Genomic DNA, 45,685 nt, shown 5'->3' on the forward strand with positions numbered 1-45,685 from the left:
GTGCGGGCTGACAGCGGGTGGTGCGCGGGGAGCGCGACGGCGAGAGGCAGTTCGGCCACGGCACGGGCCGTCAGCGGTGACACGTCCGGCAGATGCAGCGGATCGGTCGGCGCCACCGCGCCGTCGATCAGCCCGAGGTCCAGCTCGCCGGTGGCCACCAGCGCGGACACCGTCTCGCCCGGCAGCACGCGCAGCGTCACCTCGGCGCCCGGGTGCTGCCGGTGGGTCTGTGCCAGCGCGCCCGCCAGCGAGGGCGACTGCGCGAGCGCCGAGACGCCGACGGCGAGCCGGGCGCGCGGCGCCGCCACCAGCCGGGCGATATCCGCGCGGGCCGCCTCGACGCGCAGCAGCAGCGGACCGGCGTGCTCCAGCAGCCGCGCGCCGGCCGGCGTCGGGACGACCGGGCGGCGGCCGAGCAGCGGCGCGCGCAGATCCGCCTCCAGCGCGGCTATCTGCTGCGAGACCGCCGACTGCGTATAGCCCAACTCGCGGGCGGCGGCCGAGAACGAGCCATGGCGGGCGACGGTCACGAACGTGCGCAGCAGATGAGGGTCCACGCGCCCAGTATCAGCGACGATAAGGAACGCTGATACACCGGCCGTAAATCATCGTTGGCGCTGATGCCCGCGCGTCCCGCACCATGCCGTCATGACCTCCGCACACATCCCCCGGCTCGCCGTCGTCGGCGACCGCTCCCCCGCCGTCCGCTCCCACCTCCGCATCCCGGGCCTGCTGCACGCCCTCGCCGAGCACGAGGGGCTGCCGCTCGACACGTACTGGATACCGACCGGCGACGCCGAGCGCCCCGGCGCCCTGGACGGCTTCGACGCCATCTGGCTGGTGCCGGGCAGCCCCTACGCCAGCGAGGCGGGCGCACTCGCCGCGGTGCGCACGGCGCGCGAGCGGGGTGTGCCGTTTCTGGGCACCTGTGCCGGCTTCCAGCACGCGCTTATCGAATACGCGCGCGCCGTCTGCGGTTTGACGACCGCCGGGCACGTCGAGAACGAGCCGGGCACGACCGAGCCGCTGATCACGCCGGTGGCCTGCTCGCTGGTCGGCCACGAGGGCGAGGTCCGCATCGAGCCCGGCTCCCTGGCCGAGCGGGTCTTCGGCGCGGAGCGGTCCGTCGAGCGCTACCACTGCGAGTTCGAGCTGAACCCGGACTATCTGCCGGTGCTGCGCGCGCAGGGGCTGGCGTTCACCGGGGCCGACACGGCGGGCGCGGTGCGCGTGGCCGAGCTGCCGGGGCACCCGTTCTTCCTGGCCACGCTCTTCCAGCCGGAGCTGGCGGGCGACGGCAGCCGCCCCCACCCGGTGATCACCGCCCTGGCGCGCGCGGCGGCCGGCCACCCGGCCGCCGCGGCGGCGACACCGGCGACGCGCTGACCCCTCACTCCGCGCCCGGCCGCTGAAGCGGGCGCAGGTCCGGCAGGGGCGGCGGCGGGGGCCCGTCGCTCGCGTGCACCACCCCGAGGCGCTGCGTCGCGCGGGTCAGGGCGACATAGAGGTCGTTCAGCCCGCGCGGCGACGCGGACTCGATGCCGCCGGGATCCACGACGATCACCACGTCGAACTCAAGTCCCTTGGCCCGCCGCACACCCAGCACGTCCACGCGATCCGGCAGGCCCGCCGACCGGCCGGCCAGCGCGGGCAGCAGCTCCTCGGGCGCGATCACGGCGACCCGGCCCTCGGGCGTGCGCGCGCACTCCCGGGCGGCCAACTCGACCGCCTCGGCGGCCAGTCGGCCGCGCGGGACCGCGTGCCGCCAGGGCTCCACCGAGGTGGCGCGGACCGCGCGCGGCGCCCGCCGGGCCGGGTCGATGCGCCGCAGCACACCCGCCGCGACGGCGGCGATCTCGGCCGGCAGCCGGTAGTTGACCGACAGCTCCGCCTGCCGCCAGCGGTCGCCGACGTGCGGGGCCAGCACCCGCCCCCAGGAGGAGGCCGCGCCGCCGGGGTCGCCGGTCTGCGCGATGTCGCCGACGATGGTCATCGAACGGGCGGGGCAGCGCCGCATCAGCAGCCGCCAGGCCATCGCGGTCAGCTCCTGCGCCTCGTCCACCACGATGTGCCCGAACGCCCAGGTGCGGTCGGCCGCGGCGCGTTCGGCCGGGGTGCGGTGGTCCGCCTCGGCGTGCCGCTCGGCCAGCTCCTCGGCGTCGACCAGGTCGAACGCGGAGAGCCGCTCGGCCTCGTCGCCGTCGTCGAAGTCGGTCGCGCGGGAGCCATAGGCGATGTCCAACGCCTCCTGCGCGAAGGCCAGTTGTTCCTCCCGCTCGGCCTGCCGCGCCGCCTCGGCGGAACGGGCCGCGCGCTCGTCGGCGCCCAGCAGCTCGGCGGCCTCGTCCAGCAGCGGAACGTCCGCCGGTGACCAGCCGGAGTGGTGCGCCGGGCGCAGCAGCAGCGCGCGTTCGGCGGCGGTGAACGCGGGCGCGGCGGCGGCCAGCCGTTCCGGCGAGGCGAACAGGTCGGTGAGCAGCCGCTGCGGCGTGAGCGGCGGCCACAGCGCGGCCACCGCCGAGGCCACCTCGGGGGCGGTCGCCAACTCCCCCCGGATCGTCTCCAGGTCGGCATCGGTCAACAGGCTGCTGCCGTCGATCACATCCGTGCCGAACCGGTCGGCAACACGGCGGGCCAGGGCGTCGACGATCAACCCATGGAACACCTCGGCGGCCTGGTTGTGCGGCAGCCCGGTCTCCCGGGCCAGGTCCCGGGCCCGGCGGCAGGCGGCGGCGTCCAGCCGCGGCAAAGCGCCCTCGTGCTCGATCTCCAGGCCCTCCTCCGGCACCCGCTGCCGGTCGCGCACGGCCGCCGCCACCACCTCGGCCATCGCCGCCCGCCCCTTGAGCTCGGCGGTCGCGGGCGGCTCGGTCACCATCGCCCGGACGCCGGGGTAGAGCTCGCCGACGGTGGCGAGCAGCACGCCCGTCTCGCCGAGCGACGGCAGCACCTCGCCGATGTACCGCAGGAACGCGGGGTTGGGGCCGACGATCAACACCACGCTACGGGACAGCCGTTCACGCTGGGTGTACAGAAGGTAGGCCGCGCGGTGCAGGGCCACCGCCGTCTTCCCGGTACCCGGCGCGCCCTGGACCACCAGGACGCCGGTGCCCGGGGAGCGGATGATGTCGTCCTGCTCGCGCTGGATGGTGGCCACGATGTCGCTCATGCGCCCGGTCCTGGCGGCGTTGACGGCGGCGAGCAGGGCGGTGTCCCCGGCCGGCTCGGCCGTGGCGCCGAACTCCTCGTCCACCACCCCGGTCACCGTCCGGCCCGAGGTCCTGATGTGGCGGCGGAGTTGGACGTTGTCCGGGGAATGCGCGGTGGCGACATAGAACGGACGCGCCGCCGGCGCCCGCCAGTCGATGAGCAACGGCTCGAACTCGCCCGTGTGGTCGAGAATTCCGATGCGGCCGATATAACGGCGCTCGTCGCCGCGCAGGTCGAGGCGGCCGAAGCACAGCCCGTTCTCCACGGAGTCGAGCCGGGCCGTGCGCGCCGCCAACTCGGCGGCGGCCACGTCCCGTTCGGCCAGGCCCTGATGGCCGAGACCGGTGGTGGCCAGCACCTGGTCGAGCCGCTGCCGGGCCTCGGTGCGCAGCTCGTCGAGCCGTCCGTAAAGCCGGGAAATGTATTCCTGTTCGCCCCTCGCTCCGCCTGTTGACACGCGACTCCCCTATTCGCTAAGATGACTTCTGCGGGTCAGATTCTGCTACCCGAATTTTGGTCTCCAAACGACGGAGAATAGCGCGGAGTTCACCTCGTCGCAATTGCGCGGCGGGGTTTTTTCATGTGCGCCCGCGCGCCGCCCCGGCCTAGGCTCGGGGCATGACCACCCCCCTTCCGCCGGCCGTCGACTCGATGACACTGCTCGTGGCCGCCGTCGTCGTCCACGACCCCGACACCGACCGCGTCGTACTCCTCCGGCGCGGCCCCCGCGCCAAGTTCGGGCGCGGGCTGTGGGACCTGCCCGTCGGCAAGAGCGACCCCGGCGAGCCGATCACCGCCACCGCCGTGCGCGAACTCAAGGAGGAGACCGGGCTGATCGCCGACCCGGCCGACCTGCGGCTGATCCACGTTGTGCACGCCGCGCACGGCGTCGAGTCCCCCAACGGCTTTCTCACCGTCGTCTTCCTCACCGAGCGCTGGCGCGGCACCCTGCTCAACGCCGAGCCGGAGAAGCACTCCGAGGTGACCTGGGTGAGCACCGGCGACCTGCCGCGCGAGATCGTCTTCTCCGCGGACCAGGTCATCCGGCGCTGCCTGAAGGGCGAAACCGGCATCACGCTGCACGGCTGGCCCTGACGCGGACAGCGGCACCACGTTCCCCGCGGGGGCAGTACCATCGGCGATCATGGCGCCGCCCTCGTGCGCAACGCCGAAGAAAAACCAAGGAATTGACGCTTCCGCAGTGGCCACAGAACGCACCGAATGCATTACGATGAGTAATACAGCCGAGGTGGTCAGGACGCCGGCCGCGGCCGGGGCCAGGCGACAGGGCGCCATGGATCGCGGTAGCGTCGCAGGGCGGCCGGGGCACCTCAGCGGTGCCCGGGAGCGCTCAAACAGTGTGAGTCTCTGTGGAGGTGAGGGTGTCCCCAATCCCAGGTGAGCCCGGATCGCAGGACTTCGTGGAAGTCCGGCTGCCGGCGGCGGGTGCCTATCTGTCCGTGCTGCGTACGGCCACGGCCGGTCTCGCGGCCCGGCTGGACTTCACCCTCGACGAGATCGAGGATCTCCGCATCGCGGTGGACGAGGCATGCGCGATCCTGCTCCAGCAGGCCATCCCCGGCAGCGTGCTCGACTGCGTCTTCACCCTGGTCGGGGACGCGCTGCGCGTGACGGTCTCCGCGCCCACCACCGAGGGCCACGCGCCCGAGCGGGACACCTTCGCCTGGACGGTACTGACCGCGCTCGCGGGCGAGGTGGAATCGACCGTCGCCGAGGACAAGACGGTCAGCATCAGCCTGCACAAGAAGCGCGGCGCCGCCCCCGGAGCGCCGTGACCGGCGCACAGGGGCCGCCGGCACGGGACGAGGGGGCCGAGGTGAACGAGGTGGAACAGGCGGCGAGATCCGGCCAACAGCCGGTCGGCGCCGCGGCAATCCCTGAGCAGCTTGAGCCCGGACAACTGGAGCCCGAGCGGCCGGAGTCCGGGCATCCGGAGCACGAGCGGGCGGAGCCGGTCCGGCCCGCGCCGCGGCGGACGCTGCCCGACGCGCACGACCGAGGCGCGGCACGCGATCTCTTCGTCGAACTGCGCAAGCTGCCCGAGGGATCGCCCGAGCGCGCGGAGCTGCGCAACAGCCTGGTCCGGATGCACCTGCCGCTGGTGGAGCATCTGGCCCGCCGCTTCCGCAATCGCGGCGAGCCGCTGGACGACCTCACCCAGGTCGCCACCATCGGCCTGATCAAGTCGGTGGACCGCTTCGACCCGGAGCGCGGCGTGGAGTTCTCCACCTATGCCACGCCCACCGTGGTCGGCGAGATCAAGCGGCACTTCCGGGACAAGGGCTGGGCGGTGCGGGTGCCGCGGCGCCTCCAGGAGCTGCGGCTGTCGCTGAGTCAGGCGACGGCGGAGCTGTCCCAGCAGCACGGCCGCGCGCCGACCGTGCACGAGCTGGCGCAGCGCCTCAGCATCTCCGAGGAGGACGTGCTGGAGGGGCTCGAATCGGCGAACGCCTACAGCACCCTCTCGCTCGACGTCCCGGACACCGACGACGAGTCGCCGGCCGTGGCCGACACCCTGGGCGCCGAGGACGACGCCCTGGAGGGCGTGGAGTACCGGGAGTCGCTCAAGCCGCTGCTGGAGGAGCTGCCCCCGCGCGAGAAGAAGATCCTGCTGCTGCGCTTCTTCGGGAACATGACCCAGTCCCAGATCGCGCAGGAGGTCGGGATCTCGCAGATGCACGTGTCCCGGCTGCTGGCCCGCACCCTGGCCCAGTTGCGCGAGAAGCTGCTCGTCGAGGAGTAGACCGGCCGGGCCTTGTGGGAACGGCGTGGGGTCAGGCCGCCTGGCGCGGGCCCACGCCGAGCGCCCGGGTCGCGGTCGGGTTCATCAGACAGCCGAGGGCGGCGAGCGCGCTCGCCCCCAGGCCCACCGCCGCCACCGGCCAGAGCCCGCCGCTGCCCAGCAGCGTCCAGGTGACGGGGATCGCGAGAAGCTGGGTCAGCACGGCCGGCCCCCGGCTCCAGCGGCGCAGCCGCCACAGCCCGTGGCCCGCGGCCAGCGGCAGCACGGCCAGCGCCAGCACGGTCACAGCCCCGGTCACCGCCTGGGTCATGTCGTCCGGCTCCCCGGTCGCGGCCAGCACCAGCATGACGGCGCCGAGCGCGGCGAGCGCGACCCCCTGGAGCCCGCAGAGCAGGGCGGCGACGGTCACCGTGCGCGGCCGTGCCGTGACGGTCCGCCCGCTCTCCTCGGCGCTGTTCTCGCTCACCCCGCAAGCGTATAGCCCACCGCCGGCGCCCCCACCGCCCTGGCCTGGGTACTCTGCCTGTCATGCGCGCACTCCTCGTGGTCAACCCGGTCGCCACCACCACCAGTGCGCGGACCCGTGACGTTCTCACCCACGCGCTGGCCAGCGACCTCGAGCTGGAGGTCGCCGCGACCGAGTACCGGGGGCACGCGCGCAGGCTCGCCCAGCAGGCCGCGGAGCAGGGCTCGACGGACGTGGTGATCGCACTCGGCGGCGACGGCACGGTCAACGAGGTGGTGAACGGCCTGCTGCACGACGGGCCCGACACCGGCCATCTGCCCCGGCTGGCCGTCGTGCCCGGCGGCTCGACGAACGTGTTCGCCCGCGCGCTCGGCCTGCCCAACGACGCGGTCGAGGCGACCGGGGCGCTGCTGGATGCGCTGCACGCCAAGTCCGAGCGGGCCGTGGGGCTCGGCCTGGCCGAGGGCACCCCGGGCACCGCGGACGCCGAAGTGCCGCGCCGCTGGTTCACGTTCAACGCCGGCTACGGCTTCGACGCGGGCGTGGTGGGCCGGGTGGAGTCCCAGCGGGAGCGGGGGAAGCGTTCGACGCACGCGCTGTATGTGCGGCAGGCCCTGCGGCAGTTCTTCGGCGACCGGCAGCGGACACGGGGATCGATCACGCTGCGCCGGGAGGGCCAGGAGCCCGTCGAGGGGCTGGTGCTGTCGATAGTCTGCAACACCGCGCCATGGACCTTCCTGGGCAACCGGCCGATGTACGCGGCGCCCCGCGCCTCCTTCGACACCGGCCTCGACCTGCTGGGACTCACCCGGCTCTCGTCCGCCGCGGTGACCCGGTACGCGACCCAGTTGCTGCGCTCCTCGCCCGAGCGCGGGCTCACCGGCAAGCATGTCGTGTCCCTGCACGACGAAGCCCACTTCACCTTGCAATCGCAGGTGCCACTGCCGTTTCAGCTTGATGGTGACCACCTGGGGCTGCGTACGAGCGTCAGCTTCACAGGCGTACGCCGTGCACTGCGTGTGATTGTGTGAGCGGAACCCCGCAAACTCCTTCCACTCGAACGTTTAGTGCAGGCTCCACCCGAGGGAAGTAGGGCTGTGAGCTAGCCGACACCAAGGATTCAAAAAAAACTTTCCGGAAGGGGTTGTATCCGCAGCCCAGGTTTGCGAACCTCTACATGGCGATCGGGACGGCCGAGCCCTCGGCCCCCTTGAGAGCCCGAATCCTCTCCCCCATCCTGCGGGATCCGCAGCGAAGCTCCTCTCCTCGGAAGACGCTGAGCAACGGCTCGACTTTGTGGGGGGATTCGTGAAAGCGTTCACATTCACAAGCAATGTAACTGCAACGTGCAGGAGATGGAGCAGACATGGACTGGCGTCACAGCGCCGTTTGCCGCGAGGAAGACCCTGAGCTCTTCTTCCCCATCGGCAACACCGGTCCTGCGCTGCTGCAGATCGAGGAAGCCAAGGCCGTCTGCCGCCGCTGCCCCGTCATGGAGCAGTGCTTGCAGTGGGCTCTGGAGTCCGGCCAGGACTCCGGTGTCTGGGGCGGGATGAGCGAGGACGAGCGCCGCGCCATGAAGCGCCGCGCCGCTCGCAACCGGGCGCGCAAGGCCAGCGCCTGAGTCCACGGGACGCGCCCTAGTCCCGCCACCCGCCACTCGCTGCCCCGAGCCGCAGCACGCGCAGCACCACAAGAGGTGCCCACCGCGCAAGCGTTGAGCCCCGACCCGCGAAGTGCACGTCACCACCGCGGGTCGGGGCTCACTGCGTTGCGCTCCGGGGCCGACGGCGGTCAGCGCTTGGGGTCGCGCTGGTCGAGCGGCAGGTCGAGCACCACGCGGGTGCCGCCGCCGGTGGCGCCGACCATGTCGAACCGGCCGCCCAACTCGCCCTCCACCAGGGTGCGGACGATCTGGAGGCCGAGGTTCCCGTCGCTGTGCGGGTCGAACGACTCGGGCAGGCCACGGCCGTTGTCCTGGACCGTGACCAGCAGGCGGCCGGCTTCCCGGGCGGCGGCGTCGGTGCGGGTCGCGCCCACCTCGATCGCGCCGCGCTCGCCGGGCGGGAAGGCGTGCTCCAGCGCGTTCTGCAGGATCTCGGTGAGGACCATCGACAGCGGGGTGGCGGTCTCGGCGTCGAGGATGCCGAACCGGCCGGTGCGGCGGCCCGTCACCCGGCCGTCCGGGGACAGTTCGGCGACCATGGCGATCACGCGGTCGGCGATCTCGTCGAACTCGACGCGCTCGTCCAGGTTCTGCGAGAGGGTCTCGTGCACGATCGCGATGGAACCCACCCGGCGCACGGCCTCGTCCAGCGCGGCCCGGGCGCTGCTGTCACCGGTCGCGCCGATACGGCGGGCCTGGAGCCGCAGCAGGGCTGCGACGGTCTGAAGGTTGTTCTTCACCCGGTGGTGGATCTCTCGGATGGTGGCGTCCTTGGTGATCAACTCTCGCTCGCGGCGGCGCAGTTCGGTCACATCGCGGAGCAGTATCAGGGAACCGATGCGCTCGCCCTTGGGCTTGAGGGGGATCGCGCGGAGCTGGATGACGCAGTCGTTGCCCTCGATCTCGGCCTCGCGCGGGGCCCAGCCGCTGGCCAGCTTGACCAGGGACTCGTCCACGGGGCCGCGGGTGGGCGCCAGCTCGGCGGTGGTCGGGCCGAGCGGCAGGCCCACCAGGTCGGCCGCCAGCCCGAGCCGGTGGTAGGCGGAGAGGGCGTTGGGGCTGGCGTACTGGACGACGCCGTCGGCGTCCAGCCGGATGAAGCCGTCGCCGACGCGGGGCGCGCGGTCCATGCCGACCTGCTGGCCGGGGAACGGGAACGCGCCGCCGGCGATCATCTGCGCGAGGTCGGAGGCGCTCTGGAGGTAGGTGAGCTCCAGGCGGCTGGGGGTGCGCACGGTGAGCAGGTTGGTGTTGCGGGCGATGACGCCCAGCACGCGGCCCTCGCGGCGGACCGGGATGGACTCCACGCGCACCGGCACCTCCTCGCGCCACTCGGGGTCGCCCTCGCGCACGATCCGGCCCTCGTCGAGGGCAACGTCGAGCAGCGGGCGCCGGCCGCGCGGGACGAGGTGGCCGACCATGTCGTCCTGGTAGGAGGTGGGGCCGGTGTTGGGCCGCATCTGGGCCACCGAGACATAGCGTGTGCCGTCACTGGTGGGCAGCCACAGGACCAGGTCCGCGAAGGAGAGGTCGGACAGGAGCTGCCACTCGGAAACCAGCAGGTGGAGCCACTCGAGGTCGCGTTCCCCGAGGTCGGTGTGCTGGCGGACGAGGTCGTTCATGGATGGCACACTGGCGAGCTTACCGGCGCGCGCGAAGCGGTCCGTTGCGATCGAGATGCGATCAAGAAGCGATGACATGGACGGGGTGGGGCGGAGAAGTCCGTTCAGAGCATGGACACACGCCCGGGGTGCGGTTCAGAATGAGGCAAGCGAGCACTTCTGCCCTCCCCGCACAGGAGGGCAGAGCGGGGCCCCACGACGCTCTCTGCCCTGACGGCGTCCAGGGCCCGCATCGCTCCGGGCTGCGGTGCCGAGAGGGTTGAGGGTCCCTCCCCGGCGCCGCGGCCCGTGGGTGGCCCGGTTCACATTCCGGGCGCTCTTTTCTTTTCCGGGTCCGTTCCGGTGTCGTTCCGGATCACTTCCGCGTCTCCGGTGGCCAGGCCCGCATCGCCGCCTCCGCGACGGCCTCCAGCTCGGCCCGGCCCACCCCGTCCCGCGACTGCTGGCTCATGCCCTGGATGACGGCCCCGGTGAACCGGGCCAGGGCGGCGGCGTCGGTGTCCGGCGGCAGCACGCCGGCGGCGATGTCGGCGCGGATGCGGCTCTCGAACAGCCCGACGTTGTGCTCGCGCATGGCGGCCAGCGAGGCGGCCACGTCGGTCGCGGTGTCCGCGGGGGCGGTGGCCGAGATGACCAGGCAGCCGTGCGGGCGGCCCGGCCGGGTGTACTCCTCGGCGGCCTCGCGCAGCGCCCGGGCGAGGGCGGCGCGGGCGGTCGGTTCCTCGGCCAGCGCGCGCCCGATGAAGCCGCCGTAGCGCTCGACGTAGGTCCGGACGGCCTCCTCGAACAGCGCCTTCTTGTCGCCGAAGGCCGCGTACAGGCTGGGCGCGCCGATGCCCATGGCGCGGGTGAGGTCGGCGACCGAGGTGGCCTCGTAGCCGTGCTCCCAGAACGCCTTGATCGCCTGGTCCAGGGCGGCGTCCCGGTCGAAGGACCGGGGTCGGCCGCGAGGTTTCGCCGTCATGTCCACCATTCTATAGCGGCCACTTCAAAAAGCGTGCTAGCGTTCTTTCTGTAGCGACCACTAGAGAAAGGGTGGGCGGCGCGATGGGCGTGCTCACGGGAAAGACGGCCCTGATCACGGGCGGCAACCGCGGCATCGGGCGGGCCATAGCGGAACGGCTCGGGCGCGACGGGGCCCGCGTCGCGGTGCACTACGGACAGGACGAGACCGCGGCCAAGGAGACGGTGGCCGCGATCGAGGCGGCGGGCGGCGAGGCGTTCACGATCCGGGCGCGGCTGGGCGAGCCCGGGGACGCCGAGGCGCTGTGGGCGGCCTTCGACGAACGGGCCGACGGGCTGGACATCCTGGTGAACAACGCGGGCGTGAACGTGCCGCGCGTCGGGATCGCGGGCACCACGCCCGAGGAGTTCGACCGGGTGTTCGCGGTGAACACGAAGGCGCCGTTCTTCATCACCCAGCTCGCGCTCGGCCGGCTGCGCGACGGCGGGCGGATCATCAACGTCTCGACGGGCCTCACCCAGCGCGCGGGCAACATGCCGGACATCGTCGCCTACACGATGTCCAAGGGCGCCCTGGACCAGCTCACCGCGAGCCTGGCCAAGGAGCTGGGCCCGCGCGGCATCACGGTCAACGCGGTGGCGCCGGGCGCGATCGACACGGACATGAACGCGGACTGGCTGCGGCCCGACGGACCGGCCCGCCGGGCCATGGCGGCGGCCTCCCCGCTGAACCGGGTGGGCGTCGCACCGGACGTCGCGGACATCGCCGGCTTCCTGGCCTCCGACGACAGCCGCTGGGTCACCGGCCAGTGGCTGGACGCCACGGGCGGCGCGCTCCTGTAGGGGGTCAGCCCAGGGCCGGCGCGACGGTGGCCCCGGCCGCGCCGAGGAGGCCGGCCAGTTGTCTCGGGGTGAGGCGCTCGTGCAGCACCGCCAGGCCCAGCACGGTCGGGATGGCCGGGTACAGCGAGGCCAGCACGACGGCGATGGCCAGCATCTGCTCGTGCGCCGCCCGGAGATAGAGGATGAGGCCGAGCGCGGCGCCCGCGCCGATCGCGGCGGCCTTGGCCAGGTCGGCCGGCGGCTGCCGGAGCCGGGCGGCGCCGGCCCGCGCGGCGACCGGCAGCAGGACCAGGACGGCGGCCACCCGCCCGGCGGCCACCGCCCACAGGCCGCTGGCCGGGTCGGCCTGGCCGAGCCCGATGTACTGCACGGCCACCCCGGCGCTGGCGAGCAGGCCGTCGGCCGCCGCCGGGCCGGTGCCGGGGCGGCCGGAGACCCTGCCGCCGGCGACGAACCACAGCGCGGGCACGGTGACGACGATGCCCGTCCAGGCCAGGAGCGTGGGCCGGTTCCCCAGGAACGCCACGCCGCACAGCACCGACAGCGCCACCCGGTGACGGCGCTGATGGGGATCACGACGCTCACCGCGCCACGGCTCACGCCGCGGTTGAGGAGGAGCATGGCCGAGCCGCTGCCGGCGCCGGACAGCGCTCCCCACAGCAGGTCGCCGGCGCCGACGTGCTCGGCGGGCACCAGCGCGGCGGCCACCGCCGCGCACAGCAGGCCGCCGAGCTGTCCGGCGAAGGTGACGACGGCGAAGTGGACCCGGCGGGACAGCAGTCCGCCGGCGAAGTCCACGATGCCGTAGCAGACCGCCGAGGCCAGCGCGAGGAAGACACCCATCCACCGCGGGTGCCCGTTCCCAGGGAACCGAGTCCCGCCGGGTCAGCGCGTCTCGGTGACCTTCGACAGCGCCCGGGGGGCGTCCGGGTCCTGGCCCCTGGCCAACGTCACCTCGTGGGCGAGGAGTTGCAGGGGCAGGATCTCCAGGATCGGCTGCAGTTCCTCGGGAACGCCCTCGGTGGGCAGCGCGAAACCGGCCGAGGCCGCCTCGACCTCGGCCTTCGGGCCGATCACGACGAGGTCGGCGCCGCGGTCCCGCAGCCGGTCCAGGACCGGCCGCAGCGCCTGCCCGCCGCGGCCGTCGGTGACGATCGCGATGACCGGGGAGACGTTGTCGACCATGGCCAGCGGGCCGTGCAGCAGGTCAGCCCCCGAGTAGGAGAGCGCGGGGATGTAGCTGGTCTCCATCAGCTTGAGCGCGGCCTCCTTCGCGGTGGGGTAGCCGTAGCCGCGCGAGGTGAGGACCATCCGTTCGGCGAAGCGGTAACGGCCGGCCAGCCGCCGGACCTCCTCGTGCCGGGCCAGGATCTCCTCGGCCAGCCCGGGCAGTTGCCGCGCGGACGCGGCGCCGTCGCCGCCGCGCAGGCCCTCCACGAACAGGTAGAGCGCCAGCAGTTCGGCGGTGTAGGTCTTGGTCGCGGGCAGCGCCCGTTCCGGGCCGGCCAGCACGTCGATGTGGAACTCGGCCGCGCGCGCCAGCGGGGAGTCGGCGTTGTTCGTCACGGCCAGCGTGATGCCCCCGGCCCGGCGGGCCGCCGCCGTGGAGGCGACGAGGTCGGGCGAGCCGCCGGACTGGCTGACCGCGATGACCAGGCAGTCGGTCAGGTCGGGCCGCGCCGCGTAGGCGGTGGTGGTGGACATCGACGTCAGCCCGCAGGGCTTGCCGAGCAGGATCTCCAGCAGGTACTTGGCGTAGAGCGCGGCGTTGTCCGAGGTGCCGCGTCCGGTCAGCAGGACGAAACGGGGCGCCCGGTCGGCGATCCGTGCCGCGACCTCGCGGATGCGGGGCGCGCCCTCCTCCAGCAACCGGCGCAGCACGGCCGGCTGCTCGGCCATCTCGGCGGCCATCAGCCGCCCGGCCGCCATCAGTCCTCCGCCCGGCGGCCGGCGACGATCTCGGCCGCGGCCCGGCCGCAGACGCGCGCGGCGCCGTGTGTGGCGATGTGCAGGGCCCCGGCGGGCGGCGCGTGCGGCACGCCCATCTCGACGACGACGGTGTCGGGCCGGGCGGCCAGCAGCGCGTCCAGCGCGGACGCCATCCAGGGGTGCCGGTGCGCGTCGCGGACGACGGCCACGACGGTGCGGTCGCCGGCGGCCGTCAGCACCTCGGCCACCAGGCCGTCGGGGCCGGCTCGTTCGGCGTCGGCGCGGGTGTGGCTGCCGTGGGTGGTGCCGGGCAGCAGCCGCTCCAGCTCGGGGCCGACGCCCCAGGGGGTGTGCTCGCCGACGGCGATGTTGGCCACGGGCGGGAACGAGGCGACGTACGGGGCGCGGGCCGGCGGCTCCCAGGGGCCCGCCTCGTGGGGGCGGGTGAGGCGAAGGGCGCGGCGGGCGGCGGTCAGGCCGATGTTCCCGGCCGGCGCGACGGGGCCTTCGGCGGCGCGGCGCGCGCCGGCGGTCCAGCGGGCCAGGGCGCGAACGCGTTCGGCGGCGTCGTGGAGCCGTTCCTCGGGCAGTTCGCCGGTGCGGACGGCGGCCACCAGCGCGTCGCGCAGGCGCAGCACCTCGGCCTCGTCGGAGGGGGTGCCGCCGATGCACAGGGCGTCGGCGCCGGCGGCGACGGCCAGCACACAGCCCTGGTCGAGCCCGTAGGTGTCGGCGACGGCCCGCATCTCGATGGCGTCGGAGAAGATCACGCCCTGGTAGCCGAGCCCGCCGTCGGCGGCGGGGGCGCGCAGCAGTCCGGTGAGCACGGCGGGGCTGAGGGTGCCGGGGCGGTCGGGGTCGAGCACGGGCAGCAGGATGTGGGCGCTCATCACGCAGCGGGTGCCCGCCGCTATGGCGGCCTTGAACGGGACCAGTTCACGTTCGTGGAGGGTGGGCAGGTCGATGTCGATGCGTGGCAGCGCCAGATGGGAGTCGACGCTGGTGTTGCCGTGGCCGGGGAAGTGCTTGACGCAGGCGGCGACGCCGGCGCTCTGGAGCCCCTCGACATAGGCGACGGTGTGCCGGGCGACCAGTTCGGGGTCGTCGCCGAAGGAGCGGACGCCGATCACGGGGTTGCCGGGGTCGGTGTTGATGTCGGCGGAGGGTGCCCAGTTCACGGTGACGCCGCACTCGGCGAGGCGGCGGCCGAGCTCGGCGGCCACGGCGCGGGTCAGGTCGGGGTCGTCCACGCTGCCGAGGGCGTGGTTGCCGGGGAAGGAGGAGCCGCCGTGCACCTCCAGGCGCGTGACGTCCCCGCCCTCCTCGTCGATGGCGATCAGCACCTCGGGCTTGGCGTCCCGCAACTGGGCGGTGAGGCCGGTCAGTTGCTCGGGCGAGACCACGTTGCGGCCGAAGAGTCCGACGCCGGTCATGCCGTTCTCGAGCTGCCTGGGCAGCCAGTCGGGCGGGGCCGTGGTGCCGTCGAACGTGGGCTGGAGGACGGCGAGCGCGTCCCGGGTCACGGTGTCGGAGTTCCGAACGGCAGTCGTCATGGGCGAGCGCTATCCCTTCACGGCACCCGCGGCGAGGCCGCCGGTGACCCGTCGCTGGAGGAGGACGAAGACGATCAGCACCGGAATGGTGAACAGGGAGGACGCGGCCATGGTCGCGCCCCAGTCGTTGCCGAAGTTCGTCTGGAACTGGGTGAGCCACAGCGGCAGGGTGGCCGCCTCGGGCGCCTTGTTCAGCACGAGGACCATGGCGTATTCGTTCCACGCCATGATGAATCCGAAGAGCGAGGTGGCCATCAGTCCGGGGGCGAGCAGCGGGAAGATGACGCGGAAGAACGCCTGGGTGCGGTTGCAGCCGTCGATCATGGCGGATTCCTCCAGCTCGCCGGGCACCGCGGCGATGAAACCACGCAGGGTCCAGATGGTGAGGGGCAGCGCCATCACGAAGTAGATCATCGTCAGGCTGCCTAGGCTGTTGAGCATGTCGAGGTCACGGGCGTTCAGATAGACCACGATGATGAGGATTTCCCAGGGCGCCATCTGGGCCATCATCACGGCCAGCACCATGCCACGGCGGCCGCGGAAGCGCATCCGGGCGATGGCGTAGCTCGCGGCGAGCGCCACCGCGAGGGCCAGCAGGACCGCGCCGAGGGTGACGACGAAGCTGTTGCCGACATAGGTCCAGAACAGGTCCACCTCGGTGGCGGTGGAGTAGTGCTCGAACGTCGGCGTGAACAGGAAGACCGGATCCCTCGTGAGCACTTGGGAGTTGCTCTTGAACGAGGTGGCGAACATCCAGTACACGGGGAAGAGGAACAGCACCGACAGCGCCAGGGCCGAGCCGTTGAGCCAGACCTTCCTCATGATTGCTCCTTCTCCTGCTTGAAGATCAGGCGGAAGTAGAAGGACATGGCGACCAGCAGGATCACCAGCGTCAGCACCGAGATGGCGGCGGCGGTGCCGTACTGGTTCTGGCCCATGCCCTCCATGTACGCCATGACGGGCAGCGTCTCGGACTCGCGGTCCGGACCGCCCTCGTTCATGGCGTAGATCTGGGTGAACGCCTTGAAGACCCAGATGATCTCCAGGAAAGTCGTGATCAGGAAGAACGGCCGCATGATCGGGGCCAGGATCGACCAGAAGATGCGCCACCCGGAGGCGCCGTCCATGCGGGCGGCCTCGAGGATCTCGCCGCTGATGGTGGTCAGCCCGGCGTAGAGGTTGAGCGCGACGAACGGCACCGAGGCCCAGACGATCAGCACCGTGACGATGGTGAGCGTGGACAGGCCGCTGCCGAACCAGTTGTGCTGTTCGTAGCCGTCGAAGCCGAGGCCGCGCATGACCCAGTTGGCGACGCCGAACTGCGTGTCGAAGAGCCACTGGAACACGGTGGTGGTCGCGATGACCGGCATCGCCCAGGCCGCCACCAGGCTGATGGAGAGCAGCAGCCGCATCTTGCTGCCCAGCGCGTGGAGCAGCAGGCCGGTCAGGGTGCCGATGACCATGATCAGTACGACGTTGACGGCCATGAACGCGAAGGTGCGCACGACCGAGTCCCAGAACCGGTCGTCCTCCAGCACCGTGCGGTAGTTGTCGACGCCGGTCCACTCGGTGGTCCGCGAGATCAACTGGCGGCGGCCGAACTCCTGGAAGGAGATGAGGAGATTGCGGACCAGGGCGTAGCCGAGGACCGCGAGCATGGCCGCGACCGCCGGTGCGATCAGCAGGTACGGCACCCAGCCGGACGGCAGTCCGCGCCGCGCCCGGCGGCGCGGCGGGCCGGCGGCGGAGGCACCCGATACCCGGGACGGGGGGGCTTCCTCGATATCCACGGTCATGCGTCGGTTCCCTCGCAAGGTGACAGGGAGCGGCAGGGAGAAACGGGTGCCGGGGTGCCGCCGGGCGGGCCGGCGGCACCCCGGCGGGCGCTATTCGCGGTTGATGCGGGTGGTGATCTCCGAGTCGGCCTCCTCGGCGGCGGTCGCGTAGTCGTCGCCGTTGAGCGCCTTGGTCATCAGTTCCTTGATGGGGTTGGGCTCGGTCTCGACGTTCGCCCAGCCGGTGGTCAGCGGGGGCAGGAAGCCCACGTCGGCGGAGGCGACCATCGCCTCGGCGAAGCTGCCGGCCCCGGGCTCGGCGGTGACATCGGTGCGGTTGGGCACGACGCCGTCGTTGTTGGCGTCGACGTAACGCTGCGCCCACTCCTGGGAAGTGGCCATGCGCAGCCACTCGGTGGCCAGTTCCTTGTCGCCGGCCCGCTCGGAGACCGCGAGGTTGGAGCCGCCGAGGAAGACGTGGCCGAGTTCGCCGGCGGTCTTGCCGGGGATCGGGAAGTAGCCGAAGTCGGCCTCGCCGCCGGCCTCTTCGATGGCCGCGACGGCGCCGGCGGCCTCCCAGCCCAGGCCGATCCAGGAGGCGACCTCCTGGTTGGGCACGACCTCGGTGGACTGCTGCGGGGACGCCTCGTCGTTGTCGGTCGGGGACTCGGAGAACGACTGGAGCTCGGCGTAGAACTCCATGCCGGCCTCGGCCTCGGGTGTGTTGAGCGCGCCCCGCCACTCGTCGCCGTCCTCGACGGCGAAGCTGCCGCCCTCGTCGGCGACGAAGCCGCCCATGACGTAGTAGCTCTGGCCGGGCAGGTAGATCGGCTCGGCCTCGGTGTTCTCGTCGATCAGCTCCAGGGCCTCGATCCACTCCTCGCGGGTGGTGGGAACCTCGGCGCCGGCCTCCGCCCAGACGCTCTTGTCGTAGATGACCACGCGGTTGGCGCCGTACCAGGGCAGGGCGTAGAGCGTGCCGTCCACCTCGGCCGAGGCGAGCATGTTCTCGTTCCAGGGCTCCTCGGAGAGCTCGCTGAGGTCGGCCAGGCCGCCGGTGTTCGCGTACCCGACGGTCTGCGTGTTGCCGATCTCCAGGACGTCCACGGTGCCGTCCTCGGACAGGGCGGTGGTGACCCGGTCCTGGACGCCGTCCCACTGCTGGACCTCGACGTTGACCTTGACGCCGTGCTCGGCCTCGAACGCCGCGTTCAGCTCGGAGACCCACTCCTGTGGTGCCGAGCCGTCCATCAGCCAGACGGTGATGGAATCGGCGTCCCCGCCGCCCCCCCCACCGCTGTCGCCGTCGGAGCCGCAGGCGGCCACGGTGGCCGACAGGGCCGCTACGCCGATGGCAGCGATCAGCTTGCGCTTCACGTCACCCTCCTTCCAGTGGCCGGACCCCCCGGGGACGGCCTTCTCGCTAGTGGTGTAGACAAGAGGTGTAGACCAGTTGCACGGAGCCTAGACTAGACCAAGGTGGGGTGTCAAGGGCCCACGAGGGGCGGGTCCGGTCCGTTACCGGACCGACATCTGCCCGGACGAGCCAGGGTTGTCCGGCCCGTGTCACGATGTGAGCTGCGATGTCTCGGAGGAGCCGGTGACGGCAGAAAAGAACGAGTCGGGAAGGCGGGCGATGGCCAGGGACGGGGGCACCACCGCGAACGGCAGCGGCCCGGCCACCACGGGCAGTGACGCCACCGACCGGACGCGCACCGCCCGGGTCCCGAAGTACTACCGCCTCAAGCGGCATCTGCTCCAGATGACCGAGACCCTGCCGCCCGGCACCCCCGTGCCGCCGGAACGGACGCTGGCCGCCGAGTTCGACACCTCGCGCACCACGGTCCGCCAGGCCCTCCAGGAGCTGGTCGTCGAGGGCCGGCTGGAGCGCATCCAGGGCAAGGGCACGTTCGTCGCCAAGCCGAAGGTCTCCCAGGCCCTCCAGCTCACCTCCTACACGGAGGACATGCGCGCCCAGGGCCTGGAGCCCACCTCGCAGTTGCTGGAGATCGGCTACATCACCGCCGACGAACGCCTCAGCCGGCTGCTGGACCTGCCCGAGGGCGGCCGGGTGCTGCGCATCGAGCGGCTGCGGCTGGCCAGCGGCGAGCCGATGGCGATCGAGACCACCCACCTGTCCCAGGAGCGCTTCCCGGCGCTGCGCCGCAGCCTGGTCCGTTACACCTCGCTGTACACGGCGCTCGCCGAGGTCTACGGCGTCCATCTCGCGCGCGCCGAGGAGACGATCGAGACCTCGCTGGCCAACCCGCGCGAGGCCGGGCTGCTCGGCACCGACGTCGGGCTGCCGATGCTGATGCTCTCCCGGCACTCCCGGGACACCGACGGCGAGCCGGTGGAGTGGGTGCGGTCGGTGTACCGCGGCGACCGGTACAAGTTCGTGGCGAACCTGGAGCGGCCCCGCCCGAACGGCCCGCGCTGAGCGCTCTGCTGGAAACGCGGTCAGGGTCGCGGCTTCGGTCACGGTTGCGGCTTCGGTAAAGAATGCGCGGGCCGTCCGTGGCCGATCGCACCCACGCGGCGGAGCCGCCCGAGGTCACGATTGCGCGCCCCTCGCGGGGAGCGGTTCCGCGCCAGGCTTCGGCAAGCCCGCCCAGGTCTGTCGCTCCGCGGATCCCAGCCGGTGCCGTCGGCCCCATGGTCATCCGGCCGCAGGTGGCCTAGATTCCCCGCCGTCAGGTCAACGCGGACCGGCGGGAGGACACCGTGCATTCCCCACCATCGGCACCCCCGGGGCGCTTGCGTCCCCGTTCCATCGCCATCTGGACGGCGGTCGCCGTCGTCGGCGCCATCGGCTGGGCCATGCTGGCGCTGTCCCGCGGCGAGGATGTCTCCGCCGCGTGGATGGTGGCCGCGGCGCTCGGCTCGTACGCCATCGGCTACCGCTTCTACGCCCGCTTCATCGCCACCCGGGTGCTGGGCACGGACCCGACCCGGGCCACCCCCGCCGAGCGGTTGAGCGACGGGCTCGACTACCACCCCACCGACCGCCGGGTGCTGCTCGGCCACCACTTCGCCGGGATCTCCGGCGCGGGGCCGCTGGTCGGCCCGGTGCTCGCCGCCCAGATGGGCTATCTGCCCGGCACGATCTGGATCATCGTCGGCGTCATCTTCGCCGGAGCCGTCCAGGACATGGTGGTGCTCTTCTTCTCCACCCGCCGGGACGGCAAGAGCCTGGGCCAGATCGCCCGCGAGGAGATCGGCCCGGTGGGCGGCGTGGCCGCGGTCGTCGCGATCTTCGCGATCATGATCATCCTGCTGGCGGTGCTGGCCCTGGTCGTCGTCAACGCCCTCGCCGAGTCGCCCTGGGGCGCGTTCTCGGTGGGCATGACGATCCCGATCGCGCTGTTCATGGGCATCTACCTGCGCCACCTGCGCCCCGGCCGGGTCGCCGAGGTCACCGTGATCGGCGTCGCACTGCTGCTGGCCGTGATCGCCGCCGGCCGCTGGGTCGCCAACTCCGAGATGGCGGACACGTTCACGCTCTCCCCGCGCACCCTGGTCATCTGGCTGGTGATCTACGGCTTCGCCGCCTCGGTGCTGCCGGTGTGGCTGCTGCTGGTGCCGCGCGACTACCTGTCCACGTTCATGAAGATCGGCACCATCGCGCTGCTGGCCCTGGCCATCGTGATCACGCTGCCCAGCCTCCAGATGGAGGCGGTCACCGACTTCGCGTCCAACGGCGAGGGGCCGGTCTTCGCCGGCTCGCTGTTCCCGTTCGTCTTCATCACCATCGCCTGCGGCGCGGTCTCCGGCTTCCACGCGCTGATCTCCTCGGGCACCACCCCGAAGATGATCCAGAAGGAGACCCAGGTCCGGCCCATCGGCTACGGCGCGATGCTGATGGAGTCCTCCGTGGCGATCATGGCGATCACCGCGGCCTGTGTGCTGGACCCCGGCGTGTACTTCGCGATGAACGCCCCGCCCGCGGTGATCGGCGACACCCTCCAGGCGGCGTCGGACACGATCACCTCCTGGGGCTTCACGGTCACGCCCGAACAGCTCGCCGCCGCCGCGGAGTCGGTGGAGGAGGAGTCCCTGCTGTCCCGGACCGGCGGCGCGCCCACGCTCGCGCTGGGGCTGGCCGCGATCCTCGCCGACATCATCGGCGGGGACAGCATGATGAGCTTCTGGTACCACTTCGCAATCATGTTTGAGGCGCTGTTCATCCTCACCGCCATTGACGCGGGCACGCGCGTCGGCCGGTTCATCCTGCAGGACGCCCTGGGCAGCCTGCACCCCCGGCTCGGCAAGCTGCGTTCCACCACCTGGCTGCCCGGGGTCTGGCTGACCAGCGCGCTCGTCGTCGGGCTGTGGGGTTGGCTGCTGTGGGTCGGGGTGAACGATCCGCTCGGCGGCATCAACACGCTCTATCCGATCTTCGGCATCTCCAACCAGCTCCTCGGCGCCGTCGCGCTCGCCGTCTGCACGCTGCTGCTGGTCAAGTCCGGCCGGCTGAAATACGCGTGGGTCACGCTGCTGCCGCTCACCTGGGTGTCGGTCGTCACCCTCACCGCGAGCTGGCAGAAGGTGTTCTCCGGCGACCCGGCGGTCGGCTTCTGGGCCCGCCGCGACCAGTACCAGGAGGGCATCGACTCCGGTCAACTGCTCGCCGGGGCCAAGGACATGGGGGACATGCGGACCATCGTGAACAACGCCACGGTGGACGCGGTGCTGTCCGCGGCGCTGGCCGTGCTGGTCCTCATCGTGTTCGCCGACGCGCTGCGGGTCTGCGTCAAGGCGGCGCGCCACCCGGAGTCCGTGCGGCTGCGCGAGGCGCCGTACACCAAGTCCCGGCTCATCGCCCCGGCCGGGCTCGTCGCCACCAAGGAGGAGAAGGCCGAACTGGCCGCCGCGGGCCTCGGCCCGGGCGGCGGCATCCCGGAACAGGCGGACCGCCGGGCGCGGCAGGAGACATCGTGAGCCGCCTGATCGCCGCGCCGCGGCGGGCCGCCGCCTGGCTGCGCTGGTACGTCACCGAGCTCACGGGCGAGAACGCCTACGAGCGGCACGTCGAACGGCTCCGGCGAGCCGATCCGGCGGCCCCGGTGCCCAGCCGCCGCGAGTTCGAACGGCAGCGCGTCGACCGCCGCTACGGCGGTGATCCCCGGGAGGGCCCGCACCGCGGCTGCTGCTGACCGGTGACCGGCCGGGCCGTGCCCCTGCTCTGTGGGGGACGGCCCGGCCGTGTGTCCCCGTCGTCTCGCGCCAACCGGACGGGGGTCCTCCGGCGTGTTCCGGGTGTGACCACACGGAAACCAGCCACAGGACTCCCCCGGCGCCCGGCGGCCCCCGCCGCTTGCGTACCGTTTCCGGGGGACTCGGCCCCGCAGGGAAGCGACGGGGCCGGCGGGGAGGAGAACGGTGACTGAACAGGGCCAGGGCGCGACCGCGGAGACTCGGCGCCCGCCTGCCGCGCCCACGCCCCCCGGCGCGGACGGCCCGGCGCCCGGCGCCACGCCCGGCGGGCGAATACGCCTGCCGCGGTTCCCGCGCGGGTCCCGCCTCGACCCGTATCTGCTGGCCGTCGCCTTCTTCGCCGTCTACACGGCGATATCGGTGAGCCGCTATGTACGGCACGAGAACCGCTCCTGGGACCTCGGCATCTTCGAGCAGGTCGTGGCCTCCTACGCCCGCCTCGAAGCGCCGGTCTCGGACCTCAAGGGGCCCGACTTCCCCATCCTGGGCGATCACTTCAGCCCGGTCACCGCGCTGATCGCGCCGTTCTACCGGCTCTTCCCGACCCCGGTGACCCTGCTCGTCGTCCAGGCCGCGCTGTTCGCGCTGGCCGTCGTTCCCGTCACCCGCGCCGCCGCGCTGCTCCTCGGCCGCGGCCCCGGGGCGGCCATCGGCGCCGCCTACGGGCTGTCCTGGGGCGTGCAGCGCGCCGTCGACTTCGACTTCCACGAGATCTGCTTCGCGGTGCCGCTGATCGCGTTCGCGCTGGAGGCCGTGCTGCGGGAACGCTGGCTCGCCGCCCTCGGCCTCGCGCTGCCGCTGCTGCTGGTCAAGGAGGACCTGGGCGTCACCGCCGCCGCGATCGCCGCCGTGGTCGCCGTCCGGACCTGGCACAGCCGCCCCCGCGTCGCCTCGGCCGCGCTCGGCACCGCCGCGCTGTGCGTGGCGGTCTGCGCCCTGACGATCGCCGTGGTGATACCCGCCTTCAACACCGGGGGCGAGTACGACTACTGGACCAAGATCGGCGAGGGCGACGGCGGCGGGCCGGTGAGCCTGCTGCTGACCGGCGCGGAGGAGAAGTTCCGCACGCTGCTGTGGATCCTGGTGCCCACCACCGGGCTGCTGGCGCTTCGCTCGCCGCTGCTGATCGTCGCCCTGCCCACCCTGGCCTGGCGGTTCGTCTCCGCCGAGCCGCACTACTGGAGCACCGACTGGCACTACAGCGCCGTCCTGATGCCCATCGCGGCGCTCGCGCTCACCGACGCCGTCGCCCGCAGCCGCTCCTCCGTCCGGCCCCGGCTGCGCGCGTACGCCCGCCAACTGCCGACCGCCGTGCTGGCCGGGGCGCTCGGGCTGAGCACCGCGCTGCCCGCCGGCACCCTCACCGAGGCCGCGACCTACCGGCAGAGCCCGGTCGCCCAGGCCGGGGAACGTGTCCTGGCCGCCGTGCCGGACGACGCGACCGTCGCGGCCAACGTGCGGCCCATCGCCCATCTCACGCAGCGCTGCCGGGTGTTCTGGATCGGCGACACCGGCGACGTCGTTCCCGAGTACATCGCCTACTACGACCCGCAGCAGACGGAGGAGTCGCTGCTGGAGTACGCCCGGCAGCTCTATCCGGAGGTGCCCAACCCCGAGGTGGTTGCGGCGGAAGCGGGTTACTGGGTGCTGCGGCTCTGACCCCGACAACCGGGTGGGCGTTGTCAGACCCGGCACTCACACTGGGGCCATGGACATCATCATCAGGGACGCGCGGCCGGCCGAGCTGGACGAGGCCGGCGAGCTGACCGCCTCCGTCTATCTGGGCGACGGGCTGCTCGACTTCGGCGAGGACGACCCGTACCTGGAGCACCTGCGGGACGCCCGGCGGCGCGCGGAGCACGCCGAGGTGCTGGTCGCCGTCGACCCTCCCCCAGACTCCGTCTGGGAGGTGCCCCCAAGCGCTAACGAGGTGCTGGGCTGTGTCACGTTCGTGGGCGCGGGCGGGGAGTTCGCCGACATCGCGGCGGACGACGAGGCGGAGTTCCGGATGCTCGCCGTACGGCCGTCGGCCCGGGGCCGGGGCGCCGGCGAGGCGCTGGTGCTCGAGTGCCTGCGGCGGGCACGCCGGCTCGGCAAGCGGCGTGTCGTTCTTTCCAGTCAGTCGCAAATGCACACGGCGCACCGGCTGTACGAGCGGCTGGGGTTCGTTCGGGCGCCTGAGCGCGACTGGGAGCCGATCCCGGGCATGGCACTTCACGTGTTCGCACTCGACCTCTCCCTCAACGGAGAGCAGGAGCACAACATATAGGGGCTCTCCCTCAGCGCGGCACTAGATGTATGCTCATGCTCGCTGTCGCCGCGGGGAATCCGGTGCGAATCCGGAACTGTCCCGCAACGGTGTGCGATGGGCTGATTTATGCTGCCCATCGTCAGTCCGACCCCCTGCGGGCGGCATCGAACAAGTCCGGGCCTCGTGGAGTGGGCCGGCGGACGCCACGCGGTATGCCTTTGCCTTGCCACACGCATGCCCCGGTGCGCCCGTCGCCTCCCGCCCCCTTCCGGGGCCGTCGCGCATTCGAGGGAGAGCCACCGAGTGACCACCGCACCCGTCGCACCCGCGGAGCCGGTCACAGCCGCGCTGCCGCGCACGCTGTCCGGCCTCACCGCCGATCTGCCCGCCGCCGACCCCGACCGGGTCGCCACCGCCGTGCTGCGCGGACGCCACCCCGCGTCCGACGAGGCCGAGACCCGCGCGCTGGCCATCGAGGCGGCGGCCGGGCTCATCGCCGAGGACCCCGCCTACTCCCGGCTCGCGGCCCGGCTGTTGACGCTGGCGATCCGGGACGAGGCCGCCGCGCAGGGCGCCGTGTCGTTCTCCGCCTCGGTCGCCATCGGCCACCGCGAGGGCCTGATCTCGGACACCACCGCGGCGTTCGTCCGGCGCCACGCGGCGGAGTTGGACGCCCTGGTGGAACGGGCGGTCGCCGACGGCGCCGACGACCGTTTCGAGTACTTCGGGCTGCGCACCGTCGAGTCCCGGTACGTGCTGCGCCACCCCACCACCCGCAAGGTCATCGAGACCCCCCAGCACTTCCTCCTGCGCGTCGCCTGCGGCCTGGCGGACGGCGACTCCCCGCGGGCCCTGGCCGAGGTCGCCGAGCTGTACCGGCTGACCAGCTCGCTGGCCTATCTGCCGTCCTCCCCCACCCTGTTCAACTCCGGCACCCGGCACCCGCAGATGTCCGCCTGCTATCTGCTGGACTCCCCCCGGGACGAGCTGGACTCCATCTACGAGCGGTACCACCAGATCGCCCGGCTCTCCAAGCACGCCGGCGGCATCGGCCTGTCCTACTCGCGGATCCGCGCCCGCGGTTCGCTGATCCGCGGCACCAACGGCAAGTCCAACGGCATCGTGCCGTTCCTGCGCACCCTGGACTCCTCGGTGGCCGCGGTGAACCAGGGCGGCCGGCGCAAGGGCGCCGCCTGCGTCTATCTGGAGACCTGGCACGCGGACATCGAGGAGTTCCTCGAACTGCGGGACAACACCGGCGAGGAGGCCCGCCGCACCCACAACCTGAACCTCGCGCACTGGATCCCCGACGAGTTCATGCGGCGGGTCGAGGCGGACGCCGACTGGTCGCTGTTCTCCCCCGCCGACGTGCCCGAGCTGGTGGACCTGTGGGGCGACGACTTCGACGCGGCCTACCGCCGCGCGGAGGCCGCCGGCCTCGCCCGGCGGACGGTGCCCGCCCGGCAGTTGTACGCCCGCATGATGCGCACGCTGGCGCAGACGGGCAACGGCTGGATGACGTTCAAGGACACCGCCAACCGCACCGCCAACCAGACCGCCCGGCCCGGCGCGATCATCCACTCCTCCAACCTGTGCACCGAGATCCTGGAGGTCACCAGCGACGGCGAGACCGCCGTGTGCAACCTCGGCTCGGTCAACCTCGCGGCCCACCTCGGCGGTGACGGCTCGATGGACTGGGAGCGCCTGGACGCCACGGTCCGCACCGCCGTGCGGTTCCTGGACCGCGTCGTGGACATCAACTTCTACCCGACCGAGCAGGCCGCCGCCGCCAACTCCCGCTGGCGGCCCGTCGGCCTGGGCGTGATGGGGCTCCAGGACGTCTTCTTCCGGCTGCGGCTGCCGTTCGACTCGCCCGAGGCGCGCGAGCTGTCCACCCGCATCGCGGAACGCGTCATGCTCGCCGCCTACGAGACCTCCGCCGACCTCGCCGAGGAGCGGGGCGCGCACCCCGCCTGGGCCGACACCCGCACCGCCGACGGCGTGCTGCACCCCGACCACTACCCGGACGCCGAACCGGCCTGGGCCGCCCGCTGGCTCGCGCTGCGCGGCCGGATCGCCCGCACCGGCATGCGGAACTCGCTGCTGCTCGCCATCGCCCCCACCGCCACCATCGCCTCGATCGCCGGGGTGTACGAGTGCATCGAGCCGCAGGTGTCCAACCTGTTCAAGCGCGAGACGCTGAGCGGGGAGTTCCTCCAGGTCAACACCTACCTGGTGGCCGACCTGAAGCGGCTGGGGCGCTGGGACGACACCACGCGCGAGGCGCTGCGCGAGGCGAACGGCTCGGTGGAGGCGCTGCCCGGCCTGCCCGAGGAGGTGCGCGAGCTGTACCGCACGGCGTGGGAGCTGCCGCAGCGCGCCCTGATCGACATGGCCGCGGCCCGCACCCCGTACCTCGACCAGGGCCAGTCGCTCAACCTGTTCATGGCGGCGCCCACCATCGGCAAGCTCAGCTCGATGTACGCCTACGCCTGGAAGCGCGGCCTGAAGACCACCTACTACCTGCGCTCGCGCCCGGCCACCCGCATCGCGCAGGCCGCCCGGACCGGCGCGGCCACCGCGCTGCCCGATCCCGGCCACGGCCCCGTTTCGGCCACCGTCCCCGAGCAGGCCCTCGCCTGCTCCCTGGAGAACCCCGAGTCCTGCGAGGCGTGCCAGTGACCACCACACCCGTGAAGAACCTGCTCGATCCCGGCTTCGAGCTGACCCTGCGCCCGATGCGGTACCCGGAGTTCTACGAGCGCTACCGGGACGCCATCAAGAACACCTGGACCGTAGAGGAGGTGGACCTCCACTCGGACGTCGCCGACCTGGCGAAGCTCTCGCCGGGCGAGCAGCATCTGATCGGCCGGCTGGTGGCGTTCTTCGCCACCGGCGACTCGATCGTCGCGAACAACCTGGTGCTGACGCTCTACAAGCACATCAACTCCCCCGAGGCGCGGCTGTATCTGTCGCGGCAGCTCTTCGAGGAGGCGGTGCACGTCCAGTTCTATCTGACGCTGCTGGACACCTATCTGCCCGACCCCGAGGAGCGGGCGGCGGCGTTCGCCGCGGTGGAGAACATCCCCTCCATCCGGGAGAAGGCCCAGTTCTGCTTCCGGTGGATGGACTCGGTGGAGGACATCACCGCCCTGTCCTCCAAGGCGGACCGGCGGCGTTTCCTGCTCAACCTGATCTGCTTCGCCGCCTGCATCGAGGGGCTGTTCTTCTACGGCGCCTTCGCCTACGTGTACTGGTTCCGCTCCCGCGGCCTGCTGCACGGCCTGGCCACCGGCACCAACTGGGTGTTCCGCGACGAGAGCATGCACATGGACTTCGCGTTCTCCGTGGTGGACACCGTCCGGCGGGAGGAGCCGGACCTGTTCGACGCGGAGCTGGAGCGGGAGGTGACCGCGATGCTGCGGGAGGCGGTGGCGGCCGAGCTCCAGTTCGCGCGGGACCTGTGCGGCGACGGACTGCCGGGCATGAACACCGAGTCGATGCGCCAGTATCTGGAGTGCGTGGCCGACCAGCGGCTGGTCCGACTGGGCCTGGCGCCGGTCTTCGGCTCGGCGAACCCGTTCTCGTTCATGGAGCTGCAGAACGTCCAGGAGCTGACCAACTTCTTCGAACGCCGCGTCTCCGCCTACCAGGTGGCCGTGGAGGGCAGCGTGTCGTTCGACGACGAGTTCTAGCCGGCCGGCCGGGTCCCGCCCGGCGCGGGCCGCTCCCGCCCGCCGTATCGGGAGCGGCCCGGTGCGCCGGAGGGGGCGGCCGTGCGGGTGCCGGTCCGGCCGCGGGAGCGGTCAGAAGCCGCAGCTCGGGGCCGACCAGAAGCGGGAGGAGCGGTTGGCCAGGTGGGCGTGATCGTTGTGGTCCGGGTAGCCCGGGCCCAGGATCTCGTTGAAGCCGTGGTAGCGGGCGCGCTGGACGAGCTGGCAGAGCGTCGGGGAGCCCGTCAGGTCGATCGCGTCACCGTAGAGGTGGCGGCTGGTCGCGGAGCCGCCCGCCGCGCTGTTGCACGAGTAGGAGCGGAAGCCGCTGCTGGTGGTGATGGGCCGGTCGCCCAGCGCGTGCCGCAGCGCCTCCAGCTTCCACATGTTCACCAGCGCGTTGGCCCGGGCCGTGGCCGCGCTGACCGCGCCGCCCGACCAGTCGGAGTTGCAGCGGTTGAGCTCGGCGTAGGTGAAGTGGATCGGGGTGCAGTCGTTGTCCTGAAGGGCGTAGATCTGGTTGAACGTCTGCGGGCCGGCGACGCCGTCGGCCGACAGCCCGTACGCCTGCTGGAACCGGGTCACGGCCGCCGCCGTCGCCGGCCCGTAGTCGCCGTCCAGCGCCAGGACGTTGCCGTAGCCGGGGTAGCCGGACACCCGGATCTGCAACTGCCGGACGTCCGCGCCCGACATGCCCTGGCTGAGGGTGCGGCCCCAGGTGTAGCAGCCGTCGGCCTGCGCGGTGCCGGCCGTGGCCACGGTGCCCACGACGGCTGCTGACGTGATCATGACAATAGCGAGCAAGACACGCATGGCGCGTCTGAACATGCTTCCTCCGAGGGGAGAGAGATACGTCGCAAACGAGGGTGGCCCAAGCAGTCAACGCGCGTCAACCGCGCGGGCGTCCGCCACTGGACGAGCCCAGTGGCGAACGCCCGCGCATCGCCCGGCGGTCACCCCTCGTTGGGCACCGTCTCGTACTTCGGCGTGCCCTCGGCCATCATCTTCAGCGCCTGCTTCCGCTCCCGCTTGGAGAGCCGGTCCACATACAGCCGGCCGTAGAGGTGGTCCGTCTCGTGCTGGAGGCAGCGCGCGAAGTACCCGCTGCCGCGCACCGCGATCGGCTTCCCGGAGGCGTCCTGGCCGCGCACCACCGCGTAGTCCGGGCGCGGCAGCTCGGCGTAGGCGGTGGGGACGGACAGGCAGCCCTCGTTGTTGTCGTCCAGCACCCGGGATTCGGCGGGCAGTTCGTCCAGCACGGGGTTGCACACGACGCCCACGTGACGCACGCCGTCGTCGTCCATGCAGTCGTAGACGAAGACCTTGAGGTCCACGCCGATCTGGTTCGCCGCGAGCCCCACGCCCTCCGCGGCGCGCTGGCTGGCGAACATGTCGTCGATCAGCGCGGCCAGCGAGTCGTCGAACTCGGTCACGTTCCGGCACTCCTTGTGCAGCAGCGGATGACCGATGACCGTGATGGGCCGGACCGTGCCGCGCTCCCGGTGTGCCTGCTCGCGCTCCGCACAGTCCTGCGTGTCGTCGATGAACTCGTCGTCGATGCGCTCATCGGTCTCTTGCTGCGCCATGGTCGGCCCGTCTGCCTTTCGGTGATGCGTGTGGTGATGCGTGTCGTGCCGCGGGAAAGCCGCGAAAAATGATCCGTACAGCTTACGGCCCCCCGGCGGCGGCCCGGCCCGACCGGTCAGCACACCTCTTCGAGGTCCCGCCAGTCCCGGGTGTCCGGGCTGTCCGCGACCCAGCCGTCGAGCAGCCCCCGCACCAGGGAGCCGGGGGCGGCCAGCCCGCACTCACGCTCCGGCGCCCAGGGCCCCGCCGCGCCCGTGTGCCCCAGCGGCCCGGGCCGGCCCGGTGCGCTGTGGTCGTGCGGATCGTGCTGCGCGAGCCCGTCGCCCTCCTCGCTGGGCATCCGGCTCTCGGAACAGGACCGGCACAGCAGCCGCACCGAGGAGGACCAGTCCTCCGCGGCGTATCCGGCGTCCGCCGCCAGCTTCTCCAGGGCGTCCCGGTCCGCCTCGGTGGCCGCCTCGATCAGCACCACCCAGGTCGGCACCGCGGACGGCGCCCACAGCTCGATCTCGTCGAAGACGGGGTAGACCGAGGGCACGCCGCCGCTCATCGTCGTGCGCTCGCCGCGCGGCGCCCCGTCGTGCAGCACCACCTCGCCCCAGCGGCGCCCGGAGGAGGGCAGTGGAATGTTCTGCACCTCGATCCGCGCCGGGTCCAGCCGCCGCCCCCAGACGACCTCCGCCTCGCCCTCGGGCGACAGCCGCACCGCGGCCCCGCCCAGGTCCATGCCCAGCGGCTCCTCCGCCACGGAGGCCGCGCCCGGCACCGGCAGCCCGTACGCCTGCCACGCGCGGCGGGCCAGCGGCCAGTCCTGGAGCGCGGTCGCGGCGATGCCGACGTTCCACCAGTCCGGGGCGCCCGTGTCCTTCTCCAGCAGGGCGACCGCCCGCAGGCCCGCGGAACGCGCCTGCTCCCAGTCGTGCCGGAACTTGTGCAGCAGCGCGAGGTTGAACCAGGACTCCGACAGCCACGGCTCCAGATCGGCGGCCCGCGTGAGGAGCGCGTCGGCGTCCTCGTAACGGCCGTCGTCGATGAGCGTGAAAGCCCGGTTGGTGGCCAGCCGCCAGTCGGTGGACGGGCGCTGCCGGACCCTGCCGAAGATCCTCACGTTGTCCTGCCTGATTCCCGCTTCGTAGCGTGCACTTCACACATCTCCTGTCCGTCCCGGGCCGCATCCAACCATGGGCGGACAGGTGCCTGCTCACAGGATGGGTCAGGCGGACGCCACGCGCGAGACGACGGAAGACCAGCGGGGTGAAACGCCAGGCAGGAGGGCGGCCCCGGACGCCTACTCGGCCGCCGGGGGCTCCCCGCCGCGGATCGAGTCGATCCGCCCGAGTACCTTGGCGCGCAGGTCGGCGGGGACCTCGTCGTGGCCGCAACAGCGCTTGACGAGCTTCTTGACCGACTGCTCCAGACCGTATTTCTCCAGACACGGAGAGCACTCGTCGATGTGCTCCTGGAACTTCGCGCAGTCGCCGTCCGGCATCTCGCGGTCCAGATACTCGTACAGCCGGTCCAGGACCTCGGAGCAGTCCGTGGGGTGCGACTGTTCGCCACTCATGATCCAGAACCTTCCTGAGCCCCGGCCGGGACGAGACCGCGCTCCCGCGCGTAGTCCGCGAGCATGTCACGGAGCTGCCGGCGGCCGCGGTGCAGCCGGGACATCACCGTGCCGATGGGTGTACCCATGATGTCGGCGATCTCCTTGTAGGCAAACCCCTCGACATCCGCGAGATACACGGCGATCCGGAACTCCTCCGGAATGGCCTGAAGCGCCTGCTTCACATCGGAGTCCGGCAGGTGGTCCAGCGCCTGCGACTCGGCCGAGCGCAGCCCGGTGGACATGTGCGACTCGGCGCGCGCGAGCTGCCAGTCCTCGATCTCCTCCGCGGCACTGCGCTGCGGCTCGCGCTGCTTCTTGCGGTAGGAGTTGATGAAGGTGTTGGTGAGGATGCGGTACATCCACGCCTTGAGATTCGTGCCCTGCCGGAACTGGTGGAACGAGCCGTACGCCTTGGCGTAGGTCTCCTGCACCAGGTCCTCGGCGTCCGCCGGGTTCCGCGTCATGCGCAGCGCGGCGGAGTACATCTGATCCAGGTAGCCCAGGGCGTCCCGCTCGAACCGCGCGTTGCGCTCGGCCTCGGTCTCCTCGTGCGTCCCCTCGTCCGTCCCGGTGACCGGACCCACCTCCTCCGCCAGCGTCAGGAGCCCGGTGACGGGCTCGTCCGCTTCGGAGGATAGACGACGGCGTGCCACCCCCGCCGGTCGGGAGGACCGGTCGGCGGCCAGCCGGAGCGTCGCCCAGTCCACCTCGGCGGCCCGGCGGGTGAGCTGTTCGGCGGGGCGGGGCGGGCAGGCGATGGAACCCATCGGGGCGATCTCCCTCTCTCGCGTCGGCGAGTGTCGGGTCTGCGAAAGCTTGACGCCGGGGAGAACGCGTGCGGCGCCCCGCCTATTCCCGGGGCCGGCGGCCCCGGGCGAGGCCGGGAACGCCGCCCGGAGCGCCGTTCAGAACAGGGTCTCCTCCTCGGGCGCGGGCAGCTCGGCGACCAGCTCTGGCCCGTTGTTGCGCACGTTGCTGACCGCCGTGGAGACGGGGTACGCGCGGAACCGGCCGGGCGGCGGGGGCGCCAGCAGCGGCCGTATCTCCTCGGGCTCGGTGCGGGCCGGGTCCAGCCAGGCGTCCCAGCGCTCCGGCGGCAGGGCCAGCGGCATCCGGGGGTGGATGTCGGCGAGCGCCCCGGGCCCGCCGCCCGCGCCGGGCAGCGACGTGGTCTCCGCCTCGGTGGTGACCACCGTGCACGTCGCCCACCAGGCGCGGGGGTGGTCCTCGGGCAGCGTCCGGTCCCGCCAGAACTCGTACAGCCCGGCCAGCGCCATGACGGAGCCGTCGGCGGGCGTCACGAAGTAGGGCTGCTTGCGGGGCCGCTTGCGCTTCCCCCGCTCCTCCTCGGCGCGCTCCTCGGCGCCGGTCATCCACTCGTAGTAGCCGTCGGCGGGCAGCAGGCACCGCCGGGCGGCGAACGGACGGCGGTAGGCCGGCTTCTCGTGCACGGTCTCGGCCCGGGCGTTGATCATCTTCACGCCCATGTCGGGGGACTTGGCCCAGGACGGCACCAGCCCCCAGCGCAGCGCGCGCAACTGCCGCACGGGCTTCGGCCCGGCCTCCTTCACCGGCCGGTCGAGCACCGCGTACACCTCTTTGGTGGGCGCCACGTTCCAGTCGCCCGGGAGCGGCTGGGCGGCATCCCAGAGCTCCACATCGAACAGCCCGGCCAGATCCTCCGGCCGCCGGCTCGCCGCATACCGTCCGCACATGGCGCCCAAGGGTAGTGCGGGGGCGCATGCGAACGGAAAGGAGCACCGGGGCCCCGGTCGGAACCGGGACCCCGGTGCGGGGATGTGGCTTACTTACCGCCGGTACTTACCGCCTGGTGCCGAACGTCAGTTGACGGGCGGGTAGGCGTTGGCCAGGAGCTCCTGGAACTGAGCGGAGAACCAGTGGCCGGAGAGCGGGGCGTTCGGCAGCGCGCCGGACATGTTGAAGTTGTTGCGCGGATTCCCCTCGTAGGTGGGGTCGCACATCCGGTCGAAGCCCTTGCCCTCGTCGTTGTCGATCAGCTCGCTGGAGCCGTCCGACTCACCCGGGGGCTTGATCCACGCGTAGGCGTCGATACCCGTGGCTGGCGAGGCCTGCGGACGCTCGCCGAGACCCGCGCCGGACTGGTTGCACCAGTTGCCAGCCTGGAAGCGGCCGTCGAGACGGCTGCCCTCGACGTAGGCGTTCACGTCGGTCATCGGCCCCGGGCCGGTGGGCCGGTCGGGACCGCCCCAACCGTTGCGGGAGGTGTCGATCAGCATGCCGATGCCGGAGTCGAAGCCCTGGCTGATCAGCTCCTGACGGAAGCCCTGGGCGAAGGACTGGTTGTCCACGTAGCGGTTCCAGTCCACCCAGTCCGACTGGCGCACGGACACGCCGCCCACCGAGTCGTTGATGGAGTAGTACGGCTCGGTCGTCGGGCCGTAGTTGGCCGTGTTGACGATGAAGCCGTGGACGTTGTCCACGCTGCCGCTCTGGACGGCGACATCGTGGAACAGCTCGGCGGAGGCGCCGAAGTTGTCGTCCCAGCCGATCCAGCCGTAGTGGCCGGCGTCCACGTAGTTGTAGACGTTCGGGATGGCGCCCAGCTCCTGGAGGGCGTAGGCGATGCCCTCCTGGTAGTTGCCGTTCGCCAGCATCGTGTCGCAGTTCTCGGTGGCGGTCTCCCGCGGCGAGACGTTGGTGATGAGGTTGGGCAGCGAGTCGATCTCGACGATCGTGACGATCCGCAGGTCGGCGTAGGCCGGGTCGCTGAGGATCTCCGCGATCGGGTCGATGAACTCGTTCTTGTAGGTGTCGATGTCGTCCGCGGCCAGCTCACCGTTGGAGGCGAGCGCGGCGCAGTCGCGGCCGGGCAGGTTGTACACCACGACCTGGAACACGAAGTTCTCGTGGTCCTGCGCCTGGACCAGCGCGTTGTCGAGGTGCTCGCGCAGACCCGTGCTGTTGCCCGCGGAGCCACCGGTGATCGCGGCGCGGCGGTCCAGCCAGACGGCGGTGGGCTCGTTGGCGATGGCGTCGCCGCCGGGCTCGGCCGCGGCGTGGGCGGACCAGTCCGGGTTCACATAGACGCCAGCGTTCGCGTACGGGTTGTCAACGCGGTCGCCGGGCGGGTCCGGATCCGGGTCCGGGTCCGGGCCGCCGGGGTCCTCGTCACCACAGGCGACGCCGTTGACCGAGAAGGCGGTCGGCGCGGCGTTCGTGCCCGAGTAGGTGAAGTTGGCGCCGGCGGACACCGTCGCGTTCGGCGCGATCGCGGCGTTCCAGCCGGTGTCCTCGACGGTGACGGTCTGTCCGGACTGCGACCACACGGCGTTCCAGCCCTGCGAGAGACGCTGGTTGCCGGCGTAGTTGTAGGTGAGCGTCCAGCCGTTCGTCGCGGCGTCGCCCGTGTTGGTGATCGACACGTTCGCCGTGAAGCCGGAACCCCAGTCGTTGACGGAGTAGTCGACCTCACAGGCGAACGCGGCCGCCGCGGCCTGGCCCTGCATCAGCCCGCCGGTGCCCAGCGCCGTGGCTGCGAGGACCCCGGCCGTGAGCAGCGCGCGACGCCTGCGTCTCGGTGGGGGGTTGGTGCGGCTCATGTGAGTCCTTTCGGTGGTTGCCGAGTCGACGCCCTGCACGACGGGACGGCCGTTGCGACCGGAACGACGCCCGTCCTGACGTCCGAACTCTCTTGGAAGCGCTCCCACTGGTTGAAGGGAAGGTAACGCCAAGAGCCGCTCTCCGCCAGGGTTCTGTTCAAGAAATGTGTCGGCAAAGCGACCAGACAACGCAGTCAGGCCAAGGTAGTCACGGGTTCTGCGTGACCTCGCGTCAAAGGTCTTGACGCGTACGCGCCTTAGTCACATCCTTGGGAGCGCTCCCACTGGCCCCTTCACTCGCGACCACGAAACGCAGCGCTCCTCACCCCCTACACGAGCCGCAAGGAGGGACCGCCCACATGCGTCTTCGCAAAAGAGCACCAGCCGGCACCTCGCCCCCGTCAGGAACCAGACGCAGACGCGTCGTCCGCCGGGGGCGTGTCGCCGCGCTGATCGCACTCGCACTCCCGCTCTCCCTGACCGCCGGGCTGAGCAACAGCGCCCAGGCCGCCGATCCGGCGTGCAGCGTCGACTACAGCGCCAACGACTGGGGCTCGGGCTTCACCGCCAACGTCACCATTCACAACGAGGGCACCGCCGCGCTCAACGGCTGGACCCTCACCTACAGCTACTCCGGCAACCAGCGCCTCGCCCAGGGCTGGAACGGCCGCTGGTCCCAGTCGGGACAGACCGTCACCGTGGTCAATGAGAGCTTCAACGCGACCATTCCCGCCGGTGGTTCGACCAGCGCAGGCGCCAACTTCACCTACTCGGGCACCAACACCGCGCCCACCACCTTCTCCGTCAACGGGTCGGTGTGCGGTGAGGAGCCCGTCGAGGACCCGGCCATCGTCGCCGCCCCCACGTCCCTCGCGCTTCAGCGGGGCGCGAGCGGGACCGTCGGCCTGCGCCTGAACGCCCAGCCCACCTCGAACGTCACGGTCAGCGTCGCCCGCACCAGCGGCAACAGCGACCTGGCGATCTCGGGCCCGGCCACCCGGACGTTCACGCCGACCAACTGGAACATCACCCAGTCGGTCACCATCGCGGCGGGCACCACCGGCAGCGGCTCCGCGGTCTTCACGGCCTCGGCCCCCGGCCACGAGCCGGCCACCTTCACGGTGACCCAGCTCGGCGGCGGCACCGGCGACGGCGAGAACGAGGAGCGCTTCCTCTCGCTGTACGAGCAGATCAAGAACCCGGCCAACGGGTACTTCTCGCCCGAGGGCGTCCCCTACCACTCGGTGGAGACGCTGATCGTCGAGGCGCCCGACTACGGGCACGAGACGACGTCGGAGGCGTACTCGTACCTGATCTGGCTGGAGGCCCAGTACGGCCGGATCACCGAGGACTGGGGTCCGTTCAACGCCGCTTGGGAGGTCATGGAGGAATACATGATCCCCGAGGCGGACGAGCAGCCCACCAACAGCTTCTACGACCCGTCCTCGCCCGCCACCTACGCGCCGGAGTCGACGAACCCGGGTGACTACCCGGCCGAGCTCGACAACAGCATCCCGGTCGGTGACGACCCGCTGGCCAACGAGCTGTCGTCGACGTACAACACGGACAACATCTACGGCATGCACTGGCTGCAGGACGTGGATGACATCTACGGCTACGGCGACGCGTGCGGTGGCACGTCCGGCGAGCCGACGTTCATCAACACCTTCCAGCGGGGTCCGCAGGAGTCGGTGTGGGAGACCGTTCCGCAGCCGTCCTGTGAGGACTTCACCTACGGCGGCCCGAACGGCTACCTGGACCTGTTCACCGGGGACGCCTCGTACGCCGAGCAGTGGCGTTACACCAACGCCCCCGACGCCGACGCCCGCGCCATTCAGGCCGCCTACTGGGCCAACCAGTGGGCCACCGAGCAGGGCAACGCCTCGGCGATCGCCGGTACGGTCGACAAGGCCTCGCGGATGGGCGACTACCTCCGCTACGCCATGTACGACAAGTACTTCAAGCGGATCGGCAACTGCGTCGGCGCCTCCGCCTGCCCGGCGGGCACCGGCAAGAACAGCGCGCACTACCTGCTGAACTGGTACTACGCCTGGGGCGGCGCGCTGGACACCTCCGCGGGCTGGGCCTGGCGGATCGGCTCCTCCTACGCGCACTTCGGCTACCAGAACCCGATGGCCGCGTACGCGCTGAGCGAGGACGCCGCTCTGGTGCCCAACTCCCCGACGGCCGATGACGACTGGGCGACCAGCCTGGACCGTCAGCTCGAGTTCTACCAGTGGCTGCAGTCCGCCGAGGGCGGCATCGCCGGTGGCGCGACGAACAGTTGGGAGGGCCACTACGGCACCCCGCCGGCCGGCACCCCGACGTTCTACGGCATGTTCTACGACGAGAAGCCCGTCTACCACGACCCGCCGTCGAACCAGTGGTTCGGCATGCAGACCTGGTCGATGCAGCGGCTCGCCGAGTACTACTACGCCACCAACGACTCGCGGGCCGGCACGATCCTCGACAAGTGGGTCGAGTGGGTTCTGAGCGAGGTCACCATCGGCACGAACGGGGACTACGCGGTCCCGGCGACGCTGCGGTGGTCCGGTGCTCCGGACACCTGGAACGCGAGCAACCCGGGTGACAACTCGGAGCTGCACGTCGAGGTGACGGCGCACTCGCAGGACGTCGGTGTGACCGGTTCGCTGGCCAACACCCTGTCCTACTACGCCGCGGCCAGCGGGAACACCGCCGCGCAGGAGGCCGCCGCCGGTCTGCTGGACGCCCTGTGGGCGAACAGCGACTCGAAGGGCATCTCCGTGCCGGAGCCGCAGGCCCACTTCGAGCGGTTCGACGACGAGATCTACATCCCGCCGGGCTGGAGCGGCACGATGCCCAACGGCGACGTGATCGAGCCGGGCGCGACCTTCGAGTCGATCCGCACCTTCTACCACGACGACCCCAACTGGGGCCAGGTGGAGGACTACCTGAACGGGGGCCCGGTCCCCGTGATGGAGTACCACCGCTTCTGGGCGCAGGCGGACATCGCCATCGCCATGGCCACCTACTCCAACCTCTTCGAGGTCTAGGAGAGTTCTGTTCCTGGCAACAGGAACAGAAGGGGACGTAACCCAGTGCCCCGGAGCGCTCGCCGCTCCGGGGCATTGGCATGGGCACCTGAGGCCGCCGCTATGGTGTGCGAAACCCCCACCGGTCCATCGCAAGAATCGAGAGAGCCGTGGACTACTGCACCACCTGCCGTAGGCACCTCAACGGCGCATTGATATGCCCTGGTTGCGGGGAAATCACCTCCTTCGGCCAGGCAGGTCCGGACCGCATCCGGCCCCCGGCGCCGGCGCCCGAGGGTCCCCCGCGGGACGACGAGTTCGGCACGGACCCGGCACCGCCCCATCCCCGGGAGGCCCGCGAACGCGAACGGGCCCGGGCGCGGGCAGCGGACGAGGACCTCGACGACGGCCACGACGACGGCCTGACCGCGCCGCTGCCCGCCGCGCCGCCGCCGGGCGGCGGCCGGGCGGCCAAGCGGCACGCGGCGTCGCGCCGCACCGGCCGGCGTTATCTGGCGGCGGCGCTGCTCGGCGTGGTCGTGCTGGGCGTGGCGGTGGCCGAGGTCGGCGAAGTCGTGATGCCCGCCTCCGACTCCTCCGGAAACGACCCGGACCCGGACGCCGCGGGTTCGCCCTCCGCGGCGGAGTCCAGCGCGGCCGAGGAGTCGGAGGAGCCCTCCGACACCCCGGTGGCGCTGCCGACGTCCGAGTCCGCCAGCCCCTCGGAGGAGACCGCCGAGCCGTCCGAGGACGCCGAGACGGAGGAGCCCCCGCCGCCGGTGGAGGAGGACGGCTCGCTGGAGACCACGAGCGGTCCGACGGCCCCCTCCCCCAGCGAGCCGGGCGACGCCTCGCCCTCCACCTCCCCGTCGGAGCCGGAGGACTCGCCGTCCCCGAGCCCCACGGAGGAGGACGAGGACTGCTTCCTCTTCTGGTGCGACTGAGCCCGTCGTTCACCCCGGCGGCGGCCCTGCCGGGGTGAACGCGGAGCCGGGGCCGGCCGGGCCCAACGGGCCGGTCAGCCGCCCCCGTTGACAGATACGTGGTCGATGGCCACCTCGGGGATGTGCCACCGCTCCAGCAACTCCTGGTAGGTGCCGTCCTCCAGCAGCGCGCCGAGGGCCGCGCGGACGGCGTCGAGCAGCTCGTCCTGTCCGCGCGGGACCGCGATCCCCCGGGTGCCCCGCTTCCCGTGGTCGAAGGCGGCGTACAGCCCGATGTCCGGGTGCTCGGCGGCGTAGTACGCCGCCACGGAGTAGAGCAGCATCGCCGCGTCGGCCTCACCCGTCCGGATCGCCTCCGCCATCTCGTCGCGGGTGGCGAAGGGCCTGATCTCGACCGGATCGGCGCAGCTCGCGGTCTCGTCGCGCAACTGGCCCTCCAGTGGCCCGGTGTAGGTGGTGACCGTCAGGCCGCAGAGCTCGGTCATGTCGCCGGTGAACTGCTGGTCGTCGCTCAGCACGGCCCAGCCGTCGCCGAAGTGATTGACGAAGTCCACGCCCAGCCTGTCGCGCTCCTCGGAGTTGTCCGGGAAGTTGGCCATCGCGATGTGCGCCGCGGCGTGTTCGCCCAGCTCGACGGCCGCCTCGGCGGCGGCTTCCCGCTCGTCGGTCATCGAGAAGGTGATCTCCACGCCGAGCCGCTCCCCCATCTCCCGGGCCAGGTCCACCTCGAAGCCGGCCGGGGTGCCGTCGTCGTCGTTCTCGAAGAGGACCGGCTCCGCCTCGGACGAGATGTGCACGGTGATCCCGCCCGCGTCCAGCACGGACTGCGGGACGAGATCGGCCAGCGGCGCCGCCCCGCCCTCGCCGTTCACCTCTGGTGCCGTGCTGCCGCCGGGGTCGTCGGCCTCCGGGGTCTCCTCGCCGCCGCCCGAGTTCGACAGGACCAGCGCGACGGTCGCCGCGAGCGCCGCCGCTCCGGCCCCGGCGCCCAGGAGGTAGCCATTCCGGCGCCGCGTCGATCCGGTCGATCCCGTCGATCCCGGGGATCCCGTCGATCCCGGTGAGTGAACGGGGGCGGTGGATGGCCGGGGTGGTGGCGGCGGCCGAAACTCCCCGGAGAAATACGTGGTCTGATCGCCGCGCACAGCGGGCCCGGGCGGCGCGTTCGACGAGGTGGAGGCGGGCGCCGGCGGGCCCCACGCCGGGGACCCTTCGAACGCCCGCAGCGCCTCCGTGTCCCGCACCAGCCGCTCCGTCAGCCCCGGCGGCAGCCAGAACTCGGCGCCCGCGCGCTCCTCCGCCAGCGGCGCGATCTCCGCCGACCCCGGCCGTTCACCGGGGCGCTTCGCCAGGCAACTGCTCACCAGCGCCCGCAACTCGCCGCTCAACCGCCCGTTCTCCGGGCCGAGTTCGGGGGCCTCGTGCATCGACCGGTAGAGCACGGTGTGCACTTGGTCCCCTGAGAACGGGGCGGAGCCGGTGGCCGCGTAGGCCAGCACCGCGCCCATCGCGAAGACGTCGGCCGCGCCCGTCAGTTCCTCGCCCCGGATCTGCTCCGGCGGCATATAGCCGGGGGTGCCGATCATCGCCCCGGTCCGCGTCACCATGCTGGCGTCCACGGCCCGTGCGATGCCGAAGTCGATGACCTTCGGGCCCTCCAGTGTCACCATCACGTTCGACGGCTTCAGATCGCGGTGTATCACCCCGCTGCCGTGGACCTCCATCAGCGCGTGCGACAGGCCGAGCGCCAGCGCCCACACCGAGTGCTCCGGCAACGGCCCGTGGAGCGAGTTCACCACCTCCCGCAGCGGTGCCCCGGCCACGTATTCCGTGGCGATCCAGGGCAGGGCCGCTTCGGTGTCGCTGTCCAGCACGGGAGCCGTCCACATCCCGCCGACCCGCCGTGCCGCCCGGACCTCCGTGCGGAATCGCCGCCGGAAATCGGGGTCCCGCGCCAGCACTCCGTGCACGGCCTTGACCGCCACCAGCTGTCCGCTGTGCGAACGGCCCAGGAAGACCTGCCCCATGCCGCCCTCGCCCAGCCGTCCCAGCAGCCGGTACGGACCGACGGCGGTCGGGTCCTCTTCCGGGTTCAGCGCCTCGACTGTCATCCTCAATGCCCCATTCGGCTGCCCGCGTTGACGGGCGCCCGCTCCGGGGCCGCCTGGCCGTTGCGCCAGGCGGCCGGCATCTCGCTGTACGTGCCGTCGTCCATCAGTACCTGGCCAGGGCCGCCTACTCGTGCGGCGGGGTGCAGCGGTGAAGTGCGGCGCAGTAGTAGCCGCGGCCCTTGCAGTGCCAGCAGTTGTGCGGGGCGGCCACGCCGACCCCCCGCCCGGACGCGGGCACGTACAACGTCTCGCGGAACTCCACCCGTTGCCCCGTGCACGCCTGGCACTGCCGGTGCGGCCCCGGGCAGTCGTTGTCTGGGTCTACTGGTTCAGCCATCCCGATCCATCACAAGAGGTGCGCGCGTCCTTACTTCCGGGCCATCAGAACGTACCCCCTCCGGCCGCCCGATCGGCACGGATCGCAGTTCTTCGGCCTCTTTCCGCGAGAATCAGTCCCCGCGATGATCCCCGGTGGCCCCGTCGACGAGCTCCCGCACGATGTCCATGTGCCCCGCGTGCCGGACGGTCTCCTCCAGCATGTGGACGAGCGCCCAGCGCAACGACACGGTGGCCCCGCCGAAGAAGGCGAATGCGGTACCGAGGTCGTCGAGATCCAACGCGTCGATGGCACGATCGGCCGTGCCCCGGGCCCGGACGTAGAAGTCCACGACGTCCTGAACGGACTCCCCCGCCCCCACCCGCAGGTCGGAGCCGTCCCCCACGGCGGGATCGAACGGCAGCGGCCCGGTCTCGCGCCCGAAGGTGAGGCAGAACCAGCCCAGTTCGGCACCGCCCAGGTGCTTGACCAGCCCCAACAGGCTGTTCCCCAACGGCGTCACGACCCGCCGCGCCTGCTCGTCGTCGAGGCCCTCCAGCTTCCACAGCACCACATCCCGATGCCGGTCGAGGGCGGCGCGCAGGCACTCCTTCTCACTGCCGGTGAAGGGCACATGTCTGACCATGCGCGGACGGTAGCAGGCGGCGCCGACAGGGCCCGGGCCCTCCGCTGTGACCGTTCTGTGACATGACGGCCACCGGCCCGCGGCTCCCACACGGCTAGCGTCGCGCCCATGATCGTATGGCTCAACGGCACCCACGGCGCCGGCAAGACCACGACCAGCGCGCTGGTGCAGTCACTCCTGCCGGACTCACGGGTGTTCGATGCCGAGAAGGTCGGCGAGACGCTCATGGACATCAAGCCCGGTCTGCCGGAGACGGACAACTTCCAGCACTGGCCGCCATGGCGCCCGCTCGTCGTCGAGACCGCCCGCCGCGTTCTCGACTACGCCGGCGGCACCCTGGTGGTGCCCATGACCGTCCTGGTCGAGCAGTACTGGCGCGAGATCAGCACGGGCCTGGCCCAATACGACATCCCCGTAAGGCACTTCGTTCTCCACGCCGACCAGGACACCCTCCGCGGACGCATCCTGGGGGACACGGTTCTCGGCCCCTCCCCATTCCGTCTCAAATACCTCGAGCCCTACGCCGAGGCGGCCCGCACGTGGCTGCACGCCGAGGCCGAGGTCGTCGACACCACACACCTCACGCCCGCCCAGGCCGCCCAGCGGATCGTGGAGGCAGTCAAGGGGTGAGGCTTGATCGGCCGTAACGTGTTGCCCGGCGTGCGGGGCACCCTCAGATCGAGGGCGATCCCTTCAGCAGAGCTCCCAACGAGCCCATCAAGCGCTGCGGTCCGCACATTCGGTCCGGCGCCGTCATCGATGCCCTGGAGGACATCCGCCGCCTGCACAACCTCGCTGGTCACAATGAGTGCCTGATCACGGCGTCGCTGGTGCGCAGCGCGGCTAAGAGATCGCTGTGCAGCGCGTCTGGGACCGATCCTGCTCCGAGGGCACAGGCCCAGACCAGTTCCTTGCAGTCCGTTGTCTGCCGGTCCGTGGCGAGTGTGACGGCCAGCGAATGGCCGAGCATCTCGCGGGCCGCGTAGCCGTCCCGGGCTTCGGCGGTCCGGTGGGCCAAGTGCTCGGCGAGGCGGGGGGCTGCAGGATGCTCGGCCGAGCCAACGGCGTCGAGAACCGTGAGGCCGAGGCGGATGTCGAAGACGGTGAAGCCAGGCTCTGCTTCGCGGCGGAGATAGGTGTCCACCAGATATGAAAGGTGGTTGTCGACCGGTTGACCGGCTTCGCGGCGGCACAACACGGTCAGGCAGGCAGTGACGTTCTGTTCCCACGGATCCCCGGCGACCGTACCGGCGAGGAGTTCGGCGGCGCGTTCGGTGTCTCCCGCGGTGAGGGCGGCGAGAACGGCGACTTGGCGACCGTCCAGCATCCGCTTGCCCACCCCTCGGTGCTTCTCGATGTGGGCCAGAGCTTCGTCCCAGCGTCCCGTGGTGGTGAGAGTCCGGGTGCCATCGGCGAGGAGCACCCGCCACAGCCACGCGCGCACCTCCTGGCGATCCTCGATCGTCGCGGTGAGGCTGGCCGGCACGGCGATGCCTTCAAAAACAGCGGCGTCACCCGCACCAACCGCCTCGTATAGATCCAGGAGCCGTTGGCGGGCGTCGTCGGTACGGCCGGCCCGGATGTGCAGTCGGGCGAGATTGACGACGGGCTCCAAGCCGCGGATGGCGCTTATGGCGGGCAAGGGGCAGGAGCGCAAGTAGGCGGCGGCGTGCTGATGGCACATCCTGCGAGCGAGTTCCGGGAGCCCCAGATCCGAAGCGATCAGCGCGGATTGGTTGTAGACGGCGGAGGCCAGGCCCTGGTCACTCTTGCTCGCCGCCTTGCTGGCCAGGTCGACCAGGCCCCGCACACGGTCGGGCAGTGGCAGACAAGCCGGGCGGAATCGGGCGATGAGCGGGAAACGCTTCGCTGTCGAGCCGTGCTGGTCCATGTGCCCTCCCGGGCGATCGTGCGGGTAGGGAGACGAACCGGCGGTTCCCACCGGGTGCGGCGCACAGCCAGCGGGAACCACCCTCCGACACGCGGACAGGCTCACCGCCAGTCGACGACGATGCGGTTCAGCAGTGTGTCGATGGCGAAGAGGCCGGGCCGCTGCTCGATCGGGGGAGCGCCCAGCGGCTGGATCTCGAACGTGGCCTCGCGTCCTCGGAACTCGCGGTCCCAGGTGCGGATCACGTCGGCGACCTTCGCGGCCAGCTCATCGCTGCCGGGCCCGTGGCCGATGACGCCGAATTCCCAGAGCTTCCCGCCCTCGGGCGTCTTCTTCTCCGACAGCCGGCGGGCGAGGTAAGTGATGGCGCCCTTGTCGACGGCCGCGGTGGAAGAAGGGTAGGGGTCCTCCGTGAGGACGGTGCCCTTGACTTCCTTGGAGAACAGCATCCGGATCAGGCCGGAGGGCAGGGAGCAGGAGACGAACAGCTCCATCCATTCAGGGCTTTCCATGGCGCGGAACATCGTGCCGGTCCACTCTTCGGTGCGCGGCTGCTCCAGCACTCCGGCCAGGGCTCCGGCGTTGACGTGCTGCCCGGCGGCCGCTTGGAGCCGCACGGTGCTGTTCCTGCTGAGCGGAATGATGCGCCGACCGTCGTCGGCGATGCCCCTCCTGAGCGGCATGAAGGTGTTCATCTTGCTGCTGACGCTCGTCCAGCGGCCTTCGCGCTGCTCGTAGGCAATCGAGCGGGACACGCTGCCCGTGAGTCGCTGAGGAACCACGAGCCGTCCGCCAGAGGCGAGTTGCCGCATCCAGGCGTGCGGGACACCGTGTGCGCCGACGGTGGCGATGATCCGGTCGTACGGCGCGCCCTCGGAGTGGCCGACAGCTCCGTCGCGGGTAAGGGCATCGACGTTGGTGAACCCCGCTGCGGCGAGGTGGGCGCGGGCGCCGTCCACGAGGTCTTCGTCAACGTCGATGGTGGTGACGTGACCGGCCTCGCCGACCAGGTAGGCGAGCAGGGCGGCGTTGTAGCCGGTGCCGGCGCCGAGTTCGAGAATGCGTTCGCCGGGCCGGGCCTCCAACTGGTCCAGCATGAGGGCAACGATGCTGGGCTGGGAGGCGCAGGAGATCGACGTGCCGTCGGTGTCATATTTGATGTCCACGATCGCGTTCGCGTAGGCGGCTTCGAGCGGCGCGTCGGGCACGAACAGGTGGCGGGGCACGGTGCGCAGCGCGGTCTCGACAGCGGGTGTGCGGGCGTACCCGGAATCGCGGATCTTGTTGACCAGGGCGTTGCGGAGCCGTTCGGCGTCGGCCTTCGGGGTAGCGATCACGTTGGCGTTCACGACACTGACGCTATCGGCCTCGGCCGTGGCATCAGTGGGTGACGCGGTGTTGTCTCTCGATCCCATAACTACCTCTCGTGCGATGTGGGAGATGGCGTGCTGCTCGTCTCGGAGGAGACCTGCGCGGTTGGCGTGGAAGATCACATGGTGGGTGATGACGGCTCGCAGACCACGGGTCAGGCCATTGCTCCTGGCGAGGTGGGCGAGCGTGGCTCCCGTTCGCTCGAAAGCGCTCACCCACTCGGTGTGCCCGTCGAGCGGGCCGTTCGGCCGGCACAGGCTGTGGGCGTCGCTGGTCATCAGCTTGCGCATGGCCGGGGCCTGAGCAGTGGCCTTCTCCGGAGTGAGCGGTTCGCTCGTGGTCGGGCGGAGTTCGGCGACCTTCGCCCAGACGTCGCCCTGCTCGAACCAGTCCAGATCAGCCGCCCGCATCATCGCGCTCATCAGGAGAACGGCGGTCTCCCGACGGCCCAGATGCCCCGGGCCAGGCTGGTAGGTGAGCAGGTGGTGGCTGTCCTCATGGAACAAGTCGTGGGCGGCGCGGTGCCTGTCAAGTCAAATGAAACGAATGTGATGCTATGAACTCTGTTGTTCGATTTGGTGTCGCTTGGCGGGGTTGTTGATCCATGTCTGGTGGGGGATCGATGGCGGGACGGGGCGGCGGTTGA

At 71.6% G+C, this 45,685-nt stretch carries 41 protein-coding genes and 1 riboswitch (1 of these 42 running past the window's edge); of the genes, 18 read left to right on the forward strand and 23 right to left on the reverse strand.

The annotated features are described in order from the left end of the window. A protein-coding gene (locus RM590_RS03210; protein ID WP_311702772.1) for a LysR family transcriptional regulator crosses the window boundary here: on the reverse strand, positions 1–557 show its 5' portion. The gene continues 325 nt to the left of window position 1, outside the view; 557 of the gene's 882 nt are visible here — the first part of the coding sequence; it begins with the start codon at positions 555–557; its stop codon lies off the left edge, out of view. Positions 558–648: 91 nt separating this feature from the next. Here RM590_RS03210 and RM590_RS03215 point away from each other — a divergent pair, with 91 nt between their 5' ends. Beyond that, positions 649–1,386 carry a CTP synthase C-terminal region-related (seleno)protein gene (locus RM590_RS03215; RefSeq protein WP_311702773.1) on the forward strand — a complete coding sequence of 246 codons (738 nt, stop codon included), beginning with the start codon at positions 649–651 and terminating at the stop codon, positions 1,384–1,386. A 4-nt stretch (positions 1,387–1,390) separates the two neighbouring features. On the opposite strand, the gene RM590_RS03220 is transcribed toward RM590_RS03215, so the two are convergent. Beyond that, positions 1,391–3,667, reverse strand: a complete 2,277-nt coding sequence (locus tag RM590_RS03220) for a HelD family protein (RefSeq protein ID WP_311702774.1) — start codon at positions 3,665–3,667, stop codon at positions 1,391–1,393. Positions 3,668–3,828: 161 nt separating this feature from the next. Here RM590_RS03220 and RM590_RS03225 point away from each other — a divergent pair, with 161 nt between their 5' ends. The 3 genes from RM590_RS03225 to RM590_RS03235 all read left to right on the forward strand — a co-directional run bounded on the left by RM590_RS03225 (position 3,829) and on the right by RM590_RS03235 (position 5,974). Further along, on the forward strand, positions 3,829–4,305 hold the full coding sequence (locus RM590_RS03225) for an NUDIX domain-containing protein (protein ID WP_311702775.1): 477 nt from the start codon (positions 3,829–3,831) through the stop codon (positions 4,303–4,305). 287 nt (positions 4,306–4,592) lie between these two features. Continuing rightward, a complete protein-coding gene (locus RM590_RS03230; protein WP_311702776.1) occupies positions 4,593–5,006 on the forward strand; it encodes an ATP-binding protein in 414 nt (137 codons plus the stop codon). Further along, the gene (locus RM590_RS03235) at positions 4,931–5,974 is read left to right on the forward strand and encodes an RNA polymerase sigma factor SigF (protein WP_311702841.1); all 1,044 of its coding nucleotides are present in this window, start codon (positions 4,931–4,933) and stop codon (positions 5,972–5,974) included. The genes RM590_RS03230 and RM590_RS03235 overlap by 76 nt, the downstream gene beginning before the upstream one ends. A gap of 31 nt (positions 5,975–6,005) precedes the next feature. Here RM590_RS03235 and RM590_RS03240 read toward each other — a convergent pair whose 3' ends face one another. Then, on the reverse strand, positions 6,006–6,440 hold the full coding sequence (locus RM590_RS03240; RefSeq protein WP_311702777.1) for a hypothetical protein: 435 nt from the start codon (positions 6,438–6,440) through the stop codon (positions 6,006–6,008). A 62-nt stretch (positions 6,441–6,502) separates the two neighbouring features. Between RM590_RS03240 and RM590_RS03245 the strand changes: the two genes are divergently transcribed. After that, on the forward strand, positions 6,503–7,471 hold the full coding sequence (locus RM590_RS03245) for a diacylglycerol/lipid kinase family protein (protein ID WP_311702778.1): 969 nt from the start codon (positions 6,503–6,505) through the stop codon (positions 7,469–7,471). 335 nt (positions 7,472–7,806) lie between these two features. After that, positions 7,807–8,064 (forward strand): WhiB family transcriptional regulator, encoded by a 258-nt coding sequence (locus RM590_RS03250; protein ID WP_059012246.1) that lies wholly within the window; start codon positions 7,807–7,809, stop codon positions 8,062–8,064. 170 nt (positions 8,065–8,234) lie between these two features. Here the strand turns inward: RM590_RS03250 and RM590_RS03255 are convergent, their stop codons facing one another. After that, entirely contained in the window at positions 8,235–9,728 is a 1,494-nt protein-coding gene (locus RM590_RS03255; RefSeq protein ID WP_311702779.1) for a sensor histidine kinase, read from the reverse strand. 355 nt (positions 9,729–10,083) lie between these two features. Further along, positions 10,084–10,692: a TetR/AcrR family transcriptional regulator gene (locus RM590_RS03260; RefSeq protein ID WP_311702780.1), complete on the reverse strand. Its 609-nt coding sequence runs from the start codon at positions 10,690–10,692 to the stop codon at positions 10,084–10,086. A gap of 83 nt (positions 10,693–10,775) precedes the next feature. Here RM590_RS03260 and RM590_RS03265 point away from each other — a divergent pair, with 83 nt between their 5' ends. Then, on the forward strand, positions 10,776–11,534 hold the full coding sequence (locus RM590_RS03265) for an SDR family oxidoreductase (RefSeq protein WP_311702781.1): 759 nt from the start codon (positions 10,776–10,778) through the stop codon (positions 11,532–11,534). 4 nt (positions 11,535–11,538) lie between these two features. Here RM590_RS03265 and RM590_RS03270 read toward each other — a convergent pair whose 3' ends face one another. Beyond that, positions 11,539–12,084, reverse strand: coding sequence for an EamA family transporter (locus RM590_RS03270; protein ID WP_311702782.1), 546 nt, complete (start codon positions 12,082–12,084; stop codon positions 11,539–11,541). Between the two features lie 69 nt (positions 12,085–12,153). Between RM590_RS03270 and RM590_RS03275 the strand changes: the two genes are divergently transcribed. Further along, on the forward strand, positions 12,154–12,342 hold the full coding sequence (locus RM590_RS03275; RefSeq protein ID WP_311702783.1) for a hypothetical protein: 189 nt from the start codon (positions 12,154–12,156) through the stop codon (positions 12,340–12,342). Between the two features lie 77 nt (positions 12,343–12,419). On the opposite strand, the gene RM590_RS03280 is transcribed toward RM590_RS03275, so the two are convergent. The 5 genes from RM590_RS03280 to RM590_RS03300 all read right to left on the reverse strand — a co-directional run bounded on the left by RM590_RS03280 (position 12,420) and on the right by RM590_RS03300 (position 18,168). Then, positions 12,420–13,463: an SIS domain-containing protein gene (locus RM590_RS03280; RefSeq protein ID WP_311702784.1), complete on the reverse strand. Its 1,044-nt coding sequence runs from the start codon at positions 13,461–13,463 to the stop codon at positions 12,420–12,422. After that, entirely contained in the window at positions 13,463–15,016 is a 1,554-nt protein-coding gene (locus RM590_RS03285; protein ID WP_311702785.1) for a glycoside hydrolase family 3 protein, read from the reverse strand. The genes RM590_RS03280 and RM590_RS03285 overlap by 1 nt, the downstream gene beginning before the upstream one ends. Before the next feature lie 9 nt (positions 15,017–15,025). After that, entirely contained in the window at positions 15,026–15,838 is an 813-nt protein-coding gene (locus RM590_RS03290; protein ID WP_311702786.1) for a carbohydrate ABC transporter permease, read from the reverse strand. Then, positions 15,835–16,812, reverse strand: a complete 978-nt coding sequence (locus tag RM590_RS03295) for a carbohydrate ABC transporter permease (RefSeq protein WP_311702787.1) — start codon at positions 16,810–16,812, stop codon at positions 15,835–15,837. The genes RM590_RS03290 and RM590_RS03295 overlap by 4 nt, the downstream gene beginning before the upstream one ends. A 90-nt stretch (positions 16,813–16,902) precedes the next feature. Then, on the reverse strand, positions 16,903–18,168 hold the full coding sequence (locus RM590_RS03300) for an extracellular solute-binding protein (RefSeq protein ID WP_311702788.1): 1,266 nt from the start codon (positions 18,166–18,168) through the stop codon (positions 16,903–16,905). 259 nt (positions 18,169–18,427) lie between these two features. On the opposite strand from RM590_RS03300, the gene RM590_RS03305 reads away from it, so the two are divergent. The 7 genes from RM590_RS03305 (at position 18,428) to RM590_RS03335 (ending at position 27,954) form a co-directional block, all read left to right on the forward strand. Next, the gene (locus tag RM590_RS03305; protein ID WP_311702789.1) at positions 18,428–19,231 is read left to right on the forward strand and encodes a GntR family transcriptional regulator; all 804 of its coding nucleotides are present in this window, start codon (positions 18,428–18,430) and stop codon (positions 19,229–19,231) included. 380 nt (positions 19,232–19,611) lie between these two features. Continuing rightward, positions 19,612–21,732 (forward strand): carbon starvation CstA family protein, encoded by a 2,121-nt coding sequence (locus tag RM590_RS03310; protein WP_394813777.1) that lies wholly within the window; start codon positions 19,612–19,614, stop codon positions 21,730–21,732. Next, entirely contained in the window at positions 21,729–21,947 is a 219-nt protein-coding gene (locus tag RM590_RS03315; RefSeq protein WP_311702791.1) for a YbdD/YjiX family protein, read from the forward strand. Before RM590_RS03310 ends, RM590_RS03315 begins: the two co-directional genes overlap by 4 nt. Before the next feature lie 226 nt (positions 21,948–22,173). Beyond that, complete coding sequence (locus RM590_RS03320; RefSeq protein WP_311702792.1) at positions 22,174–23,667, forward strand: DUF2079 domain-containing protein; 1,494 nt, start codon at positions 22,174–22,176, stop codon at positions 23,665–23,667. 49 nt (positions 23,668–23,716) lie between these two features. Further along, positions 23,717–24,277, forward strand: a complete 561-nt coding sequence (locus RM590_RS03325) for a GNAT family N-acetyltransferase (protein WP_311702793.1) — start codon at positions 23,717–23,719, stop codon at positions 24,275–24,277. Positions 24,278–24,300: 23 nt separating this feature from the next. Further along, a riboswitch (cobalamin riboswitch) is annotated at positions 24,301–24,432 on the forward strand. 61 nt (positions 24,433–24,493) lie between these two features. Further along, positions 24,494–26,941, forward strand: a complete 2,448-nt coding sequence (locus RM590_RS03330) for a ribonucleoside-diphosphate reductase subunit alpha (protein ID WP_394813767.1) — start codon at positions 24,494–24,496, stop codon at positions 26,939–26,941. Between the two features lie 56 nt (positions 26,942–26,997). Then, positions 26,998–27,954 (forward strand): ribonucleotide-diphosphate reductase subunit beta, encoded by a 957-nt coding sequence (locus tag RM590_RS03335; protein WP_311702842.1) that lies wholly within the window; start codon positions 26,998–27,000, stop codon positions 27,952–27,954. Between the two features lie 111 nt (positions 27,955–28,065). On the opposite strand, the gene RM590_RS03340 is transcribed toward RM590_RS03335, so the two are convergent. The 7 genes from RM590_RS03340 to RM590_RS03370 form a co-directional block, all read right to left on the reverse strand. Beyond that, entirely contained in the window at positions 28,066–28,800 is a 735-nt protein-coding gene (locus RM590_RS03340) for a D-Ala-D-Ala carboxypeptidase family metallohydrolase (RefSeq protein ID WP_311702795.1), read from the reverse strand. A 125-nt stretch (positions 28,801–28,925) separates the two neighbouring features. After that, positions 28,926–29,558, reverse strand: coding sequence for a peptide deformylase (gene def / locus RM590_RS03345; RefSeq protein WP_311702796.1), 633 nt, complete (start codon positions 29,556–29,558; stop codon positions 28,926–28,928). 116 nt (positions 29,559–29,674) lie between these two features. Beyond that, positions 29,675–30,667 carry a tetratricopeptide repeat protein gene (locus RM590_RS03350; protein ID WP_311702797.1) on the reverse strand — a complete coding sequence of 331 codons (993 nt, stop codon included), beginning with the start codon at positions 30,665–30,667 and terminating at the stop codon, positions 29,675–29,677. Positions 30,668–30,847: 180 nt separating this feature from the next. Then, the gene (rsrA, locus tag RM590_RS03355; protein ID WP_311702798.1) at positions 30,848–31,123 is read right to left on the reverse strand and encodes a mycothiol system anti-sigma-R factor; all 276 of its coding nucleotides are present in this window, start codon (positions 31,121–31,123) and stop codon (positions 30,848–30,850) included. Continuing rightward, positions 31,120–31,749, reverse strand: coding sequence for a sigma-70 family RNA polymerase sigma factor (locus tag RM590_RS03360; RefSeq protein ID WP_394813778.1), 630 nt, complete (start codon positions 31,747–31,749; stop codon positions 31,120–31,122). The genes rsrA and RM590_RS03360 overlap by 4 nt, the downstream gene beginning before the upstream one ends. A 321-nt stretch (positions 31,750–32,070) precedes the next feature. Beyond that, positions 32,071–32,880 carry an SOS response-associated peptidase gene (locus RM590_RS03365; protein WP_311702800.1) on the reverse strand — a complete coding sequence of 270 codons (810 nt, stop codon included), beginning with the start codon at positions 32,878–32,880 and terminating at the stop codon, positions 32,071–32,073. Between the two features lie 126 nt (positions 32,881–33,006). Further along, the gene (locus RM590_RS03370; protein ID WP_311702801.1) at positions 33,007–34,746 is read right to left on the reverse strand and encodes a glycoside hydrolase family 6 protein; all 1,740 of its coding nucleotides are present in this window, start codon (positions 34,744–34,746) and stop codon (positions 33,007–33,009) included. 359 nt (positions 34,747–35,105) lie between these two features. Between RM590_RS03370 and RM590_RS03375 the strand changes: the two genes are divergently transcribed. Both RM590_RS03375 and RM590_RS03380 read left to right on the forward strand, forming a co-directional pair. Further along, a complete protein-coding gene (locus RM590_RS03375; RefSeq protein ID WP_311702802.1) occupies positions 35,106–37,781 on the forward strand; it encodes a glycoside hydrolase family 48 protein in 2,676 nt (891 codons plus the stop codon). Between the two features lie 149 nt (positions 37,782–37,930). Next, positions 37,931–38,704 carry an SCO2400 family protein gene (locus tag RM590_RS03380; protein WP_311702803.1) on the forward strand — a complete coding sequence of 258 codons (774 nt, stop codon included), beginning with the start codon at positions 37,931–37,933 and terminating at the stop codon, positions 38,702–38,704. Between the two features lie 74 nt (positions 38,705–38,778). On the opposite strand, the gene RM590_RS03385 is transcribed toward RM590_RS03380, so the two are convergent. From RM590_RS03385 to RM590_RS03395, 3 genes are all read right to left on the reverse strand, one after another. After that, positions 38,779–40,815, reverse strand: a complete 2,037-nt coding sequence (locus tag RM590_RS03385; RefSeq protein WP_311702804.1) for a serine/threonine-protein kinase — start codon at positions 40,813–40,815, stop codon at positions 38,779–38,781. A 124-nt stretch (positions 40,816–40,939) separates the two neighbouring features. Next, positions 40,940–41,152, reverse strand: a complete 213-nt coding sequence (locus RM590_RS03390; protein WP_311702805.1) for a hypothetical protein — start codon at positions 41,150–41,152, stop codon at positions 40,940–40,942. A 112-nt stretch (positions 41,153–41,264) separates the two neighbouring features. Next, positions 41,265–41,777 carry a DinB family protein gene (locus RM590_RS03395; RefSeq protein ID WP_311702806.1) on the reverse strand — a complete coding sequence of 171 codons (513 nt, stop codon included), beginning with the start codon at positions 41,775–41,777 and terminating at the stop codon, positions 41,265–41,267. A gap of 108 nt (positions 41,778–41,885) precedes the next feature. On the opposite strand from RM590_RS03395, the gene RM590_RS03400 reads away from it, so the two are divergent. Then, positions 41,886–42,407: an AAA family ATPase gene (locus tag RM590_RS03400; protein ID WP_311702807.1), complete on the forward strand. Its 522-nt coding sequence runs from the start codon at positions 41,886–41,888 to the stop codon at positions 42,405–42,407. A 169-nt stretch (positions 42,408–42,576) separates the two neighbouring features. Here RM590_RS03400 and RM590_RS03405 read toward each other — a convergent pair whose 3' ends face one another. After that, a complete protein-coding gene (locus RM590_RS03405) occupies positions 42,577–43,668 on the reverse strand; it encodes a hypothetical protein (RefSeq protein ID WP_311702808.1) in 1,092 nt (363 codons plus the stop codon). Between the two features lie 101 nt (positions 43,669–43,769). Continuing rightward, positions 43,770–45,545 (reverse strand): methyltransferase, FxLD system, encoded by a 1,776-nt coding sequence (gene fxlM / locus RM590_RS03410; protein WP_394813768.1) that lies wholly within the window; start codon positions 45,543–45,545, stop codon positions 43,770–43,772. Between the last annotated feature and the right edge of the window lie 140 nt (positions 45,546–45,685).

Source organism: Streptomyces litchfieldiae, assembly GCF_031845365.1.
GTDB lineage: Bacteria > Actinomycetota > Actinomycetes > Streptomycetales > Streptomycetaceae > Streptomyces > Streptomyces litchfieldiae.

Coding starts and splice junctions, on each gene's coding strand:
- RM590_RS03215 (WP_311702773.1), top strand. CDS start 649: ATGACCTCCGCACACATCCCCCGGCTCGCCGTCGTCGGCGACCGCTCC.
- RM590_RS03225 (WP_311702775.1), top strand. CDS start 3,829: ATGACCACCCCCCTTCCGCCGGCCGTCGACTCGATGACACTGCTCGTG.
- RM590_RS03245 (WP_311702778.1), top strand. CDS start 6,503: ATGCGCGCACTCCTCGTGGTCAACCCGGTCGCCACCACCACCAGTGCG.
- RM590_RS03250 (WP_059012246.1), top strand. CDS start 7,807: ATGGACTGGCGTCACAGCGCCGTTTGCCGCGAGGAAGACCCTGAGCTC.
- RM590_RS03255 (WP_311702779.1), bottom strand. CDS start 9,728: ATGAACGACCTCGTCCGCCAGCACACCGACCTCGGGGAACGCGACCTC.
- RM590_RS03260 (WP_311702780.1), bottom strand. CDS start 10,692: ATGACGGCGAAACCTCGCGGCCGACCCCGGTCCTTCGACCGGGACGCC.
- RM590_RS03265 (WP_311702781.1), top strand. CDS start 10,776: ATGGGCGTGCTCACGGGAAAGACGGCCCTGATCACGGGCGGCAACCGC.
- RM590_RS03275 (WP_311702783.1), top strand. CDS start 12,154: ATGGCCGAGCCGCTGCCGGCGCCGGACAGCGCTCCCCACAGCAGGTCG.
- RM590_RS03280 (WP_311702784.1), bottom strand. CDS start 13,463: ATGGCGGCCGGGCGGCTGATGGCCGCCGAGATGGCCGAGCAGCCGGCC.
- RM590_RS03285 (WP_311702785.1), bottom strand. CDS start 15,016: ATGACGACTGCCGTTCGGAACTCCGACACCGTGACCCGGGACGCGCTC.
- RM590_RS03290 (WP_311702786.1), bottom strand. CDS start 15,838: ATGAGGAAGGTCTGGCTCAACGGCTCGGCCCTGGCGCTGTCGGTGCTG.
- RM590_RS03295 (WP_311702787.1), bottom strand. CDS start 16,812: ATGACCGTGGATATCGAGGAAGCCCCCCCGTCCCGGGTATCGGGTGCC.
- RM590_RS03305 (WP_311702789.1), top strand. CDS start 18,428: ATGGCCAGGGACGGGGGCACCACCGCGAACGGCAGCGGCCCGGCCACC.
- RM590_RS03310 (WP_394813777.1), top strand. CDS start 19,612: ATGCTGGCGCTGTCCCGCGGCGAGGATGTCTCCGCCGCGTGGATGGTG.
- RM590_RS03325 (WP_311702793.1), top strand. CDS start 23,717: ATGGACATCATCATCAGGGACGCGCGGCCGGCCGAGCTGGACGAGGCC.
- RM590_RS03330 (WP_394813767.1), top strand. CDS start 24,494: ATGCCCCGGTGCGCCCGTCGCCTCCCGCCCCCTTCCGGGGCCGTCGCG.
- RM590_RS03335 (WP_311702842.1), top strand. CDS start 26,998: ATGCGGTACCCGGAGTTCTACGAGCGCTACCGGGACGCCATCAAGAAC.
- RM590_RS03340 (WP_311702795.1), bottom strand. CDS start 28,800: ATGTTCAGACGCGCCATGCGTGTCTTGCTCGCTATTGTCATGATCACG.
- def (WP_311702796.1), bottom strand. CDS start 29,558: ATGGCGCAGCAAGAGACCGATGAGCGCATCGACGACGAGTTCATCGAC.
- rsrA (WP_311702798.1), bottom strand. CDS start 31,123: ATGAGTGGCGAACAGTCGCACCCCACGGACTGCTCCGAGGTCCTGGAC.
- RM590_RS03365 (WP_311702800.1), bottom strand. CDS start 32,880: ATGTGCGGACGGTATGCGGCGAGCCGGCGGCCGGAGGATCTGGCCGGG.
- RM590_RS03370 (WP_311702801.1), bottom strand. CDS start 34,746: ATGAGCCGCACCAACCCCCCACCGAGACGCAGGCGTCGCGCGCTGCTC.
- RM590_RS03375 (WP_311702802.1), top strand. CDS start 35,106: ATGCGTCTTCGCAAAAGAGCACCAGCCGGCACCTCGCCCCCGTCAGGA.
- RM590_RS03385 (WP_311702804.1), bottom strand. CDS start 40,815: ATGACAGTCGAGGCGCTGAACCCGGAAGAGGACCCGACCGCCGTCGGT.
- RM590_RS03390 (WP_311702805.1), bottom strand. CDS start 41,152: ATGGCTGAACCAGTAGACCCAGACAACGACTGCCCGGGGCCGCACCGG.
- RM590_RS03395 (WP_311702806.1), bottom strand. CDS start 41,777: ATGGTCAGACATGTGCCCTTCACCGGCAGTGAGAAGGAGTGCCTGCGC.
- RM590_RS03400 (WP_311702807.1), top strand. CDS start 41,886: ATGATCGTATGGCTCAACGGCACCCACGGCGCCGGCAAGACCACGACC.
- RM590_RS03405 (WP_311702808.1), bottom strand. CDS start 43,668: ATGGACCAGCACGGCTCGACAGCGAAGCGTTTCCCGCTCATCGCCCGA.